Source organism: Janthinobacterium sp. HH102 (genome assembly GCF_001758625.2).
GTDB lineage: Bacteria > Pseudomonadota > Gammaproteobacteria > Burkholderiales > Burkholderiaceae_D > Janthinobacterium.
The window spans coordinates 2,229,222-2,284,954 of record NZ_CP062062.1; the positions used below are offsets into that span (position 1 = coordinate 2,229,222).

General features: G+C 62.6%; 55 protein-coding genes (2 of these 55 cut by a window edge). 22 read left to right on the top strand and 33 right to left on the bottom strand.

All coding sequences use genetic code 11. The annotated features are described in order from the left end of the window. The 3 genes from JAB4_RS10160 to JAB4_RS10170 form a co-directional block, all read left to right on the top strand. Nucleotides 1-447, top strand: the 3' end of a protein-coding gene (locus tag JAB4_RS10160; RefSeq protein ID WP_070224894.1) for a DUF1800 domain-containing protein. Its footprint begins 1,101 nt before the window's first position; 447 of the gene's 1,548 nt are visible here — the last part of the coding sequence; the start codon falls outside the window, past its left edge; the stop codon is at nucleotides 445-447. A gap of 15 nt (nucleotides 448-462) precedes the next feature. Continuing rightward, nucleotides 463-1,647, top strand: coding sequence for a DUF1501 domain-containing protein (locus JAB4_RS10165; protein WP_070224895.1), 1,185 nt, complete (start codon nucleotides 463-465; stop codon nucleotides 1,645-1,647). 92 nt (nucleotides 1,648-1,739) lie between these two features. Further along, nucleotides 1,740-2,852 (top strand): AI-2E family transporter, encoded by a 1,113-nt coding sequence (locus JAB4_RS10170; RefSeq protein WP_070224896.1) that lies wholly within the window; start codon nucleotides 1,740-1,742, stop codon nucleotides 2,850-2,852. Between the two features lie 107 nt (nucleotides 2,853-2,959). Here the strand turns inward: JAB4_RS10170 and JAB4_RS10175 are convergent, their stop codons facing one another. Next, nucleotides 2,960-3,184: a hypothetical protein gene (locus tag JAB4_RS10175; RefSeq protein ID WP_010396348.1), complete on the bottom strand. Its 225-nt coding sequence runs from the start codon at nucleotides 3,182-3,184 to the stop codon at nucleotides 2,960-2,962. A 147-nt stretch (nucleotides 3,185-3,331) separates the two neighbouring features. Here JAB4_RS10175 and JAB4_RS10180 point away from each other — a divergent pair, with 147 nt between their 5' ends. From JAB4_RS10180 to JAB4_RS10190, 3 genes are read left to right on the top strand one after another with little or no spacing between them, the layout of a single operon-like run. After that, complete coding sequence (locus JAB4_RS10180; RefSeq protein ID WP_306798503.1) at nucleotides 3,332-4,084, top strand: phosphatase PAP2 family protein; 753 nt, start codon at nucleotides 3,332-3,334, stop codon at nucleotides 4,082-4,084. Nucleotides 4,085-4,095: 11 nt separating this feature from the next. After that, nucleotides 4,096-5,004 carry a diacylglycerol kinase family protein gene (locus JAB4_RS10185; protein WP_139143795.1) on the top strand — a complete coding sequence of 303 codons (909 nt, stop codon included), beginning with the start codon at nucleotides 4,096-4,098 and terminating at the stop codon, nucleotides 5,002-5,004. A 9-nt stretch (nucleotides 5,005-5,013) separates the two neighbouring features. Then, nucleotides 5,014-5,832 (top strand): metallophosphoesterase family protein, encoded by an 819-nt coding sequence (locus tag JAB4_RS10190; RefSeq protein WP_070224898.1) that lies wholly within the window; start codon nucleotides 5,014-5,016, stop codon nucleotides 5,830-5,832. 15 nt (nucleotides 5,833-5,847) lie between these two features. Here JAB4_RS10190 and JAB4_RS10195 read toward each other — a convergent pair whose 3' ends face one another. The 4 genes from JAB4_RS10195 to JAB4_RS10210 all read right to left on the bottom strand — a co-directional run bounded on the left by JAB4_RS10195 (nucleotide 5,848) and on the right by JAB4_RS10210 (nucleotide 9,972). Beyond that, nucleotides 5,848-6,138, bottom strand: coding sequence for a type II toxin-antitoxin system RelE/ParE family toxin (locus JAB4_RS10195; RefSeq protein ID WP_070224899.1), 291 nt, complete (start codon nucleotides 6,136-6,138; stop codon nucleotides 5,848-5,850). Further along, nucleotides 6,131-6,376 carry a type II toxin-antitoxin system ParD family antitoxin gene (locus tag JAB4_RS10200; RefSeq protein WP_070224900.1) on the bottom strand — a complete coding sequence of 82 codons (246 nt, stop codon included), beginning with the start codon at nucleotides 6,374-6,376 and terminating at the stop codon, nucleotides 6,131-6,133. Before JAB4_RS10200 ends, JAB4_RS10195 begins: the two co-directional genes overlap by 8 nt. 96 nt (nucleotides 6,377-6,472) lie before the next feature. Further along, nucleotides 6,473-7,864 carry a cardiolipin synthase gene (gene cls, locus JAB4_RS10205; RefSeq protein ID WP_070224901.1) on the bottom strand — a complete coding sequence of 464 codons (1,392 nt, stop codon included), beginning with the start codon at nucleotides 7,862-7,864 and terminating at the stop codon, nucleotides 6,473-6,475. Next, nucleotides 7,861-9,972, bottom strand: coding sequence for a site-specific recombinase (locus JAB4_RS10210; RefSeq protein WP_070225020.1), 2,112 nt, complete (start codon nucleotides 9,970-9,972; stop codon nucleotides 7,861-7,863). The genes cls and JAB4_RS10210 overlap by 4 nt, the downstream gene beginning before the upstream one ends. A gap of 320 nt (nucleotides 9,973-10,292) precedes the next feature. Between JAB4_RS10210 and JAB4_RS10215 the strand changes: the two genes are divergently transcribed. Further along, nucleotides 10,293-11,402, top strand: coding sequence for a porin (locus JAB4_RS10215; protein WP_070224902.1), 1,110 nt, complete (start codon nucleotides 10,293-10,295; stop codon nucleotides 11,400-11,402). On the opposite strand, the gene JAB4_RS10220 is transcribed toward JAB4_RS10215, so the two are convergent. From JAB4_RS10220 to JAB4_RS10230, 3 genes are all read right to left on the bottom strand, one after another. Continuing rightward, entirely contained in the window at nucleotides 11,390-11,959 is a 570-nt protein-coding gene (locus JAB4_RS10220; protein WP_070224903.1) for a DUF3617 domain-containing protein, read from the bottom strand. The genes JAB4_RS10215 and JAB4_RS10220 overlap by 13 nt on opposite strands. Before the next feature lie 67 nt (nucleotides 11,960-12,026). Further along, the gene (locus JAB4_RS10225) at nucleotides 12,027-13,574 is read right to left on the bottom strand and encodes a TerC family protein (protein ID WP_070224904.1); all 1,548 of its coding nucleotides are present in this window, start codon (nucleotides 13,572-13,574) and stop codon (nucleotides 12,027-12,029) included. Between the two features lie 69 nt (nucleotides 13,575-13,643). Further along, entirely contained in the window at nucleotides 13,644-13,931 is a 288-nt protein-coding gene (locus tag JAB4_RS10230) for a hypothetical protein (protein ID WP_139143790.1), read from the bottom strand. Between the two features lie 285 nt (nucleotides 13,932-14,216). Between JAB4_RS10230 and JAB4_RS10235 the strand changes: the two genes are divergently transcribed. Further along, nucleotides 14,217-17,063 (top strand): pitrilysin family protein, encoded by a 2,847-nt coding sequence (locus JAB4_RS10235; RefSeq protein ID WP_070224906.1) that lies wholly within the window; start codon nucleotides 14,217-14,219, stop codon nucleotides 17,061-17,063. Nucleotides 17,064-17,280: 217 nt separating this feature from the next. Here JAB4_RS10235 and JAB4_RS10240 read toward each other — a convergent pair whose 3' ends face one another. The 4 genes from JAB4_RS10240 to JAB4_RS10255 form a co-directional block, all read right to left on the bottom strand. Next, nucleotides 17,281-17,967, bottom strand: a complete 687-nt coding sequence (locus tag JAB4_RS10240) for an OmpA family protein (protein WP_070224907.1) — start codon at nucleotides 17,965-17,967, stop codon at nucleotides 17,281-17,283. Between the two features lie 165 nt (nucleotides 17,968-18,132). Further along, entirely contained in the window at nucleotides 18,133-18,279 is a 147-nt protein-coding gene (locus JAB4_RS10245; RefSeq protein WP_121670992.1) for a lmo0937 family membrane protein, read from the bottom strand. 166 nt (nucleotides 18,280-18,445) lie between these two features. Next, entirely contained in the window at nucleotides 18,446-18,691 is a 246-nt protein-coding gene (locus JAB4_RS10250) for a hypothetical protein (protein ID WP_070224908.1), read from the bottom strand. A gap of 165 nt (nucleotides 18,692-18,856) precedes the next feature. After that, nucleotides 18,857-19,510, bottom strand: a complete 654-nt coding sequence (locus JAB4_RS10255) for a glycine zipper 2TM domain-containing protein (RefSeq protein ID WP_070224909.1) — start codon at nucleotides 19,508-19,510, stop codon at nucleotides 18,857-18,859. Nucleotides 19,511-19,693: 183 nt separating this feature from the next. Between JAB4_RS10255 and JAB4_RS10260 the strand changes: the two genes are divergently transcribed. Further along, entirely contained in the window at nucleotides 19,694-20,470 is a 777-nt protein-coding gene (locus tag JAB4_RS10260; protein ID WP_083287389.1) for a Crp/Fnr family transcriptional regulator, read from the top strand. Between the two features lie 119 nt (nucleotides 20,471-20,589). Here the strand turns inward: JAB4_RS10260 and JAB4_RS10265 are convergent, their stop codons facing one another. Together JAB4_RS10265 and JAB4_RS10270 are read right to left on the bottom strand one after the other, a co-directional pair. After that, nucleotides 20,590-20,808 (bottom strand): glycine zipper 2TM domain-containing protein, encoded by a 219-nt coding sequence (locus JAB4_RS10265; RefSeq protein WP_034758955.1) that lies wholly within the window; start codon nucleotides 20,806-20,808, stop codon nucleotides 20,590-20,592. 169 nt (nucleotides 20,809-20,977) lie between these two features. Further along, nucleotides 20,978-23,014, bottom strand: a complete 2,037-nt coding sequence (locus JAB4_RS10270) for an AsmA family protein (protein WP_070224910.1) — start codon at nucleotides 23,012-23,014, stop codon at nucleotides 20,978-20,980. Between the two features lie 261 nt (nucleotides 23,015-23,275). Here JAB4_RS10270 and JAB4_RS10275 point away from each other — a divergent pair, with 261 nt between their 5' ends. The 7 genes from JAB4_RS10275 to JAB4_RS10305 all read left to right on the top strand — a co-directional run bounded on the left by JAB4_RS10275 (nucleotide 23,276) and on the right by JAB4_RS10305 (nucleotide 27,667). Further along, nucleotides 23,276-23,680, top strand: a complete 405-nt coding sequence (locus JAB4_RS10275) for a DUF4398 domain-containing protein (protein WP_070224911.1) — start codon at nucleotides 23,276-23,278, stop codon at nucleotides 23,678-23,680. 25 nt (nucleotides 23,681-23,705) lie between these two features. Beyond that, nucleotides 23,706-24,605 carry an OmpA family protein gene (locus JAB4_RS10280; RefSeq protein WP_070224912.1) on the top strand — a complete coding sequence of 300 codons (900 nt, stop codon included), beginning with the start codon at nucleotides 23,706-23,708 and terminating at the stop codon, nucleotides 24,603-24,605. Nucleotides 24,606-24,712: 107 nt separating this feature from the next. Next, nucleotides 24,713-25,249, top strand: a complete 537-nt coding sequence (locus tag JAB4_RS10285) for a ferritin-like domain-containing protein (RefSeq protein WP_070224913.1) — start codon at nucleotides 24,713-24,715, stop codon at nucleotides 25,247-25,249. A 58-nt stretch (nucleotides 25,250-25,307) separates the two neighbouring features. Next, nucleotides 25,308-25,610, top strand: a complete 303-nt coding sequence (locus JAB4_RS10290) for a DUF883 family protein (protein ID WP_070224914.1) — start codon at nucleotides 25,308-25,310, stop codon at nucleotides 25,608-25,610. A gap of 18 nt (nucleotides 25,611-25,628) precedes the next feature. After that, nucleotides 25,629-26,015, top strand: a complete 387-nt coding sequence (locus JAB4_RS10295) for a phage holin family protein (protein ID WP_070224915.1) — start codon at nucleotides 25,629-25,631, stop codon at nucleotides 26,013-26,015. 21 nt (nucleotides 26,016-26,036) lie between these two features. Next, entirely contained in the window at nucleotides 26,037-26,375 is a 339-nt protein-coding gene (locus tag JAB4_RS10300; protein WP_070224916.1) for a hypothetical protein, read from the top strand. 137 nt (nucleotides 26,376-26,512) lie between these two features. Further along, complete coding sequence (locus JAB4_RS10305; RefSeq protein WP_070224917.1) at nucleotides 26,513-27,667, top strand: patatin-like phospholipase family protein; 1,155 nt, start codon at nucleotides 26,513-26,515, stop codon at nucleotides 27,665-27,667. A gap of 156 nt (nucleotides 27,668-27,823) precedes the next feature. Here the strand turns inward: JAB4_RS10305 and JAB4_RS10310 are convergent, their stop codons facing one another. From JAB4_RS10310 to JAB4_RS10320, 3 genes are all read right to left on the bottom strand, one after another. After that, the gene (locus JAB4_RS10310) at nucleotides 27,824-28,126 is read right to left on the bottom strand and encodes a hypothetical protein (protein ID WP_071650302.1); all 303 of its coding nucleotides are present in this window, start codon (nucleotides 28,124-28,126) and stop codon (nucleotides 27,824-27,826) included. A 44-nt stretch (nucleotides 28,127-28,170) separates the two neighbouring features. Beyond that, a complete protein-coding gene (locus tag JAB4_RS10315; RefSeq protein WP_010396415.1) occupies nucleotides 28,171-28,323 on the bottom strand; it encodes a DUF3309 family protein in 153 nt (50 codons plus the stop codon). 67 nt (nucleotides 28,324-28,390) lie between these two features. Further along, nucleotides 28,391-28,837, bottom strand: a complete 447-nt coding sequence (locus tag JAB4_RS10320; RefSeq protein ID WP_070224919.1) for a glycine zipper 2TM domain-containing protein — start codon at nucleotides 28,835-28,837, stop codon at nucleotides 28,391-28,393. Between the two features lie 270 nt (nucleotides 28,838-29,107). On the opposite strand from JAB4_RS10320, the gene JAB4_RS10325 reads away from it, so the two are divergent. From JAB4_RS10325 to JAB4_RS10335, 3 genes are all read left to right on the top strand, one after another. After that, nucleotides 29,108-29,662 carry a hypothetical protein gene (locus tag JAB4_RS10325; protein WP_046682431.1) on the top strand — a complete coding sequence of 185 codons (555 nt, stop codon included), beginning with the start codon at nucleotides 29,108-29,110 and terminating at the stop codon, nucleotides 29,660-29,662. Between the two features lie 82 nt (nucleotides 29,663-29,744). Further along, a complete protein-coding gene (locus tag JAB4_RS10330; RefSeq protein WP_070224920.1) occupies nucleotides 29,745-30,056 on the top strand; it encodes a BON domain-containing protein in 312 nt (103 codons plus the stop codon). Nucleotides 30,057-30,266: 210 nt separating this feature from the next. Then, a complete protein-coding gene (locus JAB4_RS10335) occupies nucleotides 30,267-31,325 on the top strand; it encodes an AI-2E family transporter (protein WP_227742169.1) in 1,059 nt (352 codons plus the stop codon). A 62-nt stretch (nucleotides 31,326-31,387) separates the two neighbouring features. Here the strand turns inward: JAB4_RS10335 and JAB4_RS10340 are convergent, their stop codons facing one another. The 3 genes from JAB4_RS10340 to JAB4_RS10350 form a co-directional block, all read right to left on the bottom strand. Then, nucleotides 31,388-32,335, bottom strand: coding sequence for a YihY/virulence factor BrkB family protein (locus tag JAB4_RS10340; protein WP_070224922.1), 948 nt, complete (start codon nucleotides 32,333-32,335; stop codon nucleotides 31,388-31,390). Nucleotides 32,336-32,407: 72 nt separating this feature from the next. Then, complete coding sequence (locus tag JAB4_RS10345; RefSeq protein WP_070224923.1) at nucleotides 32,408-33,433, bottom strand: OmpA family protein; 1,026 nt, start codon at nucleotides 33,431-33,433, stop codon at nucleotides 32,408-32,410. A 191-nt stretch (nucleotides 33,434-33,624) separates the two neighbouring features. Continuing rightward, nucleotides 33,625-33,885 carry a hypothetical protein gene (locus JAB4_RS10350; RefSeq protein WP_070308480.1) on the bottom strand — a complete coding sequence of 87 codons (261 nt, stop codon included), beginning with the start codon at nucleotides 33,883-33,885 and terminating at the stop codon, nucleotides 33,625-33,627. A gap of 20 nt (nucleotides 33,886-33,905) precedes the next feature. On the opposite strand from JAB4_RS10350, the gene JAB4_RS10355 reads away from it, so the two are divergent. Together JAB4_RS10355 and pbpC are read left to right on the top strand one after the other, a co-directional pair. Next, the gene (locus JAB4_RS10355; RefSeq protein WP_227742135.1) at nucleotides 33,906-39,662 is read left to right on the top strand and encodes an MG2 domain-containing protein; all 5,757 of its coding nucleotides are present in this window, start codon (nucleotides 33,906-33,908) and stop codon (nucleotides 39,660-39,662) included. Between the two features lie 17 nt (nucleotides 39,663-39,679). After that, nucleotides 39,680-41,776 carry a penicillin-binding protein 1C gene (gene pbpC / locus JAB4_RS10360; RefSeq protein WP_070225022.1) on the top strand — a complete coding sequence of 699 codons (2,097 nt, stop codon included), beginning with the start codon at nucleotides 39,680-39,682 and terminating at the stop codon, nucleotides 41,774-41,776. Here the strand turns inward: pbpC and JAB4_RS10365 are convergent, their stop codons facing one another. The 13 genes from JAB4_RS10365 to JAB4_RS10425 all read right to left on the bottom strand — a co-directional run bounded on the left by JAB4_RS10365 (nucleotide 41,777) and on the right by JAB4_RS10425 (nucleotide 55,168). Next, nucleotides 41,777-43,399, bottom strand: a complete 1,623-nt coding sequence (locus JAB4_RS10365; protein WP_070224924.1) for a DUF2875 family protein — start codon at nucleotides 43,397-43,399, stop codon at nucleotides 41,777-41,779. It lies immediately after the preceding gene. Between the two features lie 110 nt (nucleotides 43,400-43,509). Then, nucleotides 43,510-45,828: a DUF3274 domain-containing protein gene (locus JAB4_RS10370; RefSeq protein ID WP_070224925.1), complete on the bottom strand. Its 2,319-nt coding sequence runs from the start codon at nucleotides 45,826-45,828 to the stop codon at nucleotides 43,510-43,512. A 110-nt stretch (nucleotides 45,829-45,938) separates the two neighbouring features. Continuing rightward, on the bottom strand, nucleotides 45,939-46,187 hold the full coding sequence (locus tag JAB4_RS10375; RefSeq protein ID WP_070224926.1) for a hypothetical protein: 249 nt from the start codon (nucleotides 46,185-46,187) through the stop codon (nucleotides 45,939-45,941). A 53-nt stretch (nucleotides 46,188-46,240) separates the two neighbouring features. Continuing rightward, entirely contained in the window at nucleotides 46,241-46,927 is a 687-nt protein-coding gene (locus tag JAB4_RS10380) for a hypothetical protein (RefSeq protein ID WP_139143738.1), read from the bottom strand. Nucleotides 46,928-46,990: 63 nt separating this feature from the next. Beyond that, the gene (locus tag JAB4_RS10385) at nucleotides 46,991-47,290 is read right to left on the bottom strand and encodes a hypothetical protein (protein WP_139143737.1); all 300 of its coding nucleotides are present in this window, start codon (nucleotides 47,288-47,290) and stop codon (nucleotides 46,991-46,993) included. A 127-nt stretch (nucleotides 47,291-47,417) separates the two neighbouring features. Continuing rightward, the gene (locus JAB4_RS10390; protein WP_139143736.1) at nucleotides 47,418-47,918 is read right to left on the bottom strand and encodes a hypothetical protein; all 501 of its coding nucleotides are present in this window, start codon (nucleotides 47,916-47,918) and stop codon (nucleotides 47,418-47,420) included. 40 nt (nucleotides 47,919-47,958) lie between these two features. After that, the gene (locus tag JAB4_RS10395; RefSeq protein WP_139143735.1) at nucleotides 47,959-48,444 is read right to left on the bottom strand and encodes a hypothetical protein; all 486 of its coding nucleotides are present in this window, start codon (nucleotides 48,442-48,444) and stop codon (nucleotides 47,959-47,961) included. 111 nt (nucleotides 48,445-48,555) lie between these two features. Beyond that, nucleotides 48,556-49,902: a sigma-54 dependent transcriptional regulator gene (locus JAB4_RS10400; protein WP_070224931.1), complete on the bottom strand. Its 1,347-nt coding sequence runs from the start codon at nucleotides 49,900-49,902 to the stop codon at nucleotides 48,556-48,558. A 3-nt stretch (nucleotides 49,903-49,905) separates the two neighbouring features. Beyond that, entirely contained in the window at nucleotides 49,906-51,804 is a 1,899-nt protein-coding gene (locus JAB4_RS10405; protein ID WP_070224932.1) for an ATP-binding protein, read from the bottom strand. A gap of 73 nt (nucleotides 51,805-51,877) precedes the next feature. Beyond that, nucleotides 51,878-52,669, bottom strand: a complete 792-nt coding sequence (locus tag JAB4_RS10410; protein WP_070224933.1) for an ABC transporter ATP-binding protein — start codon at nucleotides 52,667-52,669, stop codon at nucleotides 51,878-51,880. Between the two features lie 11 nt (nucleotides 52,670-52,680). Further along, the gene (locus tag JAB4_RS10415) at nucleotides 52,681-53,502 is read right to left on the bottom strand and encodes an ABC transporter permease (RefSeq protein ID WP_070224934.1); all 822 of its coding nucleotides are present in this window, start codon (nucleotides 53,500-53,502) and stop codon (nucleotides 52,681-52,683) included. A gap of 30 nt (nucleotides 53,503-53,532) precedes the next feature. After that, nucleotides 53,533-54,534, bottom strand: a complete 1,002-nt coding sequence (locus tag JAB4_RS10420) for an ABC transporter substrate-binding protein (protein WP_070224935.1) — start codon at nucleotides 54,532-54,534, stop codon at nucleotides 53,533-53,535. A gap of 397 nt (nucleotides 54,535-54,931) precedes the next feature. Next, on the bottom strand, nucleotides 54,932-55,168 hold the full coding sequence (locus tag JAB4_RS10425) for a hypothetical protein (protein WP_070224936.1): 237 nt from the start codon (nucleotides 55,166-55,168) through the stop codon (nucleotides 54,932-54,934). Between the two features lie 466 nt (nucleotides 55,169-55,634). Between JAB4_RS10425 and JAB4_RS10430 the strand changes: the two genes are divergently transcribed. Continuing rightward, nucleotides 55,635-55,733, top strand: the 5' end (the start) of a protein-coding gene (locus JAB4_RS10430) for a winged helix-turn-helix domain-containing protein (protein ID WP_223278908.1). It continues 402 nt past the right edge of the window; only the first 99 of its 501 coding nucleotides appear in the window; it begins with the start codon at nucleotides 55,635-55,637; the stop codon falls past the right edge of the window.

The window sequence follows — 55,733 nt, forward strand, 5'->3', positions numbered from 1 at the left end:
AGTCCCGAGTTCAGGCAGTCGCTGGGCAAGAAATTCAAGGATCCCATGCATTATGTGGTGTCGGCCGTGCGCCTCAGCTATGACGACAAGCCCATCCTGAACGCCGGTCCCATGCTGAGCTGGCTCGCGCGCATGGGACAGCCCCTGTACGGGCGCCAGACGCCGGACGGCTATCCGCTGACGGATGCGTCCTGGGCCAGCCCCGGCCAGATGACGACGCGTTTCGATATCGCCCGCACCATCGGTTCGGGCAGCGCCGGCCTGTTCAAGACGGACGGCCCGCAGCCACAGGAAAAGGTCGCGTTTCCCCAGCTGGCCAGCGCCCTGTACTACCAGTCGCTACAGCCGACCTTGAGTGCCGCCACGCGCCAGGCCCTGGACCAGGCCGCCTCGCCGCAGGAGTGGAATACATTTTTGCTCTCTTCGCCGGAAATGATGCACCGCTAGATTGAAAGGATCGCCATGAACCGTCGTGACTTGTTGAAAGCCCTGGCCGCCGCGCCCCTGTTGTCGCACGCGGGCGGCTTGCTGGCCGCGCCCGCCACGAATGCGAAGCTGCTGTTCGTCTTCCTGCGCGGCGGCTATGACGCGAACAACCTGCTGGTGCCCATCGGCAGCGATTTTTATTATGCATCGCGGCCGAATATCGCCATCGCGAAACCGGGTGCGGACAACGGCGCGCTGGCCTTGAACGCCGACTGGGCCCTGCATCCGGCCTTGCGCGAGACCATCTACCCGATGTTCACGGGCGGCGAGGCGGCCTTCATTCCGTTTGCCGGCACGACGGATTTGACGCGCAGCCATTTCGAGACGCAGGACAGCATCGAACTGGGGCAGGAACTGGGCGGGCGCCGCGATTTCCGTTCGGGCTTTTTGAACCGGCTGGCGCAAAGCCTCAATAGCGGCAAGCACGCCATTTCCTTCACGGACCAGCTGCCCCTGATCTTCCAGGGCGACGTGCAAGTGCCGAACATGGGGCTGCGTTCCGTGGGCAAGTCCGGTATCGATGCGCGTCAAAGCCAGCTCATCGCGGCGATGTACAAGGGCACGCCTCTGCAGCAACCGGTCAGCGCGGGCTTTGCCGTGCGCGAGGACGTGAGCCGGGAATTGACGGGAGAAATGCAGGCGGCCAACCGCAACGCCATCAGTACCAAGGGCTTTGAACTGGAAGCGCAGCGCATCGCGCGCTTGATGAAGGACAAATACAACCTCGGTTTCGTCGACGTGGGCGGCTGGGATACGCACGTGGGGCAGGGCGGCGCGAATGGCTACCTGGCGGGGCGCTTCGATGAGCTGGGCCGGGGCCTGGCCGCGTTTTCGCAGGAAATGGGCAGCGAGTGGCGCAATACCGTCGTCGTCGTCGTCAGCGAATTTGGCCGCACCTTCCGCGAAAACGGCAACCGCGGCACGGACCATGGCCACGGCAGCGTGTTCTGGGTGCTCGGCGGCGGCATCAAGGGCAAGCAAGTGGCGGGCGAGCAGGTGGCGATGTCGCAGGCGACGCTGTTCCAGAACCGCGACATGCCCGTGCTCAATGAATACCGCGCCGTGCTGGGCGGCTTGCTGCGCCGCACCTTCGGTTTGACGCCGGCGCAACTCGAGCACGTGTTTGCCGGCGTCAAACCGGTGGAGCTGGGCCTCGTATAAATCGCCATGGCTCCGTGTTACGCTACGCCTGCGCAACTGGCGCGTAGCTAAGTCCCGTCGCGCTTCCCGGCGCCGGGCACGAATGGAGTGGTATGACCGATACCCAGCGCGACATCGTCAGCGCAGGCTTTTCCCTGGCCCTGATCGCCGTGACGGCCTTCGTCATGCAGCGTTTCTTTTTGCCGCTCGTGTGGGCCGGCATCCTGTGCGTGGCCACCTGGCCCCTGTACCTGCGCGTGCGCGCGGCGCTGGGCCAGCGCACCATCATCGCGGCCGCCGTGCTGACCCTGGCGTTCGCCTGCATCTTTATCATCCCCGTGCTGTTCGGCGTGGCGCAGGCGGCGCGCGAAGTGCCCGTGCTGGCCAATTTCGTCGTCCATGCGAATACGGACGGCTTGCCCGTGCCGGACTGGGTGGCGCATATTCCGCTGGCCGGCAGCGCCATCGGCGACTGGTGGCAAGCCACCCTGAGCCAGCCCCACGGCCTCGGTCACTTCTTTGCGGGCAGCGCCGTGGGCGGTTTTCATTCCGCGCGCGACATGCTCAAGGTGCTGGGCGCGGACGTCTTCCACCGCCTGGTCGATTTCGGCCTGGCCTTTCTATGCCTGTTTTTCTTTTACAAGGATGGCGAAGCGCTGACGCGCCAGATCACGGCCGTCGGCAGCCATTTTTTGCGTCCTGAACGCTGGGGCCGCTATGCGCAAAAGATCCCCACGGCCATCCGCGCCACCGTCAATGGCCTGGTGCTCGTGGGCCTGGCCGAAGGCGTGCTGATCGGCTTCGCCTATGCGATTGCCGGCTTGCCGTCGCCGGCCCTGTGGGCGTTCGCCACCGGTATTTTGGCCATCATCCCGTTCGGCGCGCCGCTCGCTTACCTGTGCGCGGCCGCTTTGCTGGTGTTCCAGGGCAATGTAGGCGCCGCCATCGGCGTGGCCGCATGGGGCACCGTGGTGCTGTTCGTGGCCGATCACTTCGTGCGTCCCGGCATGATCGGCAACGCTACCCGCTTGCCTTTCCTGGCCGTGCTGTTCGGCATTTTGGGCGGCGTGGAAACCCTGGGCCTCGTGGGCCTGTTCATCGGCCCCGTCGTGATGGTGCTGTTCGTGACCTTGTGGTACGAGGCGAATGTGTTCGACAAGGCGGCGCCTGTCAAGACAAGCGCGAATACACCTGCCAGCCCGGCCGCACAGGAACGCACGCAGTAATGAGGGGTCGACCAGCGTTGCCGCTGGCCGGTACTGGCGCGCTCCCGGCGTGGCCGGGCGGAGCAGACTTCAAAACAGAGTGCAAGCACCTTGTTTTAAAGTCATTCTTAATGCGCCTTGGATAAAATGAGGAGCCAACGGCGCATCAGCAGCACTTCAACATAGCCCGGCTCGATGCCCGTACCGCACTCGATCAAGGGATTGACGGTGTAGTAGCGCTTGCGGAAGTCGCGGCAGACGAGGATTTCGCGCTTGCCCATGCGGACGAGGAAAGAGCTTGGGGCGTATTCCAGGCCGAACCGTGAGCCAAAACCGCTATTCAATGTTGCCATGACAATTCCTTTGAGGGAGATGTGTTGAACGAGTCATCAGAATAGCATAACTACTGTATGAATACACAGCTACTGTATGAATAAACAGTATTTTTTTGCTGGTGTGGTTTTTTTGATCATCGCCAGGAACAAGAAAGAGAGATCAGTTTGCAAGAGAATAATGACATGGGCGTGACCACGGGCTGGACCATGAAACTGCGCCGCTTCGTCGAGGCGCGCCTGTCGCCCGAAGGCGAACTGGGCCTGCATATGACGGTCGGTGTGGCCCTGATGCTGGTGGCCATCGTGGTCTTCCACGAGATCGCCGAAGCCGTGATGGGCATGGAGCAGATCACCGTGATCGACTTGCAGGTGGCGCAGTGGTTCAACCGGCATGCCGTGCCGTGGATCACCAGCGTGCTGCTGGTCGTTACGCATATGCATGGCGTGATCGGCGCCATCACCCTGGCCGTCTTGCTGGGCTGGTATCTGCACCGCAAGGGCGCCGACTACTGGCTGTTTACCCTGGTCATCACCATGCCGGGCGTCATGTTTTTGAACCTGCTGTTAAAGTACATTTTTGTGCGCGCGCGGCCCAGCTTTGACGAGCCCATCCTGCAGACGGCCTTGAGCACGTACAGCTTTCCCAGCGGCCATACGGCCACCTCGACAGCCCTGTACGGCTTGCTGGCCGCCTACCTGATTTGCCAGACGGCGCCGGGCGCCTGGGGCAAGCGCATCGGCATCGCGCTGGGCGCATTCCTGATGGCGTCGCTCGTGGGCTTCAGCCGCATTTATTTGGGCGCGCATTACCTGAGCGATGTGCTGGCGGCCATGGCGGAAAGCTATGGCTGGCTGGCCATCTGCATCGCCGGCGTGTCGACCCTGCGCCGCCGCCGGCATATCCGGCAAACGAAATAAGGGGAACGATCCTGAGCAAAATCGCCGTCATCATCAACGCGGGCGCCGGCTGCGGCTATGCGCCGGACTGGGCGCAGCAGCTCGAAGCGCAATTCCTGGCCGTGGGTCTCGACGCCGCCATCACCCTGGCGCAAAGCGGGGCCGAGATGATCGCCACGGCCGAGCAGGCCCTGCGCGATGGCGCGCCCATCGTCGTGGCCGGGGGCGGCGACGGCACCATCAATGCCGTCGCGTCCGTCGTCGTCGGCAGCGGCACGCCGTTTGGCGTCTTGCCGCTGGGCACCTTGAACCACTTCGCCAAGGATTTGAATATCCCGCTTGACCTCGATGCGGCGATTGCCAACGTGGCGCGGGGCGTGCCGCACCAGGTCGACGTGGGCGAAGTCAATGGCCGCATCTTCCTGAACAATTCCAGCCTGGGCCTGTATCCCGATATCGTGCGCGACCGCGAAAAGCAGCAGCGCCGCCTGGGACGGGGCAAGTGGCTGGCCTTCAGCTGGGCGCTGGTGGCCGCATTGCGCCGCTATCCGTTTCTCAGCGTGCAATTGAAACTCAACGACGCCGTGCATGCGCGGCGCACGCCCTTCGTCTTCATCGGCAATAATGAATACCTGATGGAAGGCTTGAATATCGGCGAGCGCGAACGCCTCAACGGTGGCCAGCTGAGCCTGTACGTGGCGCAGCGTCCGGGCCGCCTGGGCCTCGTGCGCCTGGCCCTGCACGCGCTGTTCGGCAAGTTGTCGCAGGCCAAGGATTTCGATGTGCTGACGGCCACCGACCTGGAGATCGCCACGAAACACCGCCGCCTGCGCGTGGCCACCGATGGCGAAGTGACCGTCATGAATACGCCACTGCGCTACCGCATCCGCACGGCCGCGCTCGAAGTGATCGTGCCGGCGTCCGTGCCCGCCGCCAGCTAGGAGAACGCCATGCGTACCATCGTGCATTTATCGGATTTGCATTTCGGCCGGGTCGACGGGGATTTGCTGGCGCCCTTGCGCGCGCTGGTCGAGCGCCTGGAACCGGATGTGGTGGTGGTCTCGGGCGACCTCACCCAGCGGGCCCGCAGCGCCCAGTTCCAGGCGGCGCGGCACTTTCTCGACAGCTTGCCGGGGCCGCAGATCGTGGTGCCGGGCAACCATGACGTACCCCTGTACAACGTCTTTTCCCGCTTCCTGACGCCGCTGGTGAAGTACCGGCGCCACGTGACGGACGATTTGTCGCCCGAATACGTGGACGAGGAAATCGCCGTGCTGGGCATCAACACGGCCCGTTCATTGACGTTCAAGGATGGGCGCATCAGCCACGAGCAGATCGATTTCCTGCGTGAACGCCTGGGCCGCTTGCCGCCCGGTTTGACGCGCATCATCGTCACGCACCATCCATTCGACTTGCCCGAGCACTTCGACGAGGATGACCTGGTGGACCGCGCGCCGCAGGCGCTGCAAATGTTTTCCGAATGCGGCGTGGATTTATTGCTGGCGGGACACTTGCATGCCAGCGTGGCGGGCAACACGGCCGAGCGCTACAAGATCGCCGGCTACGCGGCCCTGATGGTGCAGGCGGGCACGGCCACGTCCACGCGGGGCAGGGGCGAGTCGAACTCGTTCAATGTGCTGCGCGTGGAAAACAGTTGTATCCGGGTCGAGCGCTACAGCTGGAATGAAGACAGCGCCGAGTTTGAAAAGGTCAGCACGGAAGCGTTCGAACGCCAGGGCGGCGTGTGGGCCAGCTTGCGACCGCTGTGATCGATGATGTTTTAATTACAGATGGCGTGCCGCATCCATGCGGTCATGCAAAATGCGGACGATGGCAATGCCATAGTGAGTGATGCGGAAATAAATCATGTGCCGTCCCACTTTGCGGCGCCGGTAGCCGGGCCGAATCTGCTCGCATGCCGGTGCCGTCTCGGGCGCGCGTGCCAGGTCATCGAAGGCTGCCGTCATGTTGTCAAGATAAAGACTGGCCTGCTGCACGCTCCAGCGCTGCGACGTGTACGCCCAGATCGCCTCAAGATCATGCTCGGTGGCGGGCGTCAGCCGGTATTCAGCCATGCGCTGCCAGCATTCTCTGCTTGAAAGCCCTGGCGTCGAAAGGCTGGGGTTCACCGCTGGCCTCGCCTTCCACCAGCGCCGCGCGGATCGCATCGAGTTCGGCGCTGCGTTCCTGTTCACGCCGGATCAGGTCGCGGATGTATTCGCTGTCGTTCGTATAGCGCCCGGCGTCAATTTGCGCCTTGATCCAGTCGTCCTGCTGGTCCGTCAAGGTAATGGTCTTGCGCACGGTTCCCATGATGGTTCACTCCAGATATGAGCAGTACGACGATCGTCATACTATTGGTGCAATATAGTGCATATTTGTGCAAATATCCAGTCGCCTGATCGGTGCTTATAACCAGTAATTCATGAAACGGGCCGCCCATTCCTTCATGCGGTCGGAGATGGGCCGGGTTTCCCATTTCGCCTTGGTGATCTCTTCCGAGTCGCGCAAGTCTTCCTGGAAGGCGTTTTCCATTTCCCTGCCGAAGCTGTCGCCCAGCACGATCACGTTCAGCTCGCTGTTGTGCAGGAAGCTGCGCATGTCGATGTTGGTCGAGCCGACCGTCGACCAGGCGCCGTCGATGACGGCCGTCTTGGCGTGCAGCACGGCCAGTTTCAAGTGAAAAATGCGGATGCCGCCGGCCAGCAGCTGGTCGTACAGCGCGTGTCCCGCATGGAACACGAGGCCGCTGTCGGACACGCCGGGCAGCACCACGGTGACGTCTACGCCCCGCTTGGCGGCCGCGACCAGCGCGTCGACCGTCTGCTGGTCGGGCACGAAATAGGCGGACGTGATGTGGATCGATTTCTTTGCTTCCTGGATGGCCAGGATGTAGGCCTTGTAGATTTCAAAGCCGCCTTCCGGCTCGCTGGCCACCACGCGCACCAGCTTGTCGCCCACTTCGGACAGCACGGGGAAATAATTGGCATCCGGCAAGTCGGCCTGGTCTTGCTGGGCCCAGGTGCGGATGAACAGCCACTGGAAGGCGGCCACGGCCGGGCCTTCCACTTTCACGTGCGTGTCGCGCCAGCCCACGTCCTTCTTGTCGGTGGGCTTCGATTTCGAGCGGAACAGCGAGCTTTTCGCATAGGTATCGCTGATATTGATGCCGCCCGTAAACGCTGTCTTGCCGTCGACGATCAGCACCTTGCGGTGGTCGCGGTTGTTGATCTTCCAGTCGTCGCCCTTGAGCTTGGCCGGATTGACGGGGTTGAAGGCCACCAGGCGCACGCCGGCCGCGCGCATGCGCTCAAAAAACGCCTGCGGCACGCCGATGGTGCCCACGCTATCGTAGATGACGTTGACCGTCACGCCCGCCTGCTGCTTTTCGATCAGCATGTCGGCAAACTTCAGGCCCAGCGGGTCCTGGTCGAAGATGTACGTTTCCAGGTTGATGCTGGTCTTGGCGTCGCTGATGGCCTGGAACATGGCGGCCATGGTTTGCGGGCCGTCAAACAGCAGGGTTACCTTGTTGCCCTTGATCAGAGGCACGCCGGTGGCCGCCTCTTCCAGCGCGGCCTGGGTCTTCAAGTCCATGCCGGACTTGGCCCAGCGCTTGTTGAGCAGGGCGGCCCGGCTGTTGACGTTCAGCACGGCGCCCTTGCCCGTGATCACCTTGGGCTTGGCCACGGGTTCGAGGGTGGTGTTGAGGTTCTTGACATTGGGCAGCGAGGCGCATGCAGCCAGGGTCCAGCACAGCAGGAGGGCGGTGAGACAGGGTTGCATGCGCCTAGCGGTCATTTTTGAGCCTTGTTTGTCAGTGACAGGTTTGCCGTATCATCGGCCAGTGCCAGTGGCGGCGGGTTTTTCGAACCGAAGAAGAAGACGATGGGGGAGCGCAGGAAACGCTTGCCCAGAATCTTCAGCAACTGCATGCCGTGCTTGAAGCGTACCTGGCGCGAACGCAGGGCCACCCACAGGGCCAGGCCGAAGCTGACCAGCAGGTTGGCCGTGCCGATGGCGAAGATGCCCGACAGCGACTTGACGGCCAGCTGCCAGCTCATATTGTGGTCGAGTCCCACCAGGGCTGTCGCAAAGTTGGCGGCCGAGAAGGTGATGTGGCGGATATCGATGGGCAAGCCGATCAAAAAGCCCAGGGTGCCGATGGAGCCCAGCAAAATACCGAAATAGAAGTTACCCATCAGGCCGCCCAGGTTGTTTTCCAGGTACAGGCCCAGACGCTGCAAGCGCTCCTGGCCGATCACCCGGCCCAGGCCGCGCAATTGCGCGATGCGCTGCGCCCAGCGCGTGTACAGCGCCTGGTTATCGTAGTAGCCGGAAATCAGGCCGGCCACGAACAGGCACACGCCGGCGATCATGGCGTAAAAGATGGCGGGGCTGCCGATGGGATCGATATCGTGCAGCAGATGCATGGCTTTTTCCGGCGACACCAGGTTGTGCCCGGTGATCGCCTTGTAGCCGAGCGCGATCAGCCACGCCGTGGGGATGGCCGTCGCCAGGTTGCCCAGCACGGCCATGTTTTGCGTGCGGAAGACCTTGTTGATCAGTTCCGCCATGCTGTCGAGGTCGATATTCCGGCCATCCTTGCTGTGCAGGCCGGCGGCGATGCGCGAGGCCGTCATGGCCGGCTGCTTGGTGGCCACCGTGAAGTGCAGCAAGTGGATGAACATGAAGCCGATCGAGTAATTCATGCTGAACATGAACGCTTCGACCAGCGGCGCCGAGCGCAAATACGACATCAATATCTTGAACAGGGCCATGAAGCCGATGATCACGCCCGCGCCTGCGGACGAGAGGAACATGGCACCCATTTCGCGGCGGTTTTCCGCGATGTAGTGCTCGCCCGTGCGGCTGGCGTTTTCCGTCACATTGCGCGCCAGCAAGTTGATATTGTCGGAAAACAGGTCGCTGACCTTGTATTTGTGGTTATGCGCGCGTATCAGTTCCAGCGCCAGCCCCACGGCGCCCGCGCGGCGGCGGCTGACGGGCTGCGGGTGCAGCAAGTCCTGCGTGGCGTCGACCGTGATGGCGTCAATGTCCACGTTGTTTGAAGCGGGCAGCTCGCCGCTCGTGTCGACGAGGAACAGCAGCTTGCGCAGGCGGTCGATGCTCTGCGCCAGCGCCACCAGTAAATACGTGAGGGGAATGCTGGTGCCCTGGTACAGCGCCTTCTTGCGGATCTTGGCGATGACGGCGTCGCACTGGTCCAGCATCACCAGCAAATGGCGCGCGTCCTCGATGTGCTCGATGTCGCCTTGCAGCAGGCTCGAGTAGGCATCCAGGTAGGCGTTCACTTCCGTGTTCTGCACCATGAACGGCGACTGGAACACTTCGATTTCATTGTGGAAACGCGTCAGTTCCGGTTCCAGGCCCATGGCGCAGACGCGGTAGGACAGGGTGCGGATGGCGTCTAGCATCCCTGGCAACATGATATTGCCGTCGCCGACGGCCAGCTCGACCTCGTCGCTGGTGAGCACATCGAACAGTTCCAGCCAGTCCGTGGCGGGCACGTTGCTGATCCACAAATAATCGGTCTTCAGGTACAGCACCTGATCGAGCGCGTCGTTCAGGTATTCATCGCCAAGGGCGGGCGGCAGCATGCGGTAGGCGATGCGGCGTTTCAATTCTGTAAAGAAGCCGCTGTTCGACAGCACGCCGATGTCCGTGTACAGGCTGGCGTGGCGGCGCGCGGCCAGCACGCGCAGCACGTATTCGTGCAGGGCGCGCGCCTGGGCGGGGTTACCTTTGAGAAGCTGGCGCAGGGTGCGCACGTTGGCGATCGCGGTAGCGCTGTCGTGGGGGCGCTTGGGACGCAATGAGTTGAATAATTCCACCAGCAAGTCGATATTGCTGGAGTTGGGGTCAATGCGTTCGAGGATAGCTAGCATGCAGAAAAAACGGGCGAGCCGCTGTCGGTAAAACCAGTAGTGTACCGCCTGCGTCAGATCGCGCAACGTTCGCCACCGAACATTGCTTTACGGCAGGGCCTGCAATTCACGCCATTTTGCCGCATATTGCCACAATCATGGTCAAACTTGCGTGTTGTCAGTGTGCGACGTGTTTCTTGGGACTAAGCTGAAGTTTCTGTTGTACAACGCACGGATGGCTGGACAAAAAGCGAGGATAAGGTAACACTTGGATCAGACACACAGCGCATGTCCTGATCAATACCGGGTAGTTTACTTTTCACGTCACCGAGATATTTATCATGAAGACCTCGTATTTTGCGCTTGCTGTGATAGGGATGGGGCCTTTCGCGCTGGGCGCGACGGCCCAGGCTGCCGATGGCGCGGGCAGTGCCGCATCCACCAACGTTGCCGTGTACGGCGTGCTCGACGCGGGCATCGTGGCCGAGCGGGGCTGCGCCGCCGGTTGCGCCGGCACCAAGGTGTCCGGCGGCGTCGCCTCCGGCTCGCGCCTGGGCGTGCAGGGGCGCGAAGCGCTGGGCAACGACGTTTCCGCCGTGTTTACCCTGGAAGCGGGCGTCCAGAACGACACGGGCCAGTCGGACGAGGGTCGCCTGTTCGGCCGGCAAGCCTACGTGGGCCTGGACAGCCGCCTGGGCGCGCTGACCCTGGGACGCCAGTACAACCTGCAATACCTGGCGCTCACCGACGTGGCCGACCCGTTCAAGGGCGGCATGGCCGGCAGCGCCAGCAACCTGGCCGGCTACAGCGTGAAACGCTACGACAATACCGTCAAATACGTGACGCCCGCCTTGCGCGGCGTGACGGCCAGCGCCATCTACAGCTTCGGCGAGTCGCCGTACAGCAGCGCCAACAACCGCGCGTATGGCGCCACCCTCGGCTATTCGTCCGGCGCCGTGAATGTCAGCGTGTCGCACCAGCGCAAGAACAACTTCATCCTCGCCTCCGGCACCTTGCCCGCCATCGACATGTCGTCGCGCAACACCCTGATCGCGGCGAACATCGACCTGAAAGTGGCCACCGCCTTTGCCGCCGTGGGCGTGAACAAGGGCTATGGCAGCTCGCCGTGGGACCCGAACAATGCCTACAGCTCGCTGGCCCTGTCGATGTCGTCGTCGGACAGCCGCGACACTCTGCTGGGCGTGTCCGTGCCCGTGGGCGGCTTCAAGCTGTTGGCCTCGTACGTGCGCAAGGATGATCGCGACCTGGCCAACCGCGACGCCAAACAGGTGGCCGTCGGCCTCACGTATTCCCTGTCAAAACGCAGCGATTTCTACGCGTCCTACGCGAAGATCCACAACAAGAACGGCGCCCGCTACACGGTGGGCAATGCCAGCGATGCGGGGCGCGGCGACGCGGCTTTTAATATGGGCTTCCGTCACGGTTTCTGAGCGGCGGCGGATGGGGCAGGGCACGTTGCTCCCAGCCACTTGCCGTTGCTCGTTACATTCACCTGTTCCGGCGTGCCGCGCGCGCTCGTCGTCACGGCCAGCTGCATGCTGAACGCCTGGTCGCCCGAGAACAGCACCTGGCCTTCGCCGCTCGATTTCGGATTCGCGCACGTGAACGACACGTCCATGCCGCCCGCGATGTCCTTGTTCTTCGAGGTGCAATCGCCGGGCTGGCCCGTGGGAATCTGCTTGCGCGCCGCCATGTCGGGCGTCACGCACGCCGTCACGCGCACGGCGCCGTCGGCGCCCACGGTGGGCATGGCCATGCCGCGGCTGGCCGCCATGCTTTCCAGCTGCTTGCGTTGATCGGGAGGAAGGTTGCCCAGTTGCTGCAGCACCATGGACATGGCATTGTCGGTGGCGGCGTCGGGCGACGCCATCTTGCTGTCGACTTGCCACAGGCCAGGCTTGATGGTGGCCGATGGCGCGGCGGCCTGGGCCTGGCTGCCGAAGGCGGCGCAAGCGAGCGGGGTCAGGCGTAGCAAAGAATGTTTCATGTGGGCGTCTCCGGAAAAGGCAGACCCCAGCATACGGCATGGCAAGCGGGGCACGCTTGCCATTGTGTTACAAACTGTGATCGGGCTCGATGCGGCGCACGTCCACGCTGGCGATGCGGCGCTCGTCGGCCTCGAGGATTTCATAGCGCAGATCGTCGAGTTCCAGCACTTCGCCCACGGCCGGCATGTTTTCGAAATGCGCCAGCAGGAAGCCGGCCAGCGAGTTGTACTCGCCGTCTTCGCTGACCAGGGTTTCCGTCTCGAATACTTGCTCCAGGTAATGCAGGTCCGTCGCGCCGTCGATGCGCCAGTGGCCGGGACCGAGCACTTCCACGTCCGGCTGCTCGTCCTCGTCGGGGAATTCGCCGGCGATGGCTTCCAGGATATCGATCGGCGTGAGCACGCCTTGCACGGTGCCGAACTCGTCTACCACCAGCACCAGCTGGCCGCGCGAGCGCTTCAGGGTCTCCATGGCTTTCAGCACGCCGGCCGCTTCCGGCACGACGACGGCTTCGCGCATGCTGGCCGGGTCGATCTTGCCGCGCGAGACGAGGTCCTCGATCAGGTCCTTGCTGCGCGCGATGCCGACCACATTGTCGAGGTCATCATTGCAGACAGGAATCATGCTGTGCGGCGTGTCGCGCAGCAATTGCAGCATCTTGTCGCTGCTGTCGTTCAGGTTGACCCAGGAGACGTCGCCGCGCGGCGTCATCACGGAACGGATCGAGCGTTCGGCCAGGGTCAGCACGCCGCTGACCATGTTGCGCTCTTCCACGCCGAAGGCGGAGACGTCGGGCAATTCCTTGACTTCGTGCTCTTCCACGGCTTCGCGGCCCTTGCGCCCGCCCAGCAGGCTCAGCACGGCTTGCGCCGTGCGGTCGCGCAGCGGGGCATTCGACTGCAGCTTGAGGAAGTTGCGGCGCGCCAGCTGGTTGAAGAACTCGATGACGATCGAGAAACCGATGGCGGCGTACAGATAGCCTTTCGGAATGTGGAAGCCCAGGCCTTCGGCCACCAGGGACAGGCCGATCATCAGCAAAAAGCTCAGGCACAGCACGACGACGGTGGGGTGGGCGTTGACGAAGCGCGTCAGCACCTTCGAGGCCAGCATCATGACGACGATGGAAATGACGACGGCCGCCATCATCACGTACAGGTTTTCCACCATGCCGACGGCCGTGATGACGGCGTCGAGCGAAAAGACGGCGTCGAGCACGACGATCTGCGCCACCACGAGGCCGAAGCCGGCGTAGACTTTCGGTCCCGTCTGCGCATGCGTGACGCCTTCGAGGCGCTCGTGCAGCTCGCTGGTGGCCTTGAACAGCAGGAACAGGCCGCCGATGAGCAGGATCAGGTCGCGCCCCGAAAACGAGAAGGCCCATATGGAAAACAAGGGCGTCGTCAGGGTGACGAGCCAGGAAATCAGCGAGAGCAGGCCCAGCCGCATGACGAGGGCCAGGGTCAGGCCCAGCACCCTGGCCTTGTCGCGCTGGTGCGGCGGCAGCTTTTCGGCCAGGATGGCGATGAAAATCAGGTTGTCGATACCCAGTACGATTTCCAGTACGACCAGCGTCAGCAGGCCGACCCAGATTGTCGGGTCAAATAACCATTCCATGTGTGTAACCTTGTAAAGTCAGTAAGTATCAAGCTTGCCTGGCGGCCAGTGCCCCAGGGAATCGTGTTGCTATTGCGTGATGTGGCGGCGGACGCGCGGCGGCCGGGTGGCCTGCCGCGCGTCCGCTTCGGCAAGTGCCCCCGGTCCCGCTTGCCAAATGATGGCGCAAAACGGCGCCCCCTGGCGCGAGGTCGGGTATAGCGTGATGGGGTCGTTGTCGCATTCGTCGGCGTCGCAGCTGTCGCCGGGCAAGCCCGCATGGACGCCGGGGTCAAGGCAATCGGCGACGAAGGCAGGCGTGGCAGTAGTGCCGGCCGCGACTGCATGCTGGAATGGGGAAGGGCTGGCGTCAGCCATGCTGGCGAACGCCTGGGGTAAGGCAATGAAGACAAAAAGGCAGAGCAGGACGAGAGCTCGTCTCATATACAGGCAGATAGTTCCGGAACCGTGGAGTATAACACGCGCACATAACAGCCCGATGACAGGCACTTGCGTAACTGACAAGCATGACGTAAATTGCGAGAGCAATGATTTCCCTGGGCAGCGAAGACGCAGCGCGGGTCCATGGCAATTCTTGCGTTCGTATTCCATTGCGCCCGCTTTTGCGCTTGTCTAATAACGTAGTGCTACCAGGACTCCGATTTGAAACCAATTACCGCCCTCCTGCTTGCCGCCGGCATCCTCTCGCCGTCGTTCATCCTGGCCGCCACCCCGGTCGAAGCCGCGCCGATCCAGAAAACCGGCAAGGCCGCATCGAACCGTGCCGCCGCCGTCAAGGTCACGTCCGTCGAAGGCATCACCGAATACCGCCTGGCCAATGGCTTGCGCGTGCTGCTGTTCCCGGACGCCAGCAAGCCGACCCTGACCACCAACATGGTCTACCTGGTCGGCTCGCGCCATGAAAACTACGGCGAAACGGGCATGGCCCACTTGCTCGAGCACTTGCTGTTCAAGCCCAGCGCCAACTTCGGCGTCAGGAAGGGCACGAAAACCCCCGTCGAGATCCTGAACTCGACAGGGGCAGATTTCAACGGCACCACCTGGTACGACCGCACCAATTACTACGCCACCTTCCCCGCCAACGACGACAACCTGCGCCAGATGCTGGCCATGGAAGCGGACCGCATGGTCAACGCGGCCATCGACCAGAACGATCTGTGGAATCCGAAGACGCAGAAGGGCGAAATGACGGTCGTGCGCAACGAGTTCGAAATGGGCGAGAGCGACCCGATCGGCGTGACCAGCGAACGCATCCAGGCCGTTGCCTACGACTGGCACAACTACGGCAAGTCGACCATCGGCGCCCGTTCCGACATCGAACAGGTCAACATTCCCCGCCTGCGCGCGTTCTACCATAAATATTATCAGCCGGATAACGCCGTGCTGATGGTGGCGGGCCGCTTCGATGAAGCGAAGGTGTTGAAGCAGATCAATGAACTGTTCGGCAAGATCCCGAAACCGACGCGCGTGATCGAACCGACCTACACGGCCGAACCCGTGCAGGATGGCGAGCGCGCCGTGACGGTGCGCCGCAGCGGCGGCACGCAGTTCGTCGGCGCCGGCTACCACGTGGCGCCGTCCGGCAACCCGGACGCTGTCGCCATCGAGGTGCTCGGTCACGTGCTGACGGACGCGCCCGCCGGCCGCCTGCACAAGGCGCTGGTGGAAACCAAGCTGGCCAGCAAGATCGAATACAACTCGGTGAGCAATCTGGAGCCGGGCTACAACCTGTTCGGCGCCCTGGTGCCCGTCGATGGCAACCTCGACGCGGCGCAAGCGGCCATGCTGAAAGTGCTGGAAGAACTGAAATCGCAGCCGGTCACGGATGCGGAAGTGGCGCGCGTGAAACAGCAGCTGAACAAGCAGGTCGAACTGATCACGTCGAATACGGCGCGCATGACGATCGCCCTGACGGAGTCGCTGGCGGCCGGCGACTGGCGTCTGTTCTTCCTGCAGCGCGACCAGCTCGACAAGCTGACGACGGCGCAGGTGCAGGCGGCGGCCGAGAAATACCTGAAGAGCTCGAACCGCACCCTGGGCCGCTTCATCCCCACCGATGCGCCGGACCGTACCGTTGTGCCGGCCTATGCCGACGTGGCGCCGCAACTGGCCGGCTACACGGGCCGCGCCGTCGTGGCGCAGGGCGAAGCGTTCGACCCCAGTCCCGACAATATCGAAGCGCGCACCACGCGCTTTACCTTGCCGAACGGCTTGAAGGGCGCCTTGCTGCCGAAGAAAACCAAGGGCAATACCGTCAGCGTCGTGTTGAAACTGCAGCTCGGCAGCGAAGAGAGCCTGCGCGGCAAGGGGCAAGTGGGCAGCTACACGGCCAGTCTGTTGTCGCGCGGCACGGATAAACTGTCGCGCCAGGAAGTAAAGGACAAGTTCGACCAGCTGGGCATGCAAGTAGCCATCTCCGGCGGCGCCGAAGGCGTGACCGCCATGCTGACGGGCAAGCGCGAGAAGTTGCCTGCCGCCATGGACCTGCTGGCGCAAGTGCTGCAAAAGCCGGCCTTGAACGAAACGGAATTTCTGGAATTGCAGCGCGAGCGCGTCGGCCGCGCCGAGCAGGAATTGCCTGAGCCGCAGCCGCTGGCCGTGAACGCCTTCCGCCGCCTGCTCGACGCCACGCCGGAAGGCCATGTGCGCCACGTGGCCACCTTGCCGGCCGAACTGGCACAATGGAAAGCCATCAAGGTTGCCGATGTGAAAGCCTTCCATGGCGCCTATTATGGCGCGTCGAACGCCACGTTTGCCGCCGTGGGCGACTTCGACCCGGCCGCCCTGAAGGCGCAAGTGGCCAGCCTGTACGGCAGCTGGAAGACGCAGCAGCCGTATGTGCGCATTCCCGATGCCGTTAAGCCTGTGAGCGGCGAGAAAGTCACGCTGGAAACGCCGGACAAGGCCAACAGCGTGCTGTTCGCCATCCAGCCGATTCCCCTCAAGGATGACGCCGCCAGCTATCCGGCCTTGCTGATCGCCAATCACATGCTCGGTGGCGGCGCCTTGCGCAGCCGCCTGGCCGACCGCATCCGCCAGAAGGAAGGCCTGTCGTACGGCGTCGGTTCGCAAGTGAGCGTGCCGTCGCGCGAGCCGGCCGGCTACTGGATGGCGTATGCCATCAGCGCGCCGCAAAACACGGTCAAGGTGGAAGCGGCCCTGCGCGAGGAAATCGCCAAGGCGCTGGCCGACGGGTTCTCGGAAGCGGAACTGGCCGAGGCGAAAAAGGGCTGGCTGCAATCGGAAGAAGTAAGCCGCACGCAGGACAGCGCTCTGGCCAGCGGCCTCGCCAGCTACCTGGCGCAAGACCGTACCATGGCTTACGACAAGGACCTGGAAGCGAAAGTGGCCGCCTTGACGCTGGCGCAAGTGAACCAGGGCCTGCGCGAGTACCTGAAGCCATCGGCCGTCTCGATCGTGACGGCGGGCGACTTTGCCAAGGTGGCGAAAGAGGGCGACAGCGGCGCCAAGGCAACGACGTCGAAATAAGCTACTTCAAAATAAGCTGCTTTAAATGGAAAAAAACCCGTTGGCAAGTGACCTTGCCGGCGGGTTTTTTTACGATCTTGATTTTGATGTCAACGTCCCGACACCGAACAAAACCGTAGCGAGCGGAAGGGAGAGGTGGCCGAGAAGCGCAACCGTACTCTGGTACGGTGAGCATCGCAGGCCGCCTATACCGACGCGCAGTAGGTTTGGTTCGGTGTTACCCCCGTGGGGCTAGCTCTGCTACGTAAATTTCGACGCGGCGATTGCGTGCGCGTCCGGCCGCATCCGCATTCGAGGCGATCGGCTCGCGGGCGCCGCGGCCTTCCGTGACGACGCGCGTCGGCGAGACGCCGCGCATGGCCAGGTAGTCGCGCGTGTGGGCCGCGCGTTCCACCGACAGCGGTTCGTTGATGGAATCGCTGCCCGTGCTGTCCGTATGGCCGATGATGCTGACCGTGGTGTTCGGGTTTTCGTTCAGGGTGGCGGCAAAGCGGTCGAGGATGGGGCGGAAGTTACCCTTGATGTCGGCGCGGTTGGTATCGAAGGAAATGTCGCTCGGGATTTCCATTTTCAGGCGGTTATCGGCCGTTTGCGACACTTGCACGCCTGTGCCCTGTGTCGCTTGCTCCATCGCGCGCTTCTGGTTTTCCATGCGGTTCGACCAGATATTGCCGACCACGGCGCCAGCTGCGGCACCGATCAGCGCGCCGCCGGCCGTGCGGCCGCTGCTGCCGCCACCGGTGGTGCCGCCGATCAAGGCGCCCAGGCCCGCGCCGATGCCGGCGCCCGTGGCCGTGCCACGTTGCGTCGAGGACATATCCGCGCAGCCGGTGGCGGCCAGTGCGATCACCAGCATACCGATCAGGGATGTGGCGCCAGGGCCTTTTTTGAATGCTTCTTTCATGGATTTTCTCCTTGTTTTGTTATTGGGACATACCCAGGAATTACCTGCACACGTTACTGCAAAATGCCGCAGTGTGCCAGTGCGCGCACGCTGTACGCAAAAGGCGGAAAAAGGGCGGCGCCCGTTTGCACGCGCGCCGCCCCTGTCTGGCCAATGGAGTGGCCTCTATAAACCGCGCCCGCTGATCAGACGCAACAGGATCATGATGACTGCCACCACCAGGAGGATGTGGATGAAGCCGCCAATGGTATAGGAAGTTACCAGGCCCAGCAGCCAAAGAATAATGAGTACGACGGCGATTGTATACAGCATGATGTGTCCTCCGAGAGTAATGTGTGGATGACGGCGGCTGCCTTGGCCTTGCGCCGTCATCAGTTTTTGTCATTGCGCAGCGACCGGGTCGCTGAACGCTTATGCCATGACTAAGTGTCTACTTTGTTTTCATTGTGTTCTGTACGCTGTCGTACACAAGGCTCAACTAGCGGGAGCGGTCGGCGTGTTCATCGGCCATGCCCGGTATCCAGGCCAGCATGCCGGCCATCCCGACGGCGCCGGCCAGGCAGCTGACCATGCCGCCGGTCAACAGCAGCATGACGCCAAACACGGGCGCGCTTGTTTGCACGGGCGCCAGATCCAGCGCGCAAAAGCCCAGCGCCGTGGCCAATATGCCGCCACCGATAAAGCCGAGCCAGATCCGGTGACTGTTTGTCTTGTCGTTTTCCATCGCACCTCCTTGAAGATATTCGTTGAACTTTCTTGAACGCATCATCTCGCGGGACGGCGTACTCATCTGTACGCCAACGAACATTGTCAAAAAGAAAACGCCCGGACAGGCCGGGCGTGTGTTGAATTTGCAACTTATCGCGGCAGCGGCGCCGCCGCGCTTCGCTTAGCCCATGGCGCGCAAGCCGCCGTTGACGACGCGCACGCGGTCGCCCTGGCGCCAGTTCGGCGCGGCGCTCTGGTGCACGGTGCGCGTCTTGCCGTTATCGAGGCGCACGACGATGTTGTAGCTGCGCGTGGCGCGCACGCTGCCTTCGATCTGATTGCCGGCCACGGCGCCGCCTACGGCGCCCAGCACGGTGGCCAGCTGCTTGCCGTGGCCGCCGCCTACCTGGTTGCCCAGCAAGCCGCCGACGACGGCGCCGCCGGCCGCGCCCACGCCGCTGCCTTCGGCGCGCGTATTGACTTCATGGATGGCTTCGATCACGCCGCAGTTGCTGCACACTTGCGGCGTCGGGGCAGCCGCGTATTGCTGTTGCGGTTGCTGCTGGGGCTGGCGCACTGGCTGTTGCTGCTGTTGCTGCTGAGGCGGCAGGGCGGCCAGCGGCTGTGCGCCGGCAGGCTGCAGGTTCGCTGGCGGCTGGTTCGCCTGCAGGTTGGCCATCTGTTCGGCCGAAGTGCCGGCTGCCAGTGGCCGGCTGTCGCTCTGGGACGAAGGCAGCCAGCCCATCAGGGCCGCCGTGCCCACGCCGCAGAACAGCAGGACGGCGACGGCGGCGGCAAGTACCAGCGGATGGAGGGATTTGGTGGTGGTGGTCATGGAAAGCTCCTGTTTTTTTAGATAATGAAATGGGTAGTGCGTGTTATCCGTGCGATTCGCGTGTATTGCCAGTGTGCTGTGCCGCTTGCTTCGCTTCCGTGCGTCACCGTACATACATGGGCGGTACTGCACCGTAGGCTAAGTAAAAATTATGTCGAGTTGTAACGACACCAAGGAAAAGCAATGCCACTAACGAACGCCAGCATGACCCTGTCCCGCGATACAGGCCGATCCGGCCTGGGGTCGTCCGTGGGCGCGCCTGACGCCGGCAACCGCTTGCTGGCCAGCCTGCCCGAGCACGATTTGCGGCACTTGACGGCGCTGTTCGATACGGTCACGGTCGAGGTAGGCGAGGTGCTGTACGAACCGGGCCAGCCTATCGGCCACATTTATTTCCCCCGCGACTGCCTGATCTCCCTGTTGGCTGTGGCGGAAGGCCGCATGACCCTGGAAGTGGGCTCGGTCGGCCGCGAAGGCGTGCTGGGCGCGTCCGTCGCGCTCGGTCATGACCTGGCGCAAGTGCGTGCCGTGGTGCAACGTTCCGGCATGGCCAGCCGCATCGCGCGGGCCGATTTCTGCGCCGAGTTCGCCCAGCTCGAGTCCCTGCAGCGCTTGCTGTACCGCTACACGGATACCCTGCTGGCGCAAGCCATCCAGATTGCCGTGTGCAGCCGCTTCCACGTGCTCGAGGCGCGCCTGGCCCGTTCGCTGCTGATCACGCGCGACCGCCTGCAATCCGAAAAATTTCACCTCACGCATGAATTTCTCGCCCATACCCTGGGGGTGCGGCGGGTCGGCGTGACCAAGGCAGCGAGCGCGCTGCAACAGCAAAAACTGATCACTTACAGCCGCGGCAATATCGAAATCCTTGATTCCGCCGGCCTGGAAGCTGTCTCCTGCCGCTGTTACGAGCTGGTCAAGGACAGCGGCACCATCGGCATGGCCAACGTCTTCGTCTGACTTTCCTCGCTTGCCTTGCAGCAGGCTTGCCTTCATCCCGCCTGCTTTTATCCTTGTGCCGCAGACGCAAAAAAGCGGGGCGGGCGCCTGCGCACCCACCCCGCTTTCTTGAGCAACAATTACTTCGGCTTGACCTGGTTACCGATCACGCCACCGACAGCGGCGCCGCCGACTGCGCCGACAGCGCTGCCGCCGGTCAGCACGGAACCGGCAACGGCGCCGACGCCAGCGCCGATGGCGGTGTTTTTATCCTGGCCGGACATGTTGGCGCAAGCCGTCAGGCTCAGCAGCAGGGCGGCAACGGAAGTGGTAGCGGCGATTTTTTTAATGATTTGCATGATAGTTCTCCTATGAATTCAGACCTCGTGGCGCCGGCATGGTATGGGCCGGATGACTTCGTGACGCCGTGTGTTTCAGGCACGATCACAGCATAGGATTGCGGCAAGGCAGGGTCTGTTCGGCAACGCACATAGGGGTGTAACAATTGTAAAGGCGCCCACGCCGCGCTCAGCGCACCTTGCGCACGGCTTTCCCCGGCTTGGGCGCCACCGGTTTCACGCGCGCCTGGGCCAGCAGGGCCGCGCACTCGCTATCTTCGACGGGGCCGGTATTGACCAGCGGCAGCAGCGCCGCCACGGGCGCCACCACGGCCAGCGCCAGTGCGCCGCCGGCGCGCAAGGCCAGCACGCCCTTGTCGACGCTCACGTCGGGCTTGCTGAAAGTGCCATGCACGTACAGGGGCGAGCGCAGCGAAAAGACGCGCAAGCCCTTGCTGTCCGGCCGCAGGGTCAGGTCCAGCCGTTCATCGGCCAGGTTCACCGTGCCATCGATATGCAGGACGGCATCATCCGTGTCGACGATAAACTGGCGCGTCTGCATCAATCCTTTGGTGACGGCGAAATCGGCGGCCATGCAGTTCAGCTTGACCTGCTTGTCGCCAGACAGTTTGGCCAGCACGACACTGCCGATATTCAAGCCCATTTCTTCCAGCAGCAGCTTGCTGATGCTGCCCCGGTTGATCAGCGCGCGTACTTCGCCGTTCGAGCTGCCCAGCAGGGTGGCGACGGAATTGCCCGTGGCCGACAGCGAAGCGTCGCCATTGATTTCGCCCACGCTCGCCTGCAGGGCGGGCAGGCGGGGAAACAGTTGCTGGATGTGCAGATGGCGGGCGCTGGCCTTGAGTTCGGCCGCGATGCCGTTGGCGATGACCTTGCCGCTGCCGTCGAGCTTGATTTGCGACGTCAGGGTGCCGCCCGCCACGTTGAAGTTGAGCGGCGTCAATGACAGCACGCCATCCGTCAGCACCACATGCGTGTCGAGCTTGCTGATTGGCAGCTCGGCATCGCGCGTGATCTTGTCGGCCGTGTAGCGCACGTCGGCGTCCAGGCTGGTCCAGCGTTCCGTCTTGAACGTTTCCACCGGCAGCACGCGGCCGGCCGGCTGCGTCGATGCCACGCCCCGTTCCTTCTTGCTGGCGCTGGAATCGGCGCCCACCAGCGGGCCCAGGTCGGAAAACTGCAGCAGGCGCGAGTGGACTTCTCCCGTCAGGCGCTTGCGCGGCGTGCTGGCGGAAAAGGCCAGCTTGCCACTGATGTCGCTGGAACCCACCTTGCCGGTGAACTTGTCGTACACCCATTCACCGCTGCGCGGCGCCAGGGTGCCCGTCAAATGGCCTTCCGTGCTGAAGTGCGGCGTTTCCGGCAGCAGCACGCCCGTCAATGGATACAGGCTCGCCATGCTGGGTCCCGATAGTTTCAGGCGCACGTCGAGCGCGGCCAGCTTGGCCGGACGCGTCAGGGTGCCTTCGATGGCCATGCTGCTGCCGCCCGCGCGCATGTCGGCCTGGATGGGGAAGGGCGTGCCTTGCTGCTGCAGCGACAGCACGCCGCCGGCCTTGCCGCCGCCCTTGACGCTTTCGCCATGGTATTTGCCCGACAGCGTCCAGGCGATGCCGTAGCGCGCATCGTTTGCGATGGTGTCGACATCGGCGCGCATCGCCGTTTTCGTGACAGCATCGTCCAGATACACGGTGCCCTTGCTGAAGACCACGCCTTGCAATTCCAGCTGCCACGGCGATGGCTGCTCCTGTTTGTCGAAGGTCCAGTTGTTCTTGCCGTCCTTGTTGCGCAGCAAGCGCACCTGCGGCGTGTCGAAGCGCAATTGCGGAATGATGATTTTCTTGTCCAGCAGGGCCAGGGGATTGAGCGAGAACGCCAGCTGGCTGACGGTGGCCAGCTGCGCCCCGTCGTCCGTCCCGGACATGGTGCTTGGGTTGCCCAGGCGCACATCCTTTGCCTGCAGGTGCGGCCATGGCAAATAGTCGCGCCAGCCTTGTTTGCCTCCCGTCGTGGGCTGCTGCCACGTCAGCGTCAGGTCGCCTTCGATGGCAAACGGTCTCCCCAGCGCTTCGCTGGCGCGCGCATTGAGCCAGGGCTTGGCGCGGTTCCAGTCCATATTCATCAGGACGATGGAGGCGGTGACGGGCAGGGCGATGAGCACGGCGGCGCTCGCGAGGGAGATTTTCTGACGGCGGGACAGTTGCATGGTAGACGATTCTTTCTGGACAAGTATTCACGATGCTACAGGAATCGCTCCTCAGCCGGGCCCGTTTCTCGCTTTTACGGTCCGGCACGTGCGCTGGCGCACGTTGCCGATGCAAGTATTGTCGATTTCTTACTCTATGTGCGGCACCGAACGGATATGCGGGGAGCCGGAGCCTATAACGTCTACATCAAACGCCGTTCCTGATTCCAGATGCACCGACGTATGAACCCTAACGCTTACACATTCTCCAGGAGAAAAAAAATGACAAACCGAGATTTCAAAATTTCCCCACTGGCCGCCCTGGCCGCCTGCGCCACGGCCGTTGTCCTGATGACGGGCTGCTCCAGCCTGAAAACGCCAGCCACGGCCGATGTCGCCGTGTCGCGCGCCGCCGTCGATAACGCCGCCAGCGCCGGCGCTGCCGACCTGGCACCCGATGAAATGCGTTCGGCCCGCGAAAAAATGCGCATGGCTAACCAGGCCCTGAAAGACCGTGACTACAAAACGGCGCGCGACCTGGCCGACCAGGCGCAAGCCGATGCCAAGCTGGCGCAAAGCAAGGCCAACTCGGCCAAGGCCACCAGCGCCGCCGATGAAATCAACGAGAACATCCGCGTCATGCGCGAAGAACTCGACCGTGCCAATCAGCAAGCCCCGAAACAATAACCAAGAATAAGAACAGGATTCCATCATGAAAAAAGCTACTTACACCACCATTCCCGGCCTGCTGGCCATGGCCGCCCTCGTTGCCGCCTGCAGTTCCGCACCGACCACCACCAGCCTGCTCGACCAGACCCGCGGCGACTACATGGCGGCGCAATCGAACCCGATGGTATCGACCTATGCGCCACGCGAATTCCGCGAAGCGAGCGCTGCGCTGGAAGCGGCAAACGCCGCCGCCACGCGCCAGGAAGATAGCGAAAAAGTCGACAAGCTGGCCTACCTGGCCAAGCAAAAGATAGCCACGGCGCAAGAAGTCGCCAAGCAGAAAGCGGCCGAAGCCGATATCGCCAACGCGGGCAAGCAGCGCGACCAGTTGCGCCTCGATGCGCGCACGCAGCAGGCTGACCAGGCCACGGCCCGCGCCCAGACGGCGCAAGCGGATGCGGAAGCGGCCAAGGCCCAGGCTCAGGCTGCCGAAGCATCGGCCCGCGATGCGCAAGCGCGCGCCGCCGGACTCGAAGCACAGCTGGCCGACCTGGCCGCCAAGAAAACCGAACGCGGCATGGTCATTACCCTGGGCGACGTGCTGTTTGGCACGGACAAGGCGAACCTGACGGCCGATGGCGTGAATACGGCGCGCAAGCTGGCCGAGGTGCTGAAAAACAACCCGCAGCGCACCGTGCTGATCGAAGGTTTTACCGATAGCACGGGCGGCTCCGCGCACAACCTGGAATTGTCGCAACGCCGCGCCGAATCCGTGCGCAATGCGCTGCTGGAGCAAGGCATCAGCCGTGACCGCATCGCCACGAAAGGCTATGGCGCCGCCTATCCGGCCGCCGGCAACGATACGGCGGCAAACCGCCAGCTGAATCGCCGTGTGGAAATCGTCTTGTCGGAAGATAACACGGCCATTCCCGCCCGCCGTTAAAACACCAGGCCAAACTTCGGTTTTTGCCTGGCGTTTGATTTATTAGTAGGCAGCACCGGCCGCTACTTGGCCGGTGGATACCCATGTAATACTTGAAAGGAAGCATCATGACCCAAACATCTGTTGAGATTCCAGCTGGCATCGATACGGCCGCCATCCGCGCCGCCGCCAAAAACCTCGATGACGGCGCCGTGACGGCCGGCTACCAGGGCGACCGCCAGGAGTTGATCACCCTGTTGAATGGGGCGCTGGCCACCGAACTGGTGTGTATTGCGCGCTATAAACGCCATTACTACACCGTGAGCGGGCGCGACAATGGCACCATCAAGGCCGAGTTCCTTGAGCATGCGCAACAGGAGCAGGAACACGCCGACTGGCTGGCCGAACGCATCGTGCAACTCAATGGCAAGCCAGATTTTAATCCTGCAACATTGCTTGCGCGCAGCCATGCCGAGTATGATGACTCCGAAGACGTGCAAAGCATGGTGCGTGCCAATCTGATCGCGGAACGGGTAGCGATCGAGTCGTATCGCCAGATGATCGTCAAAATTGGCGACAAGGACCCGACCACACGCCATTTGTTGATCAAAATCATGGCTGTCGAAGAAGAGCACGCCGATGACATGCGCGATCTAATGGAATAGTGTTTTTGAGTAAAGTAGGTATAGTAACTACATTCATCCACAGCTAAGGAGCTAAACCATGTTGGAAAACAATATCACCACCGTCAATAACGATGTCAAAACCCTGGTCAAGGATGCGCAAGCCCTGTTCAGCGCCGCTGCCGCCCTGACCGGTGAAAAAGCCGATGAAGTGCGCATCAAGGGCATGAAAACCCTGGACGCTGCCCTGGCCAAGGCGCACGAAGCGCAAGCGTCGGCCATCGTTGCTACCAAACAGCTCGCCTCCCAGGCGGACGGTTATGTCAAGGAAAACCCATGGCGCACGGTAGCCGTCGCCGCTGGCGTCGGCGTACTGGTCGGCTTCATTCTGGGCCGCAAGTAATCCATTGTCAGGAGCGATATGGACAAGTCTGCTTCGTCTCACCAGGGGCCGGGATTGATCGGCTCGGTCGCCGGCCTGGCCAAAAACGCCGTCGGACTGATGTTGTCGCGGCTGGAACTGGCCACCATCGAACTGTCGGAAGTGCGCAATCACATGCTGCAGCTCGTGGTCATTTTCGCCCTGGCGACAGTGGCGGGCTTGTTTGCCATCGCTTACGGCAGCGTACTGATCGTTTTCCTGGCCTGGGATAGCCTGGGCTGGAAGATCCTGGCGATCATGACGGTCGTGTTCGTACTGCTGGCCATCGCGCTGGTCATGTATGCGCGCGCCATGCTGCGTCAAGGAAAGCTGTCCATGCCTGCCACCATGGCGGAATTGAAGGCCGACCGCGACATGCTGATGTAAGCGGGCTCACGAGGAGAATTCATGTCGGAAACCGACAAACTGGCGGCGCAAGCCGCCCGCAAGCGCCTGCTGATCGCCCAGGGCGAAATGTATCGCGTGGGCATCGTGCATGCGCGCGCCAATGTGGGCTATGCCCTGCGTCCCGAATCGCTGCTGCAGGGCGTGGTCGAAACGGCGGTCGGCTTTGCCGGCCACCGCGTCGAGTCCTTGCTGGCGCCGGGCGGCATGCGTTTGCAGGGCGCCATGCCCTACGTGCTGACGGCGTTATCGTTTATCGGGCGCAAGAAGCTGGTCAAGCCGGCCCTGGTCCTCGTGGCCGTGGCCGCCGTGGCCGCCAGCTGGCTGCGCCGCAAGCGCTGAACGCCAGCCGTGTTGCACAGGAACGCCGTCATTGACGGCGTTTTTTTTTGCCCGTACCCAACGTCCGGCACGGGCAGGCGCAATCCCTTACAATGATTCACGCCGCATTTTGCGCGGCGCACAGAGGGGCCATCTTGATGACGAATTCGAAGACACCGATCAATCAGTTAAATCCCTCGCGCCTGCGCATCGTGCTGGTGCTGCAGGGCGGCGGCGCACTGGGCGCCTACCAGGCCGGCGTCTACCATGCGCTGCACGAACATGGCCTGGCACCCGACTGGGTGGTGGGCACCTCGATCGGCGCCATCAATGCCGCCATTTTGGCCGGCAACAAGCACGAGGACAGGCTCGTGCGTTTAAAACAGTTCTGGCAGCGCGTGGCGCACCGCGACAGCGTCGACATGAACCTCGTTTCGGACCAGCAGCGCCGCTCGAACATCTGGCTGGCCACGCTCGATACCGTGCTGCGCGGCGTGCCCGGCTTCTTCAAGCCGCGCATTTTCAGCCTGTTCTCCGCAGGAATCGCCGTCAAGCCGGAAGAGGCCAGCTTCTATGACACCAGTGAGCTGGCCAGCACCCTCGAGGAACTGGTCGATTTCGATTACCTGAACCAGCCCGGCGGCATGCGCCTGACGGTCAACGCCCTGCGCGTCAAATGCGGCAGCCTCACCAGTTTCGACAGCCAGCAGCAACCCCTGACGGCGGACCATATCCGCGCCAGCGGCGCCTTGCCGCCCGGCTTTGCCGGCGTGCGCGTCGATGGCGATTTATATTGGGATGGCGGCCTGTACTCGAACACGCCGCTGGAAACCGTGCTCGACGACACGCCCCACGTCGACACCCTGGTCTTCATGGTCGACCTGTGGAGCTCGGAAGGGCCGGAACCGACCACCCTCGATGAGGTGCAGACGCGGCAAAAGGACGTCACCTTCGCCTCGCGCTCGAAACGCCATATCGCCGACTATGTCAATACGCACACCTTGCAGCGCAAATTGCGCGAGCTGTACGCCGGCCTGCCCGACACAAAGCACAACCGCCAGCAGACGGAAGAGCTCGTAGCGCTGGGCTGCGACAGCACCATGCACATCGTGCGCCTGCCGTATGCGGGGCGCGACTGGCACATGGCGGCCAAGGATATCAATTTCTCCAAGGGCTCCATCGAGTGGCGCTGGGAGCAGGGCTACCAGGATGGCTTGCGCGCGATCAAGGCGGCCGGCTGGCTGGCCTTCGTCACGGAAGACACGCCGCTCGTGGTGCACGAACTCCCGCCCTATGAGCGCGATGCGGCTTAGTGACGCCTGTCAAAACCTGCTGCGCGTCGGTATAGGCGGCCTGCGATGCTCACCGTACCTTCCGTACGGTTGCGCTTCTTAGCCACCTCTCCCTCCCGCTCGCGACGGTTTTGTCAGGTGTTGCAATGTTGTTCAGCGTCGCAACAGCACGGCGCATCACTGCGGATGCGCCGCTGCACGCAGTTTTTCCGCGTTCGCCATGTCTTGCCGGTAAGTATCCTGCGCCTCCTTCAGGCAGGTGGCGCGCGTGGCGGATGGCTCCAGGCGGCACGCTTTTTTGGCCTCGGCCAGGGCGGCGGCGATTTCCTTGCGCAAAGTGCGCAGCTGGGCTTGCGCCGTGCTGTCTTCCTGGTACCAGCGTTGCGGGTCGCCCGGCTGCGGCGTGGCCGTCTGCGCCAGTGCCATCGGCGCCAGGCTGCAGGCGAACAGGGTGGCCAAGAGTGTATTGTGGATAGTCATGATATTTCCTCCTTGAAATAAAAAAGGCGCCGTAGCGCCTTTTTTTACAACCTGCCCGTCAGTAATAGCAGGATCAGTATCACTACGACCAGGCCGGCGATGCCGCTGGGGCCGTAACCCCAGTTGCGGCTATGCGGCCAGGTAGGCAGGACGCCGACCAGGGCCAGGATCAAGATGATCAGAATGATGGTGCCCATGGCAACTCCTTGTTATGGTACGACTCATGCGAGATGGCGGATGCCTGCTGACAAGCTCCGCCGAGAATTAATAGCGGTAGACGCGCCCGTCGACGACGCGCACGCGGTTGCCCGGGCGCAAATCATTCGCGTTGTCCTGCACTACAGTACGGTATTCGCCGTTGTCGAGACGCACGCTGATCTGGTAGGCCTGCGCCTGCTGCCTGCGGCCTTCGACCTGGTTGCCCACGACGCCGCCGGCGACGGCGCCCGCCACGGTGGCGGCCGTGCGTCCGCTGCCCGAACCGATGGTATTGCCCAGCAGGGCGCCGGCGATGCCGCCGACCACGGCGCCGGCGCCGCTGGTTTGACCGCCACCCTGCACGATCTGGATGGAGTCGACGGTGCCGTACATGGCGGACTCAGGCTGGTTGGCCGGGTAATATTGTTGCGACTGGGTAGGGCCGGTGGCACAACCGCTCAGTACGGCGGTGGCGGCGAGCATCAGTGCAGCCAAGGTGGCGTTGGTTTTCATTTTATTCTCCTGACGAGGTGAGGGTGTAGAGCCATCTTAGTCATGCCCCTGTCCCCGGTCTGTACGCTGCCGCACGTACTTATTTGCAGTCGAAAAGGGTAGTGCGGGCTGGAGCGATCCGGCAAAAACGTTGTTATTTCTCCATATTGCCCTTCCACTTTCAAAATAAATTACTTGTGTACGGCAGCGTACAGAAGAGCGGCGACTATCCACGTAAAACGGTAGTCATGCCAAGCAGACATGCTTGCTACCACCAGGGAGAAATACAACATGAACAAGAATAAGCTTTTCACCGCCATCGTCGTCAGCCTGGCATGCGCCGCATGGGGCGGCCAGGCAGTGGCGGCCACGCCGGAAGCAAAAGCAGCGTACAAGGCGGCCAATGAACAGGCTGGCCTGAATTACAAACTGGCGCATGCCGAGTGCGAAAAAATCACGGGCAACCCCAAGGATGTCTGCATCGCCGAGGCGAAGGCCGTGCGTACCTACGATGAAGCCGTGGCCCAGGCGCAATACACGAATACGCTGCGTGCCTACACCAAGGCGCGCATCAAGATTGCCGATGCCAATTACGATGTCGATCTGGCCCGCTGCAATGCGCTGACGGGCAACGACAAGGATGTCTGCGTCAAGCTGGCCAAGTCCACCAAAGTGGCGGCGCTGGCCGACGCCAAGGCGGACAAGAAAGTCATCGAAGCGCGCAGCGATGCGCGTGAAGCAAAAAGAAAAGCCGAGTACAAGGTCGCGACAGAAAAATGCGATGCATTGGCCGGCGCAGCCAAGGATGACTGTATCAAGGCTGCAAAAACCCAGTTTGGCTACTGAGCTCCCTCCGGCGCGCAGTCACCACACTGGTATAAGAAGCTCATTGTGAGCACATTGATTGACCACTCCTAAGGAAAAAACCATGAAATTCACTAAATCTATCGCTACTGGCCTTTTCGTCGCTTCCCTGTTCGCCGTTGCAGGCTGCGCTTCGACCCCAACCAAGGAAGGCACGGGCGAATACCTCGACGACGCCGCGATCACCACCAAAGTGAAAGCCAGCATCTTCAATGAGCCTACCCTGAAATCGACGGAAATCAACGTTGAAACCTTCAAGGGCGTGGTTCAGCTGAGCGGCTTCGTTGCCCAGCCAGCCGATGCCGCCAAAGCGGGTGAAGTTGCCCGTGGCGTCAAGGGCGTGAAGTCGGTGAAAAACGACATCCGCGTCAAGTAATGGCCTGACCTGCCGCAGCGGCCAGCCTCACGGCTGGCCCTGTGGCCTTCCACCGACCGTCGCGGGAATCGCATGCATACCCAGCCTTCAGATACCCCGCCCGATCCGGTGGCGGCTGCCTCCACCGAGCCTGCCGGGCCACCTCCCGGCGCGCCCGTGGAGCAGCCAGACTCAACCTTGCGCTTGCCGCTGCATGTCAATGCGCGTGGCATGGCCTTGGGCATCATCGCCACCGTCAGCTTTATTTATGCGCTGCAGTGGGCACAGAAATTCCTCATTCCCGTCATCTTCGGCATTTTCATTGCCTACACCCTCAATCCCGTTGTCGCCTGGCTGGAAAAGCTGCGCCTGCCGCGCGCCATCGGCGCCACGGCCGTCACGGCCCTGATCCTGTTCGGCTCCATCGTCGTGGTCGAGCGCGTGCAGGGCGAATTCGAATCCATCGTTGAAGAGTTGCCGGCCGCCACGCATAAACTGTCGCGGCTGATCGCCGCCAATACGGGCGGCAAGAACAGCACCTTCCAGAAGATGCAGGCCGTGGCCAATGAAATCGAGCAAGTGGCCGCCGGCGCCGAAGCGCGCCGCAACAACCGCCGCGCCGCCGCGGCCGAGGCGCCCAACTTCAAGATCATGGACTGGGTCTGGGCCGGTTCGCTGGGCCTGGTGGGCTTCCTCAGCCAGGCCACCATGGTCATCTTCCTCGTATTCTTCCTGCTGCTGTCGGGCGACACCTTCAAGCGCAAGCTCGTCAAGCTGACGGGACCGTCGCTGAGCCGCAAGAAGGTCACCGTGCACATCCTGGAAGACATCAACACTTCAATCCAGAACTATATGTTCATGCTGCTCGTCACGAATGTCTTGCTGGCCGTCCTGATGTGGATCGCCCTGCGCGTGATCGGGCTGGAAAACGCGGGCGCCTGGGCCATCGTGGCCGGCTTGCTGCACATCATGCCGTATTTCGGCCCCTTGCTCATCACCATCGCCACGGGCCTGGTCGCCTTCCTGCAGTTCGAATCGCTGGAAATGGTCTTGCTGGTGACGGGCACGTCGATGGCCATCGCCACCCTGGTGGGCACCTTTGTCACCACCTGGATGACGGGGCGTATCGCGCGCATGAATCCTACTGCCGTGTTCGTCAGCCTGCTGTTCTGGGGCTGGCTGTGGGGCGTCTGGGGATTGCTGCTGGGCGTGCCCATCATCGTCATGGTGAAGGTCGTCGCCGAGCGCGTGCAAGGCATGGAAGTGGTGGCGGAACTGCTGGGCGAATAGCTTGCGGCAACGCCAAGAAAAACGGCGCCCTCGGGCGCCGTTGCTGCATCCGGAACGACACCTTACGACTGGTGGCGTTTCAGTATCTTCACTTGCACGTCGCCGTCTTCCGTCTTCGGCATATCCTTCATGCTGCCCAGCTGCAAGGCGAACTGGCGTGTAAATTCGGCGCCCAGGAAGAAGATTTGCGCCGAGTAATACACCCACAGCAGCAGGGCGACCAGCGAACCGGCGGCGCCATAGCTGCTGGCCACGCCGCTATTGCCGATATACACACCAATCGCATATTTCCCCAGTGAAAACATGAAAGCCGTGCCGATGGCGCCGATCAGCACGTCGCGCCAGGACAGGCGCACGCGCGGCAGCATTTTATAGATGACGGCAAACAGGCTGGCGATGACGGCAAAGCCGATCAGGTTCGACAGGATGGTAAACAGCACGGCAGTGTCTTTCCACACGCCTTCCCAAAAGTTGGCGAGGATGGCCATGGCGGCGTTGACCACCAGCGACACCATCAGCAGGAAGGCCAGCACCAGTACCAGGCCAAACGACAGCAAGCGCGTGCGCACCATGTCCCAGGCGCCCGCTTCCTTCAAGGGTGGCACTTGCCAGATTTCATCAAGGCTGGCTTTCAGTTCGGCAAATACGCTGGTGGCGCCAAACAGCAGCAGGGCGCTGGCGATGAGGGTGGCGATGCGGCCCTGTTCATGGTTTTTCGCGCCGGCCAGCACGAGCTGGATGGCTTCGGCGCCCTGCGTGCCCAGCAAGCCCTGCAGTTGCCCCATCAGCTCGCCGCGCGCGGCGGCCGGACCATAGAAAAAGCCGGCGATGGCGATCACCAGTACGAGGATGGGGGCGATGGAAAACAGGGTGTAATAGGCGAGGGCGGCGCCCTTGCTCGAGGCGCGGTGTTCCAGCCATTCGGTGACGGAGCAGTAGACGACGCTGCGCATCTGCTTGCTTAACGGCGCGAGACCGGCCAGTCTGGGATAGCGGGTAAAGAAATTCATGATGGCTTTCAATGCAAAAAAGGGGCGCGAGCCCCTTTTTTTTAATTCACAAGTGGCGTACCACTGTCGAGCTTACTGCACGCGGCGTTCGATGGTGATTTGTTCCACTTCAACGCGGCGGTTAGGTTCCAGGCACTTGATCAGGTCGGCACGTTTCTTGTTGTTGCACTCCACGACCGGATTGGTCGAACCCTTGCCTTCAGCCGTCAGGCGGTTGGCGGCAACACCGTGGGCGACCAGGTATTCCTTGACTGCGTCAGCGCGCTGCTGCGACAGTTTCAGGTTGTACTTGGGCGAACCGATACGGTCGGCATAACCACTGATGACGACGTTGTTGACGTCCGGCGCTGCGTTCAGCACGCGTGCGATTTCGTCGAGCTTGGTTTGTGTCGGACCCAGCTTGGCGCTGTCGAACGCGAACAGTTCCGTTGCCGACATCGTCACTTTTTCAAAGCGTGGCGGCGGTGGCGGTGGTGGTGGCGGCACGACCACGACGACTTCTTCACGTACTGGCGGCGGTGGCGGTGGTGGCGGCGGTGCAGGCGGTTTGTCGAACGCGTAGTTCAAGCCCACGGTGACGTAGTAGTTGTTGGACTTGCTGCTCGGGTCGAACGTATTGCCGCGCAGGAAACCGTGCACATTGCGCACGTCAGCCTGCAGGGACAGCTGCTCGGTGATGCTGGACTGGAAACCCAGGCCCACGCTCGCGTATGGCGAGCTCTTCGTGCGTTCACCGAAGGCGAAGCTGGTGTCCTTGTCGCGCTGCATGCCGGCACCGACCAGCAGGAAAGGACGGAAGGCTTTGCGCGAGAACATGTACAAGCCGTCTACGCCCAGCGTATTTTGCTGGTAGCGCTGACCGCCATCCTTGGAACGGGCATACGTGGTGCCCAGCTGGATATCCCAGTCCTGGGAAACAGGCTTACCGAAACGCAAGCCTGCGCCATAACCGGTTTTATCCGTGGCGAAGTCGGAATCTGGCTTGAGTGCGTTGATGCTAGGTTGAATATACCAGGAGGGGTTGATTTCCTGGGCCTGTGCGCCGAGGGCGGAGCACAGGACTGCGGCGGCAACGGCGATTTTTTTTAGATTATTCACAAGTAACTCCCAACGTTGATAAGAGATTTTCTCTACGGCATCAAAGACACATCTTGCTACACGTGCTATTGCTAGATATAGACCACACTTCCAGGTGCGCATTCTTGTGATAAATGCACTGCTGTTGGACTAGAGAATACGAGTGCAGGTTCAGGTGGTCGGTGCGCTGGCGCACAAAGCATTGCGGTATATCAATAGTGTTGCAGATTCACGACAAAGATTTTGGTGTTGAAAAAAACTAATTTTATTGGTGAAACTTTTACAAGCACCGTCATTGCCTGGCACCGCGGCGACAGGCAATCGTACGACTTGTCACCTGCATGCCACTGTATATTAGCAACAATGATGAGCTTGATAACTAATAATACATTGATGTTGTATTCCGGCCGCGTTCTGTTGTTTTTCTGGGCTTCCGCCAGGCAACTTTTGCGCGCCGCAGCCAGCTCCGCCACTTTTTCTCAAGGAGTCATCCGTGCCTGACCTGTCCCGTGTTCTTACTTCCCCGCTGGCCGGCAAGCTGGGCCCGCTGTGCCTGCTGCTGTCGCTGGGCCTGGCGGCGCCAGCCTGGGCCGATAGCGGCGTGTCCCTGTTTTCACCGAGCGGCACGGTCAAGGCCGTGCGCCAGGTGCGGGCCCAGTTCGCCACGCCGATGGTGCCGTTCGGCGACATGGGCTTGCCCGCGCCGTTCGCCATCGATTGCGGCAAGGCCGAGCCGGCCGTCGTGGCGGGCGCGGGTCGCTGGGCCGACGAACGCAACTGGAACTTCGATTTCGAGCGCGACTTGCCGGCCGGCGTGGCCTGCAGCTTTACCTTGAAGCCGGGACTCAAGGACCTGGCGGGCCAGACCCTGCAGGGAAGCACGTCCTACCGCTTTTCCACTGGCGGCCCGGCCATCGTCGAGGCCGTACCGTATGACGGCCAGCCCTACATCGATGAAAACCAGATCTTCGTGCTGGGCCTGGATGCCGCACCGAACGAGGCCAGCGTGGCCGCGAATGCGTATTGCCGCGCCGATGGCATCAATGAAAAGATTCCCGTGCGGCGGCTTGTAGGCAAGGAGCTGGAGCAGGTATTGACTTTGCGCAAGAGCTTTCTCGACCGCTACCTGACCGTGTACTTCAAGAAGCGGGGCGTCGTGTGGAAAGCGGGTATGCCTGTTGCGAGCAAGGGCGCGCCGCCTTTGCCTGTCACCGTGCTGCAATGCAAGCGCAGCTTCCCCGCCAACGCCAAGGTGTCGCTGGTGTGGGGCGAGGGCATCGCCAGCGCCGGCGGCATCGCCACGGACAAGGCGCAAACCCTGCAGTTCAAGACGCGTCCCGACTTCACGGCCAAGTTCAGCTGCGAGCGCAGCAATCCGAAGGAGCAATGCATTCCCTTCCTGCCCATGCGCGTGCAGTTTTCCGCGCCCGTGAGCGCGGCGCAGGTGCGCGCCATGACCCTGAAGGGCGGCGGCAAGACCTATGCGCCGACGATTTCAAAAGAGGAAGAAAAGGCGGAATTCCTGTATGGCGCCGTCTTCAATGGTCCATTTCCCGTGCAGGCCAGTTTTGTGCTGAACTTGCCGCCGAAACTGACGGATGATGCGGGCCGCGCCTTGCTCAACCGCGCGCGCTTCCCCATGACGGTGCGCACGGGCGAACAGCCGCCGCTGCTCAAATTCCCGGCCCCGTTCGGCATCATCGAAGCGAAGGGCGACGGCTTGCTGCCCGTCACCGTGCGCAATATCGAGCCCGTGCTGTCGGGCAAGGAAGTCGCGCAAGCCTCGGCCGCCGCCACGGGCGCCACCTTGCGCGTGCCCGACAATGACGACAAGTTCATCATCGAGTGGATGCAGCGCCTGGCCGGCAATGGCGACGGCGGCGAATACTGGCAGCCTTACGCCCAGTATGCGGGCAACATGAGCAAATCCGTGCTGGCGGGCGCTGCCGGCACGCGCCCCATCAGCCTGCCGCGTCCTGATGGCCGGAAAACCTTTGAAGTGATCGGCATCCCGTTGCAGAAGCCGGGCTTTTATGTGGTCGAGCTGGCCAGCCCCATCCTCGGCAAGGCGTTGCTGGGCAAACCGACGACCGCGTATATCCGCACGGCCGCGCTGGTGACGAACCTGGCCGCCCACTTCAAGCATGGCGCGCAATCGTCGCTCGTGTGGGTGACGTCGCTGGACAAGGGCGTGCCTGTTGCGAAAGCGCAAGTGGCCGTGCGCGACTGCGCCGGCAAGCTGCTGTGGCAAGGCGCCACGGGCGCGGACGGCGTGGCGCACATTCCCGGCGAGCTGGCCAATTCCAGCTGCAAGAACAATGGCCGCTACTTTATCAGTGCGCGCAGCGGCGGCGACATGACGTTCACCCTGTCGGACTGGGTGGGCGGCATCGAAGCCTGGCGTTTCAATTTGCCCACGGATGACACACGCGCCGACAACACCTTGCTGGCCACGGTATTCGACCGCACCTTGCTGCGCGCCGGCGAAACCGTGCACATGAAGCACTTTATTCGCAAGCACACGGCCGAAGGCATGAGCCTGGTCGACAAGAACAACGGTCCCGGCAGCGCCACCTCCGTCGTCATCACGCACCAGGGCAGCGACCAGAACTATCAATTACCGCTGCGCTGGTCCGCCGGCGGCACGGCGGAAAGCGACTGGCTCATCCCCGCCGACGCCAAGCAGGGCGAATACAGCGTGACGATGGCGGGCCGCCCGTCCGGTAGTTTCCGCGTGGAAGCGTTTCGCGTACCGACCATGAAAGCCGTGCTGCAGGGACCGAAGGCCCCCGCCGTGCAGGCAAAGCAGCTGGCCCTCGATGCGCAAATCACGTATCTGGCCGGCGGCGCCGCCACCAACGCGCCCGTCAAGCTGCGCACGGTACTGCAAGACAAGAGCGTGACGTTTGCCGACTATCCCGATTTCAGCTTCAGCAACGGCGACGTGAAGGAAGGCCTGGTGAAACAGGGCACGGGCTACGACGACGATGAGGGCGAGTGGCAGGACGAGGGCAATGGCGGGCGTGCCGGCCCCGGCGCGACGGCTGCGCGCACGCAAAGCTTGACTCTGGACAAGGCGGGCGGCGCGCGCATCGTCATCGACCAGTTGCCGCAGCTGTCCGTGCCGCGCGACCTGGTGGCGGAAATGGCGTTCCAGGATGCGAATGGCGAGACGGCATCCGTCGCCACGCGCGTGCCGCTGTGGCCGTCGAACTACGTGATCGGCATCAAGCCCGACGCCTGGGCCTTGAGCAAGGATGCCTTCAAGTTCACGGTGGCCGTGCTCGGTACCTATGGCAAGCCCGTGGCGAATGCCCCCGTGGCCGTCGACTTCTTCCAGCGCAACAGCTATTCGCACCGCCGGCGGCTGATCGGCGGCTTCTATGCGTATGAAAACAGCAGCGAAGTGGTCAAGCTTGGCCAAGCGTGCTCGGGCAAGACGGACAACAAGGGCCTCTTGACTTGCGACGTGAAGGCGCCCGCCAGCGGCAATCTGGTGTTGCGCGCCCGCACGCAGGACAGTGCCGGCAATGCGGCCGTCGCCAACCGCGAAACGTGGGTGGCCGGCAGCGGCGACTGGTGGTTCAATGCCAGCGACAACGACCGCATCGACGTCTTGCCGGAAAAGAAACGCTATGAGCCGGGCCAGGAAGCGAGCTTGCAGGTGCGCATGCCGTTCCGTTCGGGCACGGCGCTGATCACGGTCGAGCGCGAAGGCATCCTCGACACCTATGTGCGCCAGTTGAACGGCCGGGAACCTGTGGTGAACATCCCGGTCAAACCGAATTACGCACCGAATGTGTATGTGTCCGTGTTTGTCGTGCGGGGCCGGGTCGATGGCGTGCAGCCGACGGCCCTGGTCGACTTGGGCAAGCCGGCCTACAAGATGGGCATCGCGCCGCTGAACGTGGGCTGGCAGGCGCACGAGCTGAACGTCATGGTCGTGTCCGACAAGGAAGTATATAAAACGCGCGACAAGGCGGAAGTGTCCGTGCGCGTGCGCCGCGCCGACGGAAAACCGCTGCCGGCCGGCGCCGAAGTGGCGCTGGCGGCCGTCGACACGGGCTTGCTGGAGCTGATGCCCAACGATAGCTGGAAGTTGCTCGATACCATGATGGCGCAGCGCAGCTTGCAGGTGGAAACGGCGACGGCGCAGATGCAGGTGATCGGCAAGCGCCACTTCGGCCGCAAGGCGTTTCCGGCCGGCGGGGGCGGCGGCAAGGGCGCCAGCCGCGAGCTGTTCGACACCCTGCTGTTCTGGAAAGGCACCGTCAAGCTCGACGCCAAGGGCGAAGCGACGGTGCAGGTGCCGCTCAACGATTCCCTGACGGGCTTCCGCATCGTTGCGATTGCCAGTGCCGGCAAGGAATTGTTCGGCACGGGCAGCACGGATATCCGCAGCTCGCAAGACTTGATCTTGATGTCGGGCTTGCCGTCCCTCGTTCGCGAAGGCGATCAGTTGCGCGCGGGCTTTACGGTGCGCAACACCTCGGCCGCATCCTTGAACGTGGACCTCAATGCCATGGCGGCTGGCAAGTCCTTGCCGCGCCAGAGTTTGACGTTGGCGGCGGGCGAAGCGCGCGAGACGGGCTGGGATTACCAGGTGCCGCTCGGTGCGCAAACGGTCGTTTGGGAGATCAGCGCCAAGGCGGGTAGCGGGCTTGGCAACACCTCCGATAAACTGAAAATCACGCAAAAAGTCGGCCAGGCCACGCCCGTGCGCACGTACCAGGCCACCTTGATGCAGATCGACAAGCCCGTCAATATGTCCGTGCAAATGCCGGCCGGCGCCTTGCCGGGCCGGGGCGGCATCCAGACCAGCTTTGTCGCCAAGCTGGGCGGCGAGCTGCCCGGCGTGCGCGAGTACATGGCCGCCTACCCGTACACCTGCTTCGAGCAAAACACGTCGAAGGCCATCGCCCTGCAAGACCAGGACGCGTGGAACCGGCTGGCCGCCAGCCTGCCCGCCTACCTCGATGGCGACGGCTTGCTGAAATACTTTCCCATCATGGAGCAGGGCAGCGACAGCCTGACGGCCTACGTGCTGTCGGCCACCAGGGAAGCGGGCTATGCGATTCCTGAACAAACGAAAAACCGCATGGAAGCAGCCTTGACGGCCTTCGTGCAGGGCAAGATCGTGCGCCGCTCCGCGCTGGCCACGACCGACTTGGCCGTGCGCAAGCTCGCTGCGCTGGAAGCGCTGTCGCGTTCGAACAAGGTGCCGCCCGATGCGCTCGAGAGCATCAGCATCAGCCCGAACCTGTGGCCGACCTCCGCCGTCATCGACTGGAGCTTGTTGCTGCAACGCACGCCTGGCCTGGCGCGCCGCGATGCGCTGCTGGCCGAGGCGCAGCAGATCTTGCGTTCGCGCCTGAATTTCCAGGGCACCACCATGGGCTTTTCCACCGAGCGCAAGGATAACTGGTGGTGGCTGATGGTGTCCGGCGACGTCAACGCCAACCGTTTATTACTGGCCGTGATGGACGACCCGGCGTGGAAGGACGACATGGGCCGCCTGGTGCGCGGCAGCATGGGCCGCCAGAAGAAGGGCCGCTGGGATACCACGGTGGCCAATGCCTGGGGCACCCTGGCCATCGCCAAATTCTCGGCCAAATTCGAGTCGACGCCCGTGACGGGCGCCAGTGCCGTCAAGCTGGGCGGCGATACGCAAGCGCTCGTGTGGAATGGCGCGGCGAAAGTGGGCCCCGTGCTGCAGGCGTGGCCGAAGGGTATGGATACCCTGGGCCTGGCACACAGCGGCACGGGCAAGCCGTGGGCCACCGTGCAAAGCCTGGCGGCCATTCCGCTCAAGGCGCCCGTCTCCAGCGGCTACACGATCAAGAAAACCGTAACGCCGGTGGAACAGAAAACCACAGGCCAATGGTCGCGCGGCGACGTCTACCGCGTGCGCCTGGAGTTGTCGGCGCAGGCGGACATGAGCTGGGTAGTGGTCGACGACCCGATACCGGCCAGCGCCACGGTGCTGGGCAATGGCCTGGGGCGCGATTCGCAGCTGCTGACGGCCGGCGAAAAATCCACGGGCTGGGTCTGGCCCACGTTCGAAGAGCGGGCGTTTGACGCTTTCCGAGCGTATTACGCTTTCGTGCCAAAAGGTAACTGGAGCGTGGAATACACGGTGCGCCTGAACAATGCCGGGGATTTCAGCCTGCCGGCCACGCGCATCGAGGCCATGTATTCGCCCGAGATGTTTGGCGAAGCGCCGAATGCGAATGTCAAGGTGGCGCAGTGAAGAGTTTGATTTTTATCATGGGCGGCCTGTTGGCCAGCCCGGTCTTCGCCGAGGCGGTCCTGACGCCGGCCCAGGTGCAGGCCGCCTACCGCAGTTCCGAAGCGCAGTTGCTGGACAGGGGCGGCGCGCCGCTGCAATCGTTGCGCGTGGACATGAAAGTGCGGCGCCTGCCGTGGGTGCCGCTGGCCGATATTTCCCCCGCCGTGCAGCAGGCCGTGCTGCTGGCGGAAGACCAGCGCTTCATGCGCCATGGCGGCGTGGATGTGTCCGCGCTGGCCACGGCCGCCTGGGACAATCTGTTTTCCAAGAAACCCCGCGGCGCCTCGACCATCACCATGCAGCTGGCGGGCCAGCTCGATGCGGACTTGCAGGCGCAAGCGGGCGGCCGCAGCCTGCGCCAGAAATGGGACCAGATGCGCGCCGCCAAGGCGATCGAAGACAGCTGGAGCAAGGCGCAGATTTTCGAAGCGTACCTGAACCTCGTGTCGTTCCGCGGCGAACTGCAAGGTATCGCCTCCGCCTCGTACAGCTTGTTCGGCAAGGCGCCGTCGGGCCTGAACCAGACGGATGGCATCATCCTGGCCAGCCTGGTGCGCTCGCCGAATGCGCCGCCGGCCACCGTCACGCGGCGCGCCTGCGCGCTGGCAAAGGAATGGCGCATGGACAGCAGCTGCCAGCTGATCGGCCAGCGCGTGCAGACGGCCTTGCAGCGCAATGCGCTGTATGCGGAGCTGGCGCCGGCGCCGCAAGTGGCGCAGCAACTGCTGAAGCAGCCGGGCGCCCAGGTCGCCAGCACGCTCGATGGTCCCTTGCAACGCTTCGCACAGGAAAACCTGCGCCAGCAACTGGGATCTTTGCGCGAGCGCAATGTCAACGACGGCGCCATCATCGTGCTCGATAACCGCAGCGGCGAGATCCTCGCCTATGTCGGCAATGCGGGCGGCAGCCATGTCGATGGGGTGACGGCCCTGCGCCAGGCCGGTTCCACCTTGAAACCGTTTTTATATGAACTGGCCATCGAGCGCCGTCTGATGACGGCCGCCTCCGTCATGGACGATACACCGCTGGACGTCGCCACGGCGTCCGGCATGTATGCGCCGCAAAACTACGACCGCAATTTCAAGGGCTACGTCAGCGCCCGCACCAGCCTGGCCAGTTCCCTGAACATTCCCGCCGTGCGCACGGTGCTGCTGACGGGACAGGACGGCTTTTACAACCGCCTCAAGGACGTGGGCCTGTCGAGCCTGACGGAGCCGGCCGAATACTACGGCCCCTCGCTGGCGCTGGGCTCATCGGAAGTAACCCTGCTGGAACTGGCCAATGCCTACCGCGCGCTGGCCAATGGCGGGCTGTACAGCACGGCCAGCCTGCAGCCGGGGCAGGCGGGCAAGGACCGGCGCCGCGTGATGGAGCCGGGCGCCGCCTTCATCGTCGGCGACATCCTGGCCGACCGCGCCGCGCGCAGCATGACCTTTGGCTTGCGCAACGAGCTGGGGACGAATTTCTGGAGCGCCGTCAAGACAGGCACGAGCAAGGATATGCGCGACAACTGGTGCATGGGTTACTCGGAGCGCTACACGGTGGGCGTCTGGGTGGGCAACTTCGACGGCAAGCCCATGTGGGACGTCTCGGGCGTGACGGGCGCCGCGCCCGTGTGGCGCGACGTCATGGATTATCTGCACAAGAACGTGCCCAGCCATGAACCGAAAGCGCCGCCCGGCGTGCTGCAGCAAATGGTGGCGTACCAACCCGCACTGGAAGCGCCGCGTCGCGAATGGTTTATTGCCGGCACGGAAAGTCCCGTCATCGCCGTGCTGGGCGACACCGTGAAGCCGCCCGCCATCGTGTATCCGGCCGAGGACAGCATCCTCGCCATCGACCCCGACATCCCGCCCGCCCTGCAGCGCGTGTTCTTCCAGGCGCAAGGCAGCCACGGCTTGCGCTGGGTGTTCGACGGCAAAGATATGGGCGGTGCAGCCGAGAGCATCAGCTGGCGCCCCGTGCCGGGCAAGCATGCGCTGGCCCTCGTCGACGACGTTGGCAAGACGGTGGCGCGGGTGGCGTTCCAGGTGCGGGGGAATGCCTTGGCGCAGCTTGCCGCACAGGAAAAATAATCAGTTCGATGGATAGTTCGCCGGATCGATGGCCGGCGTGACGTAGTGCCGCAGCACATCGCCGCCGTGCGGATGCTGCTGCGTGCGGCGTTTTTCGTCCGATGGCGGGCTGACCAGCACGATGGTCGCCTCGTCCGGATTGCGCAAATTCACCACGGCGCTGACGCCGCCATCGCGGTAGCTGCCCATCACGGCTATGGCCATCTGTACGAACAGGGTGGCCGCGCCCGTGTTGCCCAGGCGCTGGTCCGTGTCTATCCATTGCGCCACGTTGCCGCTGTCTAGTTCCGTGCCGCCATCTTCCGCATGTTTCAGCAAGGTCTTGTGCAGCGCCACCAGCTGCGCCTGATTGCCGCCTGTGGCGGCGACGAGGCGCGCCGGTGCGGCGGGACGGTCGGTTTCCGGCAAGCTGTGCAAGGCTTGCTGCCAGCCCGCCTGCAGGGCGCGTTCGCGCTGGTCGCGCCGCGTGAGCGGCTTGCCGTGTTCATCCGTCAACCTGATAAAAGTGGGCCGGTGGAGGAAGCCGAAGGTGGGCAGGCGGTCCAGCTGCGCCAGCTGTTCCTTGTTGAACGGCAGGGGAAACCAGGGCGTGGGCTGCCACTCTTTCGGCGGGTGATAAGTCTTGTGCTGGAGCCTGTCGAGCATGCTGAAGCGTCCCGTGCCGCGGATGTCGGGGCGCCGGGCGAATTGCGCGGCGACGGGCAGCCATTCGGCGATGCTGGGCTGGCGCCGGGTGATGGCTGTGGGATCAGTTTCCAGGCGTGCCTGTGGCACGGTTCCCATCAAATCATAGTAGGCCAAATACAAGCGCCGCGCCACGCCGTAGGTATTCAAATCGTCGACGCTGTCCTCTGGCGGCGCATCGTCATACGCAAACTTGCGTACGGCATCGATGCGTTCGCGCCGGGCCAGCACGAACAGGGCGGAGGCGTCGGGCATTTCGGGGATGTAGCGGCCGTCTCTTGTGAGCGGTGGCGAGTTGTCCGGGCTGTACAGATCGCGCGTGGGCATGCTGTCTTCCGAATTGAGCACGATGTAGGGCACGTCGGGATGGGCATCGAAAAATGCAAATACATCTTCCAGGATGCGGTCCGGATGTTCACTGAGGCGGCGCGGACCACTGGCGAACAGATGCCAGTGCAGGCCGGATGACGCAGCGCCACCGGCCAGACCTATGGCCGGCGAGTCGGGGCTGTCCAGCATGTGCGAATTAAAGATCGGCGGTTCGGCATTGAAAACGGGCACGCCAAAATACATGGGAATGTCCCTTGCCCCATTTTCCAGCGTGTCACCGCCGCGGCCACCTGCTATCCCAGCTCTCTGCATGGCATCCCAGGTGTATTTTTCCTTGTCCAGTTCACGGATGCTGGCATAGGCATTTCCCTGCTGCAGCACTTCCCACAGCTTGCCTTGGCGATACTTGTCCAGAGTGACGCCGAGACCGATGACTTCCAGCACATATTCCCGCTTGTCCTGTTCGCTGGGCGCCGCCTGTTGCACTTGCGGCTGTGCGACGGCCACAGGCTTGGACGAATGCAGCCAGCGAGAACCGAGCAATGTAGCCGCGACGATGGGCGGGATCAGCAACAGCCATTGCAGGTGGCGCCATATTTTGCTGCTCATCGTGGACTCCTGTAAATAAGTAGGACTGATAAATACAAACCCAAGCAATAGCAGAGTCATCAATGCGAGGGTTACGCAGAAGGGAGAGAGCAAGTTTGGGAAAAAATTTTTCATCGTGGAATGTCATCGCTGGCTTTATGTACAAAAGGAGTGACGACCGATTCGGTACGCCTGCCATTCACTGTTTCACAAACGACGGTAGACGGCAGGCCTGTTTGCAGTGCGGGCACAAAGGCAGGTAAGTCTCCCGAACTGTAGTAATGTGCATTACCTTCAATGATTTGCTTGCGTTGTAGAGGTTCTGCAGCCCAATAGATTGCAAATTTTTTCATGAAATCCTCCCATCTCAGGATGGATTTTCTTATAGGATTTTTTTTGTCGTTTTGCAGCCGCCAATCCGCCACCGCACACAAATACTGATAAAACTGCGGATCGCTGCTCGCCTTCCCGCTGCCAATGGCCACGTCATACGCCGTCACGTTGCGGTGGTTTTCCGCGTTGCCGATGATGGCGCCGTGGAAGGATTTGGGGCTGACCTCGTTCTGCCAGCGCTTGCGCGCCTCATTCGGGGTCTCTTCGCGGTCGACAATCAGCTTGTCGCCACTGCCCGGATGGCGCGAAACGCGGTCTATCCTGCATTGGTCGCCCGCTTCCTTGCCCAGGTTCAGGGCTTTTTCCACCTGCTCGCGCTCGCCCGCGCCGAACATGCCGGCACCGAATTCGGGGATGCGATGCTGCTTCGGCCGCGGGTCGGCGATGATTTCCTGCTTGCGCATCCGCAAACCTTTCGTGCTGGTCACCGCGATGGCTGCATCGATGGGGGCGACTTCTTCGCACGGTCCTTGCTGGTCGCGCGGCAGCCTGGCCTGGTCGGAATCCTTCGGGAATTGCCCAGGGCGGATCTCGCCGCCGTCCAGCACGGCCGCCCTGGGCGCGCGCAGCGCTTCGCCATTGATCGTGCGCAAGCCTTCACGCCGGCCTGGTTCCGTTGAAAAGATATTCCATTTGCCGGGTTTGACGGGCGGCCATGGTGCCTCGGCATGGCTGCCGCGATGGCCACGATTGGCACCGGCCACATGGGCGTGATCGTCCTCGCCTTCCAGGCGCAGGGCGAAGTCGTGCGGCGGCTGGCCCACCAGCACCGGACCGTTGTTCTTTCCAGTCGCATCGGGACGTTGCTTGTTGGTAAAGACACGCTGGTAAAATCCCTTGCCCAGTTCCGCCAGCGGTTGCCGGCGCTGGAATTCCTTTTCCCAGCAGGTGGGGCCGTCGCCCCAGATGCTTTTGTCCGTCTTGCCCTTGGTCTTGGACAGACGATGGCCGTCGATGTAGTCGGGTATGCCTTGCCAGCCGATGCCCTGCATATTGTCCAGCGCTACCGTCATATCTTCGGGGCAGAAGTACAGGTAGACCTTACCCCGGTTGTCGCGGTCCGCTTCCGCCCGCCATGCCGCGCCCGCCATGCCATGGCAGACGGCGTGATCCTTGATCTGCGCAAAGGCGGGACTGGCATGCTTTTTTGCCACCACGCCCTGCACGATCTGCACCAGCGTCTGCAGGCGCGCATGCAGGGTCTGGCGGTTGTCGATGGCATCGTATTGCTCCTCCATCACCGCATCCCGGCCGCCGCCGAAGATGCGGCTAGCTTCCGCCGCGCCGAAGAACATCGTGGTGTCCTCCACCAGGCTGTAGGGAGGATGCGTGAGGATCAAGGTGTCGGCGGGCCGCTTGCCCTCGTCGAGCAGGAAGGCCTGCGCCAGCAGCGAGATCAAACAGCCCTGGCTGTGCGCGACGATGGAGACCACGTCGTTACTGTCGTAATCGCGGATCATGGCGATGAGGGCTGCCAGGCGCTTGGCGGCCAGTACCATGTACATGCGCCCCGGCGCCGTCTTCAACGGGCGCACGGGGTCGCCGCCCACGTCGTAGGGTGAGAACAGCCCCTTGTTCCACATGTCGGGCAGGGTGTTGGTGGCATTGCCGAACGGGCCGCCGTTCTTCGACATGTCCTTGTCCAGACGGTTGCCGTAGCGGTCCGTGTTCTGGCCGTTGACCACTTTGCTCGCGTTGCTGCGTTCGCGAAAGCCCCAGTAAAACGGGATCACCGGGCTGTACGTGGTCTCATCAGGCTGGCGCTTGAAAAACACGTCGTCCGGGTCGGCCAGGGCTTCCTTCTTGTCGGACGCCTGCGGCATGCGGTAGGCGGCTGGCATGAACACGTGGCCGCCGCCATACATGCGTGCATCGAGTCCCTGGCATAAACCCTTTTCCACGGCGCCGAAACTGGTGCCTACGTCGTTGACGCCATGGATGACGATGACGTTGCCGGGCAGCTCAGGGCGGATGCGCACGATGGCGTCGTTTAAGCGGCCGCAATGGAGCAGGGCGGTGCTCTTGCCGCTGGTGTAGGGAAGTTTGGGATACGCCATCGCCGCTCCATGCTGACCAGTCAGGACAGTGTAGAGAGGCGCGATGGCGGATTAGTTGCGCTTACGCAAACTTTGCGGGAAAGAAGGCAGCGATGCCGTAGGTGCAGGCGCTAGCGGCTGGCCGGCTTGCCCTCGGTCAGCTTGCTGTCCGCCAGCCCCGGCGCGCCCCACAACAGGCCCATCCAGATGCAGAACGACAGGCCGCGGTGCAGCGATGCGAAGCACAGGCCGAAAATCAGGCTGCGCGCGAACAGGTTCGTGTTTGGTACGTTGGCACTGTCGAGCAGAAACAGGGTGGCGACGGCGGCGACCGTCATGACGGGCAGCATGAACCACCATTTGCGTTCGATCGGCGACATGATTTCCTAGTAAGAAGTGTGTCACCGATTCTAGCGCAATATTGTCAAGGCATTTATGGTGCGCTGATAATTTTCGTCAATGCGATGCGGTACGCGGGCTGCACGTCGCCAGCCTGGTCAATCTTGTCCGTCATGATCACGCCGAAACCCTGCGCATACCACACGTATTCGCCGCTTTTGCCTTTGCTTTTGCCGCCCACGTCGTGCAGTTTGAACTTGCAGGCGTCGGGGAAGCGGCGCCCGCCCAGTTCCAGGCGTTCCCAGCCCAGGAAGGTGATCGAGAAATCGCGTTGATCGGTGCGCGTGGAGGTGGTGATCTTGTCGGACAGGCCCGCCAGCGGGTAGTGGGTGCTCGTTTGCGTGTCCGTGAATTGCACGCGCACTTCCTGGCCCGGGCGCATTTTGGCGGGGATGGCGGACTGTGGCGCGTAGACGTTCTTGCTGCGCACGGTGCCGTCTTCGTTGTAATGGACCGTGCCCGTCAGGAAGACCTGGCCGTCGCGGATGTCCTGGTAGGACGTGGCCAGCAAGACGCCGCCGTCGAGGATCAGCTGGATGCCCTTGAGTTTCCTGCCTTCGAAGACTTCCTCGACGTTGACTTGCGCGTCGCCATTGTTCTTGCTGAACTTGACACCCGTCGTCAGTTCCATGCACTCGCCCACCGTGGGCGCCGCCTGTACGCCTGCGGCCGCCAATACGGCTGCCGCCACCAACACTTGCCATGCTGCTTTCATTGTCATCCCGGCTATCTTGTAAAGGCGTGATGATAGCGTGCCTTGGAGCAATGTGGCGCAGCGCTGACCCTATTTCGCAGGGGCGATGGGGATGCTGGGCACAGCGGGTGTGGACGTTGGCGGCGCTGGCGGCGCCGTCGGCTTGCCGCGCCGCGTGCGCTTGTCGGTGCGCGTTTTGGCAGGCTTGCCGTCGTGGATCAGCTTGCCTTTGTTGTCGAGCTTGTCGGATTGGTCCGATTGCTGGCCCGGATCGTTGGCATTGTTGGTGTGGTTGCCCGTCTGGTTGACGTTCGTCGTCGACTGGGCTTGCACCCAGGCGCCGCCGATGGTCATCAGGGTGGCGGCCAGCAAGAGAGCGGCGGTTTTCATGGTGCGTCTTCCTGTGCAAGAGAGTGAGAGGGCGGTGGATACCGCTGTCGAGAATGCATTGTCACACGCGGACCCGTGCGCGCAAGTAGGATTACGCCTCATCCTTGTGTGGGCGTATTGCCAATGTTCAAGCCGCTCTTGCGCCGCTCGCGCGCAGGCGCAGGCGCCGGGCGCTCAGGGCATCGCGCATGCTCCATGTCAGCGATATGGCGCCCATGGCCGCCAGCCAGCTGCCGGGGCCGTCCGCAGGCAGCGCATGCACGCCCGATGGCAGGGCAAGCCAGTCGGGCAGCGCCTGCAGCAGCAGGGTGGCGATCACGCCCAGGTTGATGAACAGCAAAACGTGCAGGATCTGCTCGGGCAGGGGCAGGCGGCGCGTGCGGCCTTCCACGACCGTGTCGCGCAGCGAAACGCCGATTTCCGCCAACAGCAGCAATGCCGGCCACCAGGCCAGCCAGCCCTGCCAGGCAAACAGGCCCAGCGAGGGAAACAGCAGGCCGAAGATGGCTTCGCGCAAGCTGTGCAGGCGCTGCTCGGCCGCCGCGCCGGGACGCGACGGCAAGCGCACGAGCAACTCGTGGTTGAGCAGCACGTCAGCTCCGCCCAGCAGCCCGTGCAGAAGCAGCATGGCTTGCAGCGCCGTCATGGCCGGGGCGGGCTGCCCGCGCTTAGCGGCCCGGCGGGCGCGGCGGCACCACGCCGGTGTTGTCAGTATTGCCAGTATTGCCAGTATTGCCAGTATTGCCGGTGGTGCCAGCGTTGCCCGGCGTGCCCGTATTGCCTGTGGTACCTGTCGTGCCCGGGGGAACCGTGCCACCCGTATTGCCATTCATGTCTTGCGTGCCGCTGCGCGTGGCATTAGCTGCGGACTGGCCGGCGCTGTCAGGGGCGCCGCCACCCGAATTCGTGCCGCTGGTCGATTGCCCCGTCGTGTCATGGTTGCGCGATTTTCCCGATTTCTTCGCCTGCTTCTTGTCGTGCTTGCGCGGCTTGGCCTTGTCATTCTGGTTCACTTGCGGATTTTGCTGTGTCGCCGTGTCGGTATTGCCCGTGTTATTCGACGTGGTATTGCTATTGCCGGTCGATTGCGCCTGTGCCAGGACGGCTGCGCTGCCCAGCAGCATGGCCGCGAGCATGAATGCGGATGGTTTCATGGGAACTCCTTCGGATGAAGTGGAGTACCGATTTTGCCACGCGCGGGCTGGCCCGTAAGTAGGAATCCGCCGCCACCCGATGTGGGGGGATGGCTGGCCGTGGCGCAGGCCTTAGCGGAACTGCTCCGTCGAGATATCAAATCGCTTGAGCTTGTCGTACAGGGTTTTCTTCGGGATATTCAGCGCGGCGGCCGCATCGATGACGTTGCCATTGTGGCGGCGCAAGGCTTCCTCGATGATGGAAATCTCGAAGGTGTCGACCTGTTCCGCCAGCGACGCTTCGCGGCAGCCGGCGGGACTCAGGGTGTCGTCGAGCAGGCCCAGCACGAAGCGGTCGGCCACGTTGTGCAGTTCGCGCACATTGCCGGCCCAGCGCTGCGCCATCAGGGATGCGATCAGTTCGCCGCTGACGAGCGCGGCCGGCTGGCCATAGCGCAGGGCCGCCTGCAGCACGAAAAACTCGAACAGCAGCGGGATATCCTCGCGCCGGTTGCGCAGCGCGGGCAGCGTGAGGCTGGCCACGTTCAGCCGGTAATACAGGTCGGGCCGGAATTTTCCCTGCTCGGCCAGCACATTCAAGTCTTCCTTGGCGGCGGCGATGACACGGAAATTGACGGAAATGAGTTTGTTGGAACCGAGACGCTCGACTTGCCGCTCCTGCAGCACGCGCAGCAGTTTCACTTGCAGGGCCAGCGGCATGCTTTCTATTTCATCGAGGAACAGGGTGCCGCCGTTCGCATACTCGATCTTGCCGATGCGCTGGCGCTGCGCCCCCGTAAACGCGCCTTCCTCGTGGCCGAACAGTTCCGATTCGAAGATCGATTCGGGCAGGGCGCCGCAGTTGATCGCCACGAAGGGGTGGTCGCGCCGCTCGCTGAAGTCGTGCAGGCAGCGGGCGATCAGTTCCTTGCCGGTGCCCGTTTCGCCGAGGATGATGATGTCGGCCGATTTCGGCGCCAGGTTCAGCACCAGCTGGCGCACCTTGGCCATGGCAGCGCTGCGGCCCACGATGCGCGCCTCGATGCCGACGCGCTGCTCGAGCTGGCGGCGCAAGTTCATGTTTTCCAGCACCAGGTGGCGTTTATCCAGGGCGCGGCGGCACACTTCCACCAGCAAGTCGGCGGAAAACGGTTTTTCGATGAAATCGTAGGCGCCACGGCGCATGGCACCCACGGCCATCGACACGTCGCCATGGCCCGTGACGAGGATGACGGGCAGGCTGGCATCCTGTGCCACGGCGATATCGAGCAGTTTCAAGCCATCCATGCCGGGCAGCTTGATATCGCTCAATAAAATGCCGGCAAATTCGGGCACCAGGTAAGGCAGCGCTTCCTCGGCCGTGGCGACGGCCGTCACTTGCAGTCCCGCCAGTTCCAGCGATTGCCGGGCGCCCTTGCGCACGACGGCGTCGTCTTCCACCAGCAGCACTTGCATGCCTTCAAAATTATTCTCGTGCATTCCCTATTCCTTCGTCTCTATCTTATTCTCCCCCGGGGCGCAGCTCAGGGTGATGGTAAATTGCGCGCCGCCCCCTTCCTGCGCGCTGCGGTTGCGCACGGCCAGGGCGCTGCCGGCCGCGCGCAGTATGCCAGCGCTGATCGACAATCCCAAGCCCAGCCCGTGTTCCTTGGTGGTATAGAAGGGGTCGAAGATCTTGTCGAGCGAGGCCAGCGGGATGCCGGGGCCATTATCGGTGATATGCAGCACGGCGAGGCTGCCTTCGCGCCGCACCTGAAACCAGATTTGCACGGGCTCGCCTTCCGGCACGGCATCCATGGCGTTCGTGATCAGGTTGGTGAACACTTGCTCCAGGCCGATGGCGTTGCACAGCACGATGATGTCGTCCTCAAGCCAGCTTTCATGCAGGGTCAGGCGCTGCGAGCCCTTGCGCGTGCGGATTTGCAGCATGGTTTGCGCAAACGCCTGGCGCACGCTGACGGGCTTGCGGGCATCGTCGCTGCGCCGCGCAAAGCCTTTCAGCTGCGAAGTCACGTAGCCGAGGCGCTTGACGAGGTCGGAAATGGTCGACAGGTTGTCGAGCGCGTCGTCGATCTGGCCGCGTGCCAAAAAGACCTTGGCATTGTCGGAAAACGTCTGCAGGGCGGCCAGCGGCTGGTTCAGCTCGTGCGTGACGCCGGCCGCCATCTGGCCGATGGCTGCCAGCTTGCCGCTTTGCACCAGTTCCGCCTGGGCGTAGCGCAAGGTCTGCTCGGCCCGCTCGCGCTCGGCCACTTCCGCCTGCAGGCGGCCGTTCGCGTGCACGAGGTCGGCCGTGCGCTGCTCGACCTTGATTTCCAGCTGTTCATAGGCACGGGCCAGCGTCTGCTGCGCATTGAGCTTGTCGGCGATGCGGCGCCGGCGCTGGCGCGCATACATCAGGGCCAGCAGCAGCAAGGCCCAGCCCAGCGCGGCGGCGATGGCCGCGTTGCGCGCCGCCTCATTCACCTGGTCGAGCTCGGCCAGCACGGTAATTTGCCATTGCAGCGGGCCCAGCACGCGGTTCACGGCCAGATAGTCCGCCTTGTCGGCACTGCCGGACAGGGCGGGGGAGTCACTCGTCTGCGGGCGTTCCAGCGTCATCACGCTGGCGCCATCGGCGAACTGGCGCTGCACCTTGTGCGGCAGGATGGGCAGATTTTCTTGCAGGAACTGGCGCTGTTCGCTGATGTCTTTCTTGGCGGCCGGCGACAAAGGCGCCAGGGTCTTGAACTTGAAGGCGGGGGTGGTGGCCAGGATGATCACGCCATTCGCATCCTTGACCCAGATCTGTTCGCCCGCGCCCGGCGTGCGCCACGATTGCTCGATCCAGTCCAGGTTGACCTTGGCGGCGACGATGCCGAGGATGCGTCCGTTGCGCTGCACGGGCTGCGAAATGAAGTAGCCGGCTTCGAAGGTGGAAAAGCCGATGCCGTAGAAGCGGCCGATGCCGCCCGCAATGGCGTTCTTGAAATACGGGCGGAAGCCGTAATTGACGCCCACGTAGGAGCTGCGGTCTTGCCAGTTGCTCGATGCCAGGGTCGTGCCCTTGTCGTCGAGCACGTAGACGGCAAAGGCGCCCGCGCGGCGATTCATGTCGACCAGGTAGGCGTTGATCTGCGTGACTTTGTCGGCGCTGGGCTGCTCCAGCAATTGCGCCACGGCATCGCTCTGGGCCACGGCCAGGGGCAGGAATTCGTATTTGTTCAGGGCGCCGCCGATGGACGCCGCATACAGTTCCGCGCGCGAATCTAGCGTGCGGTGCAATTCATCGAGCTGGCGCTGCTTGACCCAGGCATACGACACCCACGTCAGCACGACCAGCGAGCCTACGGCCAGCAGGGGGCCGAGCGCGGGTCTCAGGGTCCATTTGCCGAATGCCATGGTGCTCCGTGTGTATGTTTATGCCCGTGCGTGGGCAATCTGGGGTCAGACCCGCCGGGTCTGACCCCATTACTTAGTCTGCCGTACTTGCCATCGTCTCCGCATTATGATGCCTTTGTTGCTCTTCCATCACCATCTCGCCCAGCATGCGTTTCAGGCGGTTGAACTCGGGGTCGCTCGGGTCGCGCGGGCGGGGCAGGTCGATGGCCACGTCGCGCTTGATGGTGCCGGGACGGTAGGTCATGACGATGGTGCGGTCGGCCAGGTAGATCGATTCCTCGATCGAGTGCGTCACAAACACGATGGTGGTGCCGAAGACTTTCCAGATTTTCAGCAATTCGTCTTGCAGGTTGCGCCGCGTCAAGGCATCGAGCGCGCCGAACGGTTCATCCATCAGCATGATCGGCGAATCGAGGGCCAGCACGCGGGCAATCGCCACGCGCTGGCGCATGCCGCCGGACAAGTCTTTCGGGTAGCGGGCGCGGAATTCCGTCAAGCCCAGCATACTCAGCAACATGTCGACCCGTTCCTTGATCTCGGCCTGCGTCTTGCCGGCGATTTCCAGGCCGAAAGCGATATTGCTTTCAATCGTCATCCATGGGAACAGCGCGTATTCCTGGAACACCATGCCGCGGTCGGGACCGGGCTCGGTGATCAGCTTGCCGCCGGCCAGGATCTGGCCCGACGTCGGCTGCGAAAAACCGGCGATGGCGTTGAGCAAGGTCGACTTGCCGCAGCCGGACGGCCCCAGCAGGCAGATGAACTCGCCGCTGGCGATTTCCAGGTTGATGTCCTTCAGGGCGATGACGTCGGCGCCGCCCGTGGTGAAGATTTTATTGACTGCATTGATATTGATCGTGGTCATGGCCGTTCCTCTCAGTGTTCCAGGCCGCGGTGCCACTGCAGCAAATGATTATTCAGGGCATTCATGGCCATATCGATGGCCAGGCCGAACAGGCCGATGGTAAACATGCCGGCGATAATCTTGTCAGACCAGAAATACTCGCGCGCTTCGAGGATGCGGAAACCGAGGCCGCTATTGACGGCGATCATTTCGGCCACGATCACGACGATGAAGGCCGTGCCCATGCCGATGCGCGCGCCGGCCAGGATATACGGCGTGGCTGCCGGCAAGATGACGCGGCGGAACATGGTCATCTGGCTGGCGCCCAGGTTGCGCGCGGCGCGAATATAAATGCCGTCGACCTGGCGCACGCCGGCGATGGTATTCATCAGCACGGGGAAGAAGGAACCGATGCTGATCAGGAAGAAGGCGGGCGGGTTGCCCAGGCCGAACCACAGGATCGCCAGCGGAATGTAGGCGATCGGCGGAATCGGGCGCAGCACCTGCACCAGCGGGTCGAACAGTTTATAGATGGTCTTGTTGGTGCCCATCAGCAATCCCAGCGGCAAGGCCAGGCCGGCGCCGATGGCGAAGCCGCCCAGCACGCGCGACAGGCTGGCCCAGGCGTCGTGCGGCAATTCGCCGGAGAACATCCACACCAGGTAGTTGCCCGCTTCGGGCGTGTACGCTTGCATCGGCATCAGGTATTCATACCACTTCACCAGCACGGCCACGGGCGAGGGCAGGATTTGCGGGTTGATCCAGCCGAAGGTCGACATGGCTTGCCAAAGAAGCAATGCAGCAGCGGGCACGGCGGCGCCGTGCGCGAAGCGTTTCATCATTTGCATATTCATCGTAATACTTTCAGATTAGCGAGGTCGTGGTTAGCGTGGGACATAGGACTTCTTGGCTTTTTCCAGCAGGTCCAGCTTGACCCAATCCTTGGCGGCAGGCGCCTTGGCCATGCGGCCCACGCCGAATTTCACCATGTAGTCGGTGGTCAGCTGCACGTGGCTTTGCGTGATGTCTTCCGTGAAGATGGCGTTGTCGATGGCATCGCGGTAATCCTCGGTCGTGATCTGGTTCTTGAACATCGATTCGCGCACGTATTTTTCCGCCAGTTTCGGGTCGGCCAAAAACGCCCGCGTGGCGGCGACGAAGCAATCCATGAAGCGCTGGGCCACGGCCGGCTTTTCCTTGTACATCTTTTCCGTCATCACGAGGGCGCGCACGGGCTCGCCCAGCGGCGTGTCATACGGTTTGATGATGGCCGCGCCGTATTTCTTGTGGATCGCCTGCGTCGAGTACGGTTCGGACTGGCTCATGACGTCGATATCCTTGGTCAGCAGCGCCTGGTTCAGGTCAGGGTAGCCCATGTACAGGATCTGCACGTCCTTGCCCGGCTTGTCGGACCAGGTCAGCTTGGCCTTGGTCAATTCGGCAAACAGCAGGATTTCCTGCGGGCCGCCGCGCGTGACGCCGACTTTCTTGCCTTTCAGGCCAGCAATATCCTTGATGTTCAGGTCGGGACGCCCGACGATCTGCACGCCGCCTTTGGCGAAGCCGCCCACCAGGTACACGGGCAAGCCCGTGGCGCGGCCCGTGATGGCCGCTTCCAGCGCGCTGGCGGACACGTCGATTTCGCCGGCGATCATGGCCGGCACGATGTCGAGGCCCTTGGCGAAGATGCGTTCTTCAATTTTCAGGTCGTACTTCGGCGCGATTTCCTTCATGTAGGCGACGGCGCCGTAATGGGCGAATTTCAGGTTGCCCAGACGGACCAGGTCGGCCGCATGGACGGCCAGCGGGAATTGCGCGGCCAGTGCGACGGCCACGGCCAGTGCCTTGGTGTTGAGGAAGGACGAGATGCGGAAGGTGCGTGCCATGCTGTTGTCTCCAAAAAAAGGTAGATGGTTTTTATATTGGGTAAGGCTGCCGCTCTGGTGGCGGTTATGAAAATATAAAAGCATCTTCCGTGCCAGTGGAGCGCATTTTGGCGTTTATTGCAAGTGATTGTTTATAAAGGTTTAATTTGAATCTATTGAAAATGGGAAATGACGAGATTCCGTCTTTCCGCACGGCGAAGGGAAAGACTGTGCGGATTGCCGCATTTTGATTGGCTGGTCCGGTGCCGGCTTGCGGTGCCGCATGCCGGTGAACCTTCAGGGCGCGGCCGACTCCAATCGTAAAAAAACGCGTTGCAAACAGGCTGGCAACGCGTAACTCCCCCGTGGAGTAGGGGCGGCGCCGCAGGTGCGCCTGATCGGTCGCCTTTGGCGGGCCTTATTTCGGCGCCGTGGCGGGCGGCAGGGCCGGCGCGGTGGCCGGATCGGTCAGCGGGGCAGGCGGCGTCGTGCTGCCCGGGCCCGTTTCCGGCGCGGCTGGCGTGACGGGAGGGGGCATCACTTGTGGGGCGGAAGCAGGGTTGGGCGCCGTTTCAGGCAGCGGTGCTTCGGCCGGTTTTTTGCAGGCGGACAAGGTGATCAGGGCGGCGGCGGCCAGCAGAGTAGGCATGTTCATGATGGTTCCTTTGCAAAGTATCAAGATTGGCGCGATGCGGACGGCGGGTGCCGCGCGCGAAGCTTGAATTTATTGCAAGAATGCCGACGCTTCTGTTCGCTATTTCACTTTGTGCGCGCATCGAGGCACAGCGGTTTAAATGTCTTTTATAGATGCCTCAAGAGAAATAATTCAGCAAGGCAATATTTTTCACTTTCTTGCTTCTAATGTTCGTTAACGCACAGACCAGTGCGGAGCAGGATGGCATTCTGTGCCCAGACGCTCAGGATTCGTGGTGTTCTGGTATAAAAATTGCCAAGAACTTAACAATCCGGGCTACCGGCAATCGTTTAAAAGGAGTATTCAAATGCATGCAATGACTCAGTCTCACGTGAAGAGCGAATTAAAGGCAGCGCACCAGGAACTTCGTAGCCCCGAAAAAGGCTCGCAAATGGTCGAACGCGCAGCACCTATCCCCCCGGAACGCATGAATCCTATTTCCATGGCACCGATCGAGCGCGTGCGCTCGACGTCGGCCACCCTGCGCCGCATCGAAAACATGCAAAAACTGATCGGCGAATTGTCG

Excerpts from the sequence above, each read along its gene's own strand:
- JAB4_RS10165 (WP_070224895.1), top strand. The coding sequence starts at position 463 with ATGAACCGTCGTGACTTGTTGAAAGCCCTGGCCGCCGCGCCCCTGTTG.
- JAB4_RS10170 (WP_070224896.1), top strand. The coding sequence starts at position 1,740 with ATGACCGATACCCAGCGCGACATCGTCAGCGCAGGCTTTTCCCTGGCC.
- JAB4_RS10175 (WP_010396348.1), bottom strand. The coding sequence starts at position 3,184 with ATGGCAACATTGAATAGCGGTTTTGGCTCACGGTTCGGCCTGGAATAC.
- JAB4_RS10190 (WP_070224898.1), top strand. The coding sequence starts at position 5,014 with ATGCGTACCATCGTGCATTTATCGGATTTGCATTTCGGCCGGGTCGAC.
- JAB4_RS10195 (WP_070224899.1), bottom strand. The coding sequence starts at position 6,138 with ATGGCTGAATACCGGCTGACGCCCGCCACCGAGCATGATCTTGAGGCG.
- JAB4_RS10200 (WP_070224900.1), bottom strand. The coding sequence starts at position 6,376 with ATGGGAACCGTGCGCAAGACCATTACCTTGACGGACCAGCAGGACGAC.
- cls (WP_070224901.1), bottom strand. The coding sequence starts at position 7,864 with ATGACCGCTAGGCGCATGCAACCCTGTCTCACCGCCCTCCTGCTGTGC.
- JAB4_RS10210 (WP_070225020.1), bottom strand. The coding sequence starts at position 9,972 with ATGCTAGCTATCCTCGAACGCATTGACCCCAACTCCAGCAATATCGAC.
- JAB4_RS10215 (WP_070224902.1), top strand. The coding sequence starts at position 10,293 with ATGAAGACCTCGTATTTTGCGCTTGCTGTGATAGGGATGGGGCCTTTC.
- JAB4_RS10220 (WP_070224903.1), bottom strand. The coding sequence starts at position 11,959 with ATGAAACATTCTTTGCTACGCCTGACCCCGCTCGCTTGCGCCGCCTTC.
- JAB4_RS10225 (WP_070224904.1), bottom strand. The coding sequence starts at position 13,574 with ATGGAATGGTTATTTGACCCGACAATCTGGGTCGGCCTGCTGACGCTG.
- JAB4_RS10230 (WP_139143790.1), bottom strand. The coding sequence starts at position 13,931 with ATGGCTGACGCCAGCCCTTCCCCATTCCAGCATGCAGTCGCGGCCGGC.
- JAB4_RS10240 (WP_070224907.1), bottom strand. The coding sequence starts at position 17,967 with ATGAAAGAAGCATTCAAAAAAGGCCCTGGCGCCACATCCCTGATCGGT.
- JAB4_RS10245 (WP_121670992.1), bottom strand. The coding sequence starts at position 18,279 with ATGCTGTATACAATCGCCGTCGTACTCATTATTCTTTGGCTGCTGGGC.
- JAB4_RS10250 (WP_070224908.1), bottom strand. The coding sequence starts at position 18,691 with ATGGAAAACGACAAGACAAACAGTCACCGGATCTGGCTCGGCTTTATC.
- JAB4_RS10255 (WP_070224909.1), bottom strand. The coding sequence starts at position 19,510 with ATGACCACCACCACCAAATCCCTCCATCCGCTGGTACTTGCCGCCGCC.
- JAB4_RS10260 (WP_083287389.1), top strand. The coding sequence starts at position 19,694 with ATGCCACTAACGAACGCCAGCATGACCCTGTCCCGCGATACAGGCCGA.
- JAB4_RS10265 (WP_034758955.1), bottom strand. The coding sequence starts at position 20,808 with ATGCAAATCATTAAAAAAATCGCCGCTACCACTTCCGTTGCCGCCCTG.
- JAB4_RS10270 (WP_070224910.1), bottom strand. The coding sequence starts at position 23,014 with ATGCAACTGTCCCGCCGTCAGAAAATCTCCCTCGCGAGCGCCGCCGTG.
- JAB4_RS10275 (WP_070224911.1), top strand. The coding sequence starts at position 23,276 with ATGACAAACCGAGATTTCAAAATTTCCCCACTGGCCGCCCTGGCCGCC.
- JAB4_RS10280 (WP_070224912.1), top strand. The coding sequence starts at position 23,706 with ATGAAAAAAGCTACTTACACCACCATTCCCGGCCTGCTGGCCATGGCC.
- JAB4_RS10285 (WP_070224913.1), top strand. The coding sequence starts at position 24,713 with ATGACCCAAACATCTGTTGAGATTCCAGCTGGCATCGATACGGCCGCC.
- JAB4_RS10290 (WP_070224914.1), top strand. The coding sequence starts at position 25,308 with ATGTTGGAAAACAATATCACCACCGTCAATAACGATGTCAAAACCCTG.
- JAB4_RS10295 (WP_070224915.1), top strand. The coding sequence starts at position 25,629 with ATGGACAAGTCTGCTTCGTCTCACCAGGGGCCGGGATTGATCGGCTCG.
- JAB4_RS10300 (WP_070224916.1), top strand. The coding sequence starts at position 26,037 with ATGTCGGAAACCGACAAACTGGCGGCGCAAGCCGCCCGCAAGCGCCTG.
- JAB4_RS10305 (WP_070224917.1), top strand. The coding sequence starts at position 26,513 with ATGACGAATTCGAAGACACCGATCAATCAGTTAAATCCCTCGCGCCTG.
- JAB4_RS10310 (WP_071650302.1), bottom strand. The coding sequence starts at position 28,126 with ATGACTATCCACAATACACTCTTGGCCACCCTGTTCGCCTGCAGCCTG.
- JAB4_RS10315 (WP_010396415.1), bottom strand. The coding sequence starts at position 28,323 with ATGGGCACCATCATTCTGATCATCTTGATCCTGGCCCTGGTCGGCGTC.
- JAB4_RS10320 (WP_070224919.1), bottom strand. The coding sequence starts at position 28,837 with ATGAAAACCAACGCCACCTTGGCTGCACTGATGCTCGCCGCCACCGCC.
- JAB4_RS10325 (WP_046682431.1), top strand. The coding sequence starts at position 29,108 with ATGAACAAGAATAAGCTTTTCACCGCCATCGTCGTCAGCCTGGCATGC.
- JAB4_RS10330 (WP_070224920.1), top strand. The coding sequence starts at position 29,745 with ATGAAATTCACTAAATCTATCGCTACTGGCCTTTTCGTCGCTTCCCTG.
- JAB4_RS10335 (WP_227742169.1), top strand. The coding sequence starts at position 30,267 with ATGGCCTTGGGCATCATCGCCACCGTCAGCTTTATTTATGCGCTGCAG.
- JAB4_RS10340 (WP_070224922.1), bottom strand. The coding sequence starts at position 32,335 with ATGAATTTCTTTACCCGCTATCCCAGACTGGCCGGTCTCGCGCCGTTA.
- pbpC (WP_070225022.1), top strand. The coding sequence starts at position 39,680 with ATGGGCGGCCTGTTGGCCAGCCCGGTCTTCGCCGAGGCGGTCCTGACG.
- JAB4_RS10365 (WP_070224924.1), bottom strand. The coding sequence starts at position 43,399 with ATGAGCAGCAAAATATGGCGCCACCTGCAATGGCTGTTGCTGATCCCG.
- JAB4_RS10370 (WP_070224925.1), bottom strand. The coding sequence starts at position 45,828 with ATGGCGTATCCCAAACTTCCCTACACCAGCGGCAAGAGCACCGCCCTG.
- JAB4_RS10375 (WP_070224926.1), bottom strand. The coding sequence starts at position 46,187 with ATGTCGCCGATCGAACGCAAATGGTGGTTCATGCTGCCCGTCATGACG.
- JAB4_RS10380 (WP_139143738.1), bottom strand. The coding sequence starts at position 46,927 with ATGACAATGAAAGCAGCATGGCAAGTGTTGGTGGCGGCAGCCGTATTG.
- JAB4_RS10385 (WP_139143737.1), bottom strand. The coding sequence starts at position 47,290 with ATGAAAACCGCCGCTCTCTTGCTGGCCGCCACCCTGATGACCATCGGC.
- JAB4_RS10390 (WP_139143736.1), bottom strand. The coding sequence starts at position 47,918 with ATGCTGCTTCTGCACGGGCTGCTGGGCGGAGCTGACGTGCTGCTCAAC.
- JAB4_RS10395 (WP_139143735.1), bottom strand. The coding sequence starts at position 48,444 with ATGAAACCATCCGCATTCATGCTCGCGGCCATGCTGCTGGGCAGCGCA.
- JAB4_RS10400 (WP_070224931.1), bottom strand. The coding sequence starts at position 49,902 with ATGCACGAGAATAATTTTGAAGGCATGCAAGTGCTGCTGGTGGAAGAC.
- JAB4_RS10405 (WP_070224932.1), bottom strand. The coding sequence starts at position 51,804 with ATGGCATTCGGCAAATGGACCCTGAGACCCGCGCTCGGCCCCCTGCTG.
- JAB4_RS10410 (WP_070224933.1), bottom strand. The coding sequence starts at position 52,669 with ATGACCACGATCAATATCAATGCAGTCAATAAAATCTTCACCACGGGC.
- JAB4_RS10415 (WP_070224934.1), bottom strand. The coding sequence starts at position 53,502 with ATGAATATGCAAATGATGAAACGCTTCGCGCACGGCGCCGCCGTGCCC.
- JAB4_RS10420 (WP_070224935.1), bottom strand. The coding sequence starts at position 54,534 with ATGGCACGCACCTTCCGCATCTCGTCCTTCCTCAACACCAAGGCACTG.
- JAB4_RS10425 (WP_070224936.1), bottom strand. The coding sequence starts at position 55,168 with ATGAACATGCCTACTCTGCTGGCCGCCGCCGCCCTGATCACCTTGTCC.